Raw genomic sequence first — 42611 nt, forward strand, 5'->3', positions numbered from 1 at the left:
AAGGTGGGCGAGCAGTTTGTGGTGGTCACACTGGGCGCCGCAGGGCAGAACCAGCACCACGAGGTGACGGTGTCCGACTTTGAAGACAAATCGGGCTCTAGCGCTGTACTGGTGGGCGGTACCAGCTATCAGATCAGTAGCAATGCCACGCTGGGCCAGATTCGCGTGCAGGGCGTTTGCAACGGCCAGGACTTCACCGCCCAGGTAGAGCGCGGCGTGGGCAAGAACCCGCTGGCGCTGCGCATTGCGCACAACGGCACACAGATCGACGCGCTGGTGCTGTCGCCGCTGGGCGCCAAGCTGCACAAGCTCATGCCCTTCAAGGCGCCGCCAGACTTGTCCAAGTTCCTGCTCTCGCCCATGCCCGGTTTGCTGGTCGATGTGGCGGTGCAGCCGGGCCAGAAGGTGCAGGCCGGTGAAAAGCTGGCAGTGATCGAGGCCATGAAGATGGAAAACATCCTCTTTGCCGCGCAGGACGGCGTGGTGGGCAAGATCACGGCAGGCAAGGGCGAGTCGCTGGCGGTGGACCAGATCATTCTGGAGTTTCAGTGATCGGTCCTGCGGACATGTCACCGATGTATCCGGAGGGGCCTTGTGCCCCTTTTTTTGAGTTTTTTTGCCCCTTTCCGCGCATCCAGTAAGCGCTGATAGCTATCAAATCAGGAGTGAATATGACCAAGCCACAACGCCCGTTCAAGGTCCTGGGCATTCAGCAGGTTGCCATCGGCGGCACCGACAAGCAGCGCATGAAAACCCTGTGGGTGGACATGCTGGGCCTCACGCAGACCGGCACCTTCCAGAGCGAGCGCGAAAACGTCGATGAAGACATCCTGGCCATGGGGCAGGGCGCCTTCAAGGTGGAGGTGGACATCATGCAGCCGCTCGACATCGACAAGAAACCCGCCGTGCATACCACGCCGCTCAACCACATCGGTCTGTGGATCGACGACCTGCCCATGGCGGTGGAATGGCTCACGGCCCAGGGCGTGCGTTTTGCGCCAGGCGGCATTCGCAAGGGGGCGGCAGGTTACGACATCACCTTTTTGCACCCCAAAAGCAATGACGAGTTTCCGATTGCCGGTGAGGGGGTGCTGATCGAGCTGGTGCAGGCACCAGCCGATGTGATCGCGGCGCTGGGCTGAGGTTTTGCCGGGTTGCGGGCCGCCAACGCTGTCCCCAGCCTGTCGCAACGTCGCCCATCTTCCAGCGGGTGCGGCGGCTGTTGCGCAGCAGATGGCAGCAGATAAGCCCATGTTGCCGCTGTCGGGGCAAGGCCTGTTTTGCGCTGATGCCAAACGGCTCACAAATGCCCCGAAAACGCTGGCTTCTGTGCTCAAAAGATACGGCAATTGCCCGCTGTTGCACACACCTTTTTCTTGGCACTTTTTGTGACCCTACAGTGCGTGTTTGTGCCGTTTTCTCCTCCAGAATCCGCCCCAACCGCTGCGCACCTGCCGCAAACCCCATCCACGGGGTTGTGCGCGCCGAAGCAACGATGACCGAGTAAGCAACCTCAGGCCCCGTGGTGGCAACCCGCCGCCGCCGGGCCGACGCATTGATTGTTGAAGGAACCCACCGAATGTCCGCCACCCTGGCTCCCACCCCTGCCGTGCAGTCCGCACCGTCGCCTGTACAACCGGTTCAGTTGCACCGCCGCACCCCAGCCCCCGTGGCCCAAGGCCCCTGGTCTATCGAGGCCATTCAGGCGCTGCTCGACAAGCCGTTGATGGATTTGCTGTTTGAAGCCCAGACCGTGCACCGCCAGCACTGGCCTGCGGGTGACATCGAGCTGGCCACGCTGCTGTCGGTGAAAACCGGCGGCTGCCCCGAAAACTGTGGCTATTGCCCGCAGGCCGCCGAGTTCGACACCGGCGTGAAGGCCGAAAAGCTGATGGAGGTGGATGAGGTGGTGCGCGCCGCCCAGGCCGCCAAGGACGCGGGCGCCACCCGTTTTTGTATGGGCGCCGCCTGGCGCGCACCCAAGGACCGCGACATTGAGAAAGTCAGCGCCCTGATCGGCGCCGTCAAGGGCCTGGGCCTGCAGACCTGCGCCACGCTGGGCATGCTCGAATCGCACCAGGCGCAGGCGCTGAAGGATGCGGGTCTGGACTATTACAACCACAACCTCGACACCGCGCCCGAGTACTACACCGATGTGGTCAGCACCCGCGCCTACCAGGACCGGCTGGATACGCTGCAGAACGTACGCAGCGCAGGCATCAGCGTGTGCTGCGGCGGCATTGTGGGCATGGGCGAGGCGCCGGTGCACCGCGCTGGCCTGATTGCGCAGCTGGCCAACCTGCAGCCCTATCCCGAGTCGGTGCCCATCAACAGCCTGGTGCGGGTGCCCGGCACGCCGCTGGCCGACAGCGAGCCCATCGACCCGTTTGACTTTGTGCGCGTGATTGCCGTGGCCCGCATCACCATGCCCAAGGCCCGCGTGCGCCTGTCGGCCGGGCGCCAGCAAATGGGCGAAGCGGTGCAGGCGCTGTGCTTCATGGCCGGGGCCAATTCCATCTTTTACGGCGACAAGCTGCTGGTGACGGGCAACCCCGATGTGGATGCTGACGTGCAGTTGCTGGCCAAGCTGGGGCTGAACGGCCATCGCACTACCGCGACCGAGGCAGACCACGCCCATCACGCCTGAGATACGGCGGGCCAAATCGGGATGGTGCCTCCGAGCGCCAACGAGAGGCCGTGGGAGGAGGGCGTGTTAGTGTTCGGCGCATGTGATCTGCTGCGCGCGCTGGCCGTCCTTGGGCTGCAGCTTGCAGGCGAAACCGATCGCTTCGAGTGGCTTGCGAGGGCCTGACGCATGGCGCCGGCGCTTTTGGCCAGCAAGACGGTGGTTTGCGAAGCTTGCGCAGGGCGTTTTCGGGCGTGTTCAGAGTTCGATGCGCTCGGCGGGCATGTCGCTGGCCAAGCGTTCAATCTGCTCCAGCATGGCCGGTTCGCCATCGGCAAAACGCTGGGCTATGCGGCGGAACTCTTCCGACAGCACTAGGAAAGCGTCCACCATGTCGGGGTCGAAATGGCTACCCCTACCGTCGCGGATGATCTCCACAGCCTGTTCGTGGGGAAAGGCAGCCTTGTACACGCGCTCGGAGATGAGTGCGTCGTACACATCGGCAACCGCCATGAGGCGCGCTGACAGAGGTATGTTGTTGCCCATCAGCCCTTCTGGGTAGCCAGAGCCGTCCCACTTTTCCTGGTGGCTGTATGTGATTTCCTTGGCGTATCGGAAGAAGGGGTTGTCCTGCGAGGTGTCGCTCTCAGCGGCCACTATGGCGTCGCGGCCCAGCGTGGTGTGGGTCTTCATGATCTCGAACTCTTCGGGCGTGAGCTTGCCGGGTTTGAGCAGGATGCGATCCGGGATGCCCACCTTGCCTATGTCGTGCAGCGGGGCGGACTTGAAGATTGTCTCGATGTTGGTGTCGGTCAATTCCTCCCTGAAGCGCGGGTGGTTTTGCAGGTGGCGAGCCAGCGCTTCCACATAGTGCTGTGTGCGCCGGATGTGATTGCCGGTTTCGTTGTCGCGCGTTTCCGCCAGCGAAGCCATGGCACGAATGGTGGCGTCCTGCAGTTCAGCCAGTGCCTGGGTGCGGCTGGCAACTTCTTCCTCGAGCAGATGGTTGTGGTGGGAAAGGAAGTCTCGGGCGCGTTTGAGCTGCAGGTGGTTGCGCACCCTGGCCATGACGATGGAGGGGTTGATAGGCTTGGTGATGTAGTCCACCGCCCCGAGCTCCAGACCGATGCTTTCGTCGTCCGCAGCGCTCATTGCCGTGAGGAAGATCACCGGGATGTCTTCGGTTTCGGGGTTGAACTGCAGGCGGCGCAGCACCTCGTAGCCGTCCATGTCCGGCATCATGATGTCCAGCAGGATCAGATCGGGTTTACTCTCGCCCGCCACGATCTGCAGCGCTCGCTCACCGCTGGGTGCGAGCTTGACCTTGTAATCCGTGCGCAGCAGGTCACTCATCAGCGAGAGGTTGTCGGGGGTGTCATCCACCACCAGCACTGTGCATTTACTGCTCAACTCTGTCGGGCTATTCATGAACGGGGTCCTCCTTGTTGTGTGGTTCTCGGGGTATGCGGGTGGCGCGCAGGGCGGCCAGCGCATCCACAAAGTCGTAACTGTCCAGCGCTCGCTTCATGGCGGTGTAGGCTGGGCCTAGCAAGGCTTTCAGTGCAGGTGTTGACGCCTTGAACAGCTCAATGGCGTCAGAGTCATCATCTGCCAGCAGGGCGTCGAGCTGAGCGAGCAACTGCTGCGCGGAGGTCGCGTCGATGGGCGGCGTGTCGGCTGCACCCTCGGTCTTGGCCGCTCCGCCTTCGTCTTCGGGGGGCAGGGCCGCGCGCAGCGCGGCCACCAGGGCGTCGCAGGCGGCATCCACTGGGTTCAGCAATGTGTCGATGGTGGTCGCTGGCGCATTCCGGCCAACGGCATCTTCCACGGCCGCTGCCAGTTTTGCCAGGGGGGCTGCACCGATGGTGCTCGCCGTTCCCTTGAGTGTGTGCATGGCGCGCTGCGCCTCGTCGTGCTGCCCAGCCGCCAGCGCGGCGCGCGTGGTCTGTACGGCACCCGACTGCCCCGCCACAAACTTGCGCAGCAGGCCCTCGTAGGCCGGTCGTTTGTCGAGCACGCGACGCAGGCCGGCGGCCATGTCCAAGCCCTCGATGCTACGCAACGGGTCATGGGCCTCAGCGACTTCAGGAGGCTGTGCGGCTGATATTGCTGTCTCACCAGGGGGGGCAGATGCTGGAGCACGCGGCGCAATCCATTGCAGCAGGCTTGCAAACAGTTCGTCGGGGTCGATGGGCTTGGCCAGGTGGCCGTTCATGCCCGCAGCGAGGCACAGGTCACGGTCGCGGCTCATGGCGTTGGCGGTCATGGCCAGCACCGGCAGCTGGGCCCAGGCGGGGTTTTGGCGCAGCAGGCGCGTGGCGGTGAGGCCGTCCATCACCGGCATCTGCATGTCCATGAGCACGATGTCGTAGGCCTTGCGCGCAAGCATGTCGAGCGCGATCTGGCCGTTATCGGCCACATCTACCACCAGCCCGGCGCCCGCGAGCAGCTCGGCACCCACCTGCTGGTTCAGGTCGTTGTCGTCCACGAGCAGCACCCGGGCGCCATGGATGGTGGCCAGGTTGGGTGTGCTGCGCGGGCCACGACCCCTGTGCGATTCCGCCGCGAGGGCGTGGCCGCCCAGGGCGCGAATGGCGGTGTCAAACAGTTGCGAGGGGCTGACGGGCTTGGTCAGCATAAGACCGATGCCGGCACTTTCCAGCTCCTTCTGTACATCGTCGCGGCCAGCGGCTGTGACGATGACCGAATGGGGCGGATGGGGCAGAAGCGCCAGTGCGCGGTGGGTGGCAAAGCCGTCCATCCCGGGCATCTTCCAATCTAGAAAGGCAATCTCGCAGGGGCGCCCGGCTGCATCTGCGGCACCTGCTTTTGCCACCGCCTCTTCGCCAGAACTGGCCGTGGTGACTGCAAAACTCATGCTCCCCAGCAATCCACTCAGGATCTGGCGCGCCTGCTCGCTGTCGTCCACCACCAGCACATGCCGCCCACGCAAGTCGGGTTCGGGCAGCAGGGGACGTTGGGGGGTCGTGCCCAGACCCAGCCGGGCCGTGAACCAGAAGGTGCTGCCCTTGCCCGGCGCGCTTTGCACACCCACCTCGCCGCCCATCAGGTCAGCGAGTTTCTTGGATATGGCCAGGCCCAGGCCTGTGCCGCCGTATTTGCGCGTGGTGGAGGTATCTGCCTGCTCAAACGAGCGAAACAGACGCGATTGCTGTTCTTCGGTGAGGCCGATGCCTGTGTCCTGCACCTCAAACCGCATGAGGATGTCTTCGACATCGCGAGAGGTTTCACTGACCCGCACGATGATTTCGCCCGCGTCAGTGAACTTGACCGCGTTGTTGGCGTAATTGACCAAGATCTGCCCAAGACGCAAAGGGTCGCCGCGCAGGTTGTCGGGCAGGGCCGGATCCACATCGAACAGAAGCTCCAGGCCCTTGCTGGCCGATTTGCCGCTGATCAGATTGGCCACGTTGTCCAGCACGCCGCGCAGCTCGAAATCCACGACCTCCACTTCGAGCTTTCCTGCCTCGATTTTGCTGAAATCGAGGATGTCGTTGATCAGGCCCAGCAGGTGCTGGCCCGAGCGCTGGATTTTTTCCACGTAGTCACGCTGGCGGGGCGAGAGGTCGGTGCCCAGCGCCAAGTGGCTCATGCCGATCACGGCGTTCATGGGCGTGCGGATTTCGTGGCTCATGTTGGCCAGAAAGTCCGACTTCATCTGTGATGCATCTTCGGCCTTGGCCCGGGCGATCTCCAACTCCTCCTCATGCTCGCGCAGCGCGACATTGAGCTGCTGGAGCTCCGCCGTGCGCTGCGCTACACGGGCCTCGAGTGCCTCTTCGTTGCGCTTCAAGGCCTCTACCAGCTCGGCCTGCGCAGCCATGGCCAGGGATTTGGCCTTTTCACGCTTAAGGAACTGCCGAGCCATGGCAAAGGCAAGCAGAAAGGTGAGCACCGCCTGGAATCCGGTGAGCCCGGTGGTCAGCAAGGTCTGGTGCTTGACTTCGGCATTGCGCGAGTCGCCCAGCAGGGCCGATACACGCGAGGCATTCAGTGACAGTTCCTGAACGGTGTCGCGCAAGGTGTCCAACTCTGCGCGCAGCAGCCGCATGTGCTGCTGGCTGGAGGCGGGGTCCACACTGGCTCCAAAGTGGCTATCGCCAGCCGCCACAAACCCCTGCAAGGCGGCCAGGGCCTGGGCGTAGATGGGCTCCTCCAGCATCAGGGTGCGAGCAGTGCCGCTTTCCAGTGCGCTGAAGCGACTCAGAAACAGGTCGTAGCGCAGCTCCAGCCGGTCCATTGGCATGCTTTTGGGGTCCAGTTCGAACTGGTGCAGCGCATGGTCGAGTTTTTCGTACTCGACGTTAAGTTGCAGAAAAGACCACAACGCATTCACATCGCCGCGCCGCATGACGGCTTCAACGCTTCTGTATTGGTGATACTGCACGGCCGCAATGGCCACATAGGCTAGGACCAGGCCTGCAATGATGAGTCGCAGGATGTGTTTGCTGCGCAGCATGCGTGGGCGTGTGCGGGGCCGGACCGGGCTGCAGGCTACCTGATGCGAAGGGCGTTGAGTTGCCACGCCGCACGGTTGTAGTACAGCTCGCTGCGCAGTTCTGCCTTCGTGTCAAAGGGATAGACAATGAACAGCGGTCCCTTTTCACGAACGGGCATGGGCCGGTTGTTCATCAACCGGGCCACGATCACGTCGTGGCGCGTGGCGTCGTCCAGCGGGATTTCGGTCTTGTAGTCATTCAAGGCCACGGCCGTGATCTTGCTGCCCTTGGCGCCCACAGCGGCGAGCACATCGCGCAGCAAAGGGCCGGTGAAGGTAACTGCATTGGGGTACCAGGGGGTTTGGGTGGAGAAGCTGTGTTGGCGCAGCTTTTCCAGCATCTTCATGTCGAACTGCGCCTGCTGGCCCTGGTTGGTATGGGTGATGGCGCCCTCGATGGTCAGCACCACCGGGCCTGTGGCTTTGTCCAGGGCTTGTGCGGCTGTGGCAAACAACGTTGATGCGCTCAAGACAACAAGCATGTGCCAGACTGCATCCCGGCGTGTGTTTGAAAGACGTGCATGCATGACGACCCCCCATTTTTTGCAACAGTCTCATGGATAGATGCGCAAAATGTAAACCGATTTATAACAGCCGGTAGCCGTTTCGGTGTGGCCGGTGTGTCGCACGCGTAGTACGCCAAAGTGCGGTGCGAGCCCGCACAAAGATCGCCCATGAGCTGGTTGCCGCACGGTACTGTAAGACGCTTTGTAGTGCCAGATTTATTTGCCCGTTGGCAGGGCTTGGTGCATCTTCTGCTGTCCGGCAGGTCGAGGGCGCAGCCTCCTTGTCGGCCGGGAAGTCAGGTGTTGCCGGCGGCCAAGGTATCCCAGGCTTTCAGTGCCTCGGCGGTGTACATCAGCGCGGGGCCTCCGCCCATGTAGACGCACACGGCCAGCATTTCCTCCAATTCGGAGCGGGTTGCGCCCAGCTTTTGCAGAGCCCTGACATGGAAACCAATGCAGCCTGAGCAGCGCTGGGTGACGCCGATGGCAAGGGCGATCAACTCTTTGTGTTTGCTGGTCAGCGAGCCCTCGGCCATGGAGGCCTGCGCCAGCTGTGTGAATCCTCGCATGGTATCGGGCTGGGTCTTGCGGAAGGTGGCCAGGCTTTCGTTGATGCCCTGGATGAGGCCAGCGTGGTCAAAAGTGCTCATTCCATGTTCCTTGTAGTGCGTGCATGCAGCTGTCCGCGCGTGGGCTCGGGCTACTTTTTCATGGTGCAGGTGTTGATGCCCAGCAGCGTGTATGCGGGGCAAAACCGGAACAGGCCTGTGGCCAAGGGCACGGCACCCAGCCAGCCCCACCACCCAACGGTGCCTGTGGCAGCAAGAGCAATCAGTACGAGGCCTGCGGCGATGCGCAGCACACGGTCAAGGGTTCCAACGTTGGAGTTCATGGTGCTTCCTTTAGTGGGGGACGGTGGGAGCTGGGTCACAGCGCGTTGATCGGAATCTTGAGATAGGCCACGCCGTTGTCCTCAATCGGTGGCATGGCGCCAGCGCGGATGTTGACCTGCACCGATGGCAGGATCAGAGTGGGCATTTCCAGCGTGGCATCACGTCGGGTACGCAGGGCTACAAAAGCGTCTTCGCTCACGCCGTCGTGGACGTGGATGTTGTGGGCGCGTTGATTGGAGACGGTGGTCTGCCAAGCGGCGGCCCGCCCGGCGGGCGGGTAGTCGTGGCACATGTAGAGCCGTGTATCGGGTGGCAAGCTCAGCAGCTTGCGCACCGACTGGTAAAGCTGGTGCGCGTCGCCGCCCGGGAAGTCGCAGCGCGCCGTGCCGATGTCAGGCATGAACAGGGTATCGCCCACAAATACGGCATCGCCCACCTGGTAGGCCATGCAGGCAGGTGTGTGGCCGGGTACAGCAATCGTCTTGGCCTCCAGCTTTCCAATGCGAAATACCTCGTTGTCTTGCAGCAGGTGATCGAACTGGCGGCCATCCGTGCGGAACTCCGGTTCCAGATGGAACACTGCCTTGAATACGTCCTGCACCTGGGTAATGGCGGCGCCAATGGCAATGCGCCCCCCCAGCTTGTTGCGCAAGTAGTGTGCTGCAGACAGGTGATCGGCATGTGCATGGGTCTCCAGGATCCACTCCACGGTCAGTCCATGGGCCTGCACGAATTCGATCAAGCGTTCAGCGGATTGTGTGCGGGTGCGACCTGACTTTGGGTCGTAGTCCAGAACCGAGTCCACCAGGGCGCAGTGGCCGCCGGGCTGGTCATAGACGACATAGCTCACTGTCCAGGTGGCGTCATCAAAGAAGGCCTGTATCTGTGGGTTCATCGCTGCTTTCCTCGGTTTCATTTTCGACATCAATAGTTTATTGACTTATAAAATGTTAGTCAATAGAATATGAAATACAAAATTAAAAGGAGTGCACGTCCATGCTCACCGAGATACCGATCGAACTGGAAACCTTGCGTCGTTCCGCAGACAGCGCTTGTCGCCTCATGAAGGTGCTCTCCAACCCCGACCGACTGCTGCTGCTGTGCCAGCTCAGCCAGGGTGAGAAGAGGGTGGGGGAGTTGGAGGAGCTGGTTGGTATTTCCCAGCCCACCTTGTCTCAACAACTGGGTGTGCTGCGAGAAGAAGGCTTGGTAAACACCCGTCGGGAGGGCAAGAACATCTACTACCAGATCGCCAGCCCACAGGCGCTGGCGGTCATGAATGTGTTGTTTGAACAGTTCTGTGGGCCTGCACAAGGCGCCGCTAAGGAGGATCAAGTATGTTGATCGATTGGACCCATTTCGCTCCATGGAGCGCTTTGGCCGGGGGCGTTTTGCTCGGCCTGGCGTCAGCGCTGTTTGTGCTGCTCAATGGCCGAATTCTTGGCATCAGCGGTATCGTGGGCGGCTTGCTGCGGCCCCGAACAGGGGACTCGGGCTGGCGCCTGGCCTTTGTGCTGGGCATGCTGTTCGCCCCCGGCGTGTACTGGCTGTTTGCTGGTGCTACAGCACCGCGCATTGATGCCAGTTGGGGCGCAGTGGTTGCTGCAGGCCTGCTGGTGGGCGTGGGCACACGCTATGGATCAGGTTGCACCAGCGGTCACGGCGTATGTGGACTCTCTCGCTTGTCTCCCCGCTCCCTCGTTGCCACCCTGGCCTTCATGGGCGCGGGTTTCTTCACGGTATTTCTTGTCCGGCATGTGCTGGGCTGATTTCTCAATACCCCTGGAGCATGGATATGAAAAAAACCTTGGTTAAAAGCCGACTCTCTGAGTTTGTGGTGGGCCTGGTGTTTGGCTTGGGCCTCATCGTGTCGGGCATGACCGACCCCGGCAAGGTGTTGGGCTTTCTGGATCTCGCAGGCCTGTGGGACCCTTCGCTGGCTTTTGTGATGGGTGGTGCCATTGCAGTCGGCCTGTTCGCGTTTGCTCTGGCCAAGAAGCGCACGACCAGCTTTTTGGGGGGCGCCATGCAACTTCCCACCTCCCGCGATATTGATCGCCGCCTGGTGGTAGGCAGCTTGGTGTTTGGTGTCGGCTGGGGCCTCGCGGGCTTCTGCCCCGGTCCAGCCATTGTTTCGGCTGGGGCTGGGCAGCCCAAGGCCATCGTGTTTGTACTGGCCATGCTGGTGGGCATGTGGCTGTTTGAAGTGGCTGAAGGCCGCTTGCGTAGCACTGCCATCAACCAAGCCGGGACACATTGACATGGCCATGCAGATCATCGCTTTGACACCGGACTTTGCTGTGTCGCCCCAATTGCTGGCTGACGACTTCGCATTCGCGTCTACCCAGGGATTCAAAACGCTTATCAACAACCGACCGGACGGGGAGGGGGGAGACGCCCAGCCCATCAGCCGGGCGTTGGAAGAGGCCGCTCATGCCGCCGGTTTGCACTACGTGTATCTGCCAGTGGTGAGCGGTGCGATCACCACGGAGCAGGTGCAGGCTTTGCAAAAAGTTTTGGCCTTCGCACCAAGGCCCATGCTGGCCTTTTGCCGATCGGGCGCGCGGTCCGCCCAGCTGTTTGGCTTGACCCAGCAATTGGGCTAAGCGCCTGAACACCTCGGAAGAAACCGAAGGCCATCGCATGCAATCCTTACCCAACTGGATGCGAAACTATCAGCGGTCCTGGCTCTCGGGTGATTTGGTGGCGGGTGTCATCGTCACGGTGATGCTCATCCCACAAAGCCTGGCCTACGCGTTGTTGGCGGGGCTTCCCCCCGAGGTTGGTCTATACGCCAGCATCCTTCCCATCCTGGCCTATGCGCTGCTGGGCTCGAGCATGACACTGGCGGTGGGTCCCGTGGCGGTGGCTTCGCTCATGACGGCCAGCGCGTTGCAGCCGCTTGCGGCGGTGGGTTCGGCGGAGTATGTGGGGCTGGCTGCGCTCCTGTCTCTTTTGTCAGGCGGGATGTTGCTGCTTTTTGGCCTGCTGAGGCTGGGGTTTCTTGCGCACTTCCTGAGCCATCCAGTCATCAGTGGTTTTATCTCCGGCTCGGCGGTCTTGATTGCGGTGGGCCAGTTCAAGCACCTGATGGGTGTCAACGCAGGGGGCGGCAATGTGCTGGACATGTTGCTGCACTTGGAGCGCGCGGCGACTCATACCAACAGCGCGACTTTGGGCATTGGTGTCGGAAGCGTGTTGTTTTTGCTGCTGGCGCGCAAGTTTTTGGCGCCTTGGCTGGTGCGTGCCGGGGTCGATGGCAAGTTGGCAGATCTGGCTTCCAAGCTCGCCCCCATGCTGGCAGTGCTAGTCACCACGGCGCTGGTGGCAGTGCTACGCTGGGACGAATACGCAGGCGTCAGCATTGTGGGGGCAGTGCCGCAAGGGTTGCCCATGCTGGCTTTTCCTCCGATTGCAGCGTCGGCCATTGGGCAGCTGTGGCTGCCTGCGCTGCTCATCTCTCTGGTGGGGTTTATTGAAAGTGTGTCGGTGGCGCAATCGCTGGCGCTCAAGCGCCAGCAGCGCATACAGCCTAACCGCGAGTTGCTGGGCCTGGGCGCTGCCAATGTCGCCAGCGCCTTGTCGGGTGGTTTCCCCGTCACCGGCGGTTTTGCGCGCTCGGTGGTCAACTTCTCGGCCGGGGCCAACACACCCCTGGCGGGCGTGGTGTCTGCCGTGCTCATGGCAGTGGTCATTGCAGCGCTCACCGGCCTGTTTTACTACCTACCCCATGCAGTCCTCGCGGCCACCATCATTGTGGCGGTGGTGTCGCTGATCGATGTTCAGACCCTGCGCGACGCCTGGCACTATGACAAGGCCGATGCATGGTCACTGCTGGCCACTGCGGGCGGTGTGATCGTCTGGGGTGTGGAAGTGGGCATCCTGATGGGGGTAGGCCTGTCGCTGGGTACCTTGGTATGGCGAAGCAGCCACCCGCACATCGCCGTGGTGGGGCGTGTGCCCGGCACCGAGCATTTCCGCAACATCGCGCGCCACCCTGTGGCTACCGAGCCTGACCTGATTGCGGTGCGTGTGGATGAAAGCCTGTACTTTGCGAACTCGGAGGTTCTGCAGGACACCGTAGAAAGCCTGGTCGCCGCCCAGCCCCGCACCCGCCACGTACTCCTGGTGTGCTCCGCCATCAACCAGATCGATGCCACTGCGCTGGGGGTACTCACAGATCTGGAGAGCAGTCTCGCGCGGCGCGGCATTGAACTATTGCTTTCGGAGGTCAAAGGCCCCGTGCTGGACCGCCTGCAGAAAACAAGCCTGGGCCAAAACTTGCGGGGACGGGTGTTCTTGAGCACACACCAAGCCTTTGAGTCCGTGCGCCAAAACACTCCCGCCCCGATGATTGGCAGCGAAAAGCAGGTAGCCCCGTTGATTTAATCAGGGCTGCCTGTAGTACGCGCATGCTGCCTTCAGCGCTTGCCAGCGTGGTAGCGCAGGGTGTCCAGCGCTAGGGCAAAGCCTGGCTCGGCAGTCTTGGCGTCTTCATCCGCCACCTGCGTCATGATGATTGCTGTGGTCCCATCTAGAGCGGCCTTGAAGAAGCGCGCTTCATGCGGCAGATTCTGGCCCAGCATGCTGACCACAAAGCGCTGCGAAACCCCTTTGTTCTCTTTGCCCGCCACCTGGAGGAAGATGGGTGAGGCCGTCACCGGGCCCATTCTGGCCTGCTGCGCGGTGTTGGCGCGGGCGGCGTCCGCGCGGTTGCGCGCAGCAGTAGCAGCAAACTTTTCAATGTCTTGGCTCGAAAAAAACGGGCTGAACATCAACGTCACGACCGCTTCGTTCGGGCCCTCCAGATCAATGCTGCGCATACGGGTGTCGTCTTGCGCAACCACGTCTTCCGTCACTTTCCAGCCCACCGGGTGTTCAAAACTCACGCCGTCCTTGCTGTAACCCTGTGGTTGTGCTGCGTGGACAGGAGCCGAGCCCATACCCAGCAATAGCGCCAGGACGGTCTGAAAAAAAACCAGGTGGAAAGCCCCAGATCGGCGGAGCAGGTGAAAGGGATGCATGGGCGAGAGTGTGGGGGGAGTTGGAAATTTTCGCATGGGCACCAAAGACGGATGCTGGCGCATAGCTGTCCGACATGAGTTTCCCTGTCCATCCACAAAGGAGCAACTAATAAAAACAATCACTTAGCTGCTGCCGTTACTTACGGAAGAGGGTGAATTCTGTCGCGATCAGCGACATAAGAGTCCTATCGGAATGACACGCGTCACGATTGTCCTTGCGGATCCGACTCTTTTCCCATCAAAGGCAGCTCCCACATGTTGCGGTGCATCGGTTTCCGGACGCGGTTTTTGAGTGAAGGCACAATGAATTAAACCTAATTTGAGGGATCAACCCACATGCCCCATCAGCTTCGCCGCATCATCGCGATCAACATCAGGAACCCCAGCGACAGCAATCCTTCGGGGCGGATCTCCGAGCTGGATCCACGCGGCGGTGTTTTGGCGGTGGGTGACAACGGGGTGGGCAAGACCACTTTTCTGCGCCTGATCCCTCTCTTCTACGGCGCAACCCCCTCCCAGGTCCTGAAGGGTTCCGGGAAGGCGTCCATGATCCGGCACACGCTACCCGACCCCAGCAGCGCGGTGGCCTATGAGTACGAGCGCGAGAGCGACTCCCATCTGCGCACGGTGGTGATGTACGCCAAGGACGGCGAGGACATCCCGGACTTTCGGATCGTCTCAGCCGGGTTTGATGAAACCTTCTTCTACGACGAGAACAACACGTTTGTGACGCGCTCGGAGTTCGCCCAACGGCTCCACGCGCGCAACATCAATGTCTCGCCCGTCCTGCAGCTCAACGAGTACCGCAGCGTCATCCTGAATGAGCGCATGAGCAGCAAGAACGCCAAGCAGATGATGCTGTTGGCCCGCGATCACTCTCTGGGGCCACGGCCCCTGCGCAATCTCAACCAGATTGCAGCCGCCATGGCCAACGAGAAGATCAGCTTTCGGGACCTGCAGAACATCGTGCTGGAACGCGTGGCAGAGGACCAGGCCACGGAATCGAAGCGCCAGAACGTGCGCGAACTCAAGCAGCGCCGGGAGGATGTGACCACCTGGTTGGACAGTCGCACCCACATGGCCGATATCTTGAAGCGCAAACCCGACGCTGACCGGATGAAGGAACGCATCGGCCGCATCAAAGGGGTCCACATGGAGCTGTGCTCGCTCCATGTGGCCGTCAAGGCAGCACTGGCCCAGGCGGCAACGGACCACGAACGGTTGAGCAGTGAGCGCAAGGCCCAGGCAGAGGCCTTCGATCAGGCGCTTGGTGCTTTGGGCAACGAAATCACGGAGGCAGAGCAGAAAAAGACCGAAGCCCATGGCGATTGGCAGCGCCTCAATGAAGCCTTTCTGGCCGTGAACAGTCGCCAGAATCACTTCGACCGGATCGATGCGAAGACCCTTGAGGCCAATGAATCCAGGGAGGCCGCACTTCGGCAGCAGGCGCGGGACAAGGAGAAAGAGCATGAGCGCCTCACCTCTGCATCGGGTTCTCTTCAGACCGAATACGAGAGGCGCTGTCTCGAAATCGAGCAGTCCGCACAGCGTCAGCAAAATGAGATCGCTGAGCGCAAAGCTACAGCACAAAGCGCGGGGGTCAAAAAGCGTTTGGCCCTCGGTGAAGCCAAGGACGCGGACTTGCAGGCGCTGGAGGAGCCCCCCAGGCTCGCCGAGATCGCCAAGGAGCGCACCCGCCTGGCCACCCGCGAAGGCGAGATCAACCAACAGATCAAAAACCCCGCTGCCACGGATGAGACCCTTGCTGCACAAGAGGAGGCTGAGGCCATTCTCGAACAGCGCCGCAAGGATTTCGACGCAGCCAGGGAAACCGCCTTGGCACGCGATAAAGATGAGGCCCAGGCTCGCGGTGAGCTTGAAGCGGCTGTCAAGGCCGTGGAGGGTCTTGAGGCCAGTCAGAAAGCGCTGCTGGACCACATTGATGCCCTGACCGCCCAGGTCACCCCGGAACCCGGTTCCTTGCTCGCCTTCATCCGTGCAAGCGACGACCCTGTATGGCCCCATGCCAGCAAGCTGATCGCGGAGGCAGTGATCCACCGAACCGACCTCTCACCAGTGATGCTGGACATCCCAGCCGCACAGAGAGGCGAGGAGGGGGCCGTGGTGTTGGGCAATGCCACGGTGAGCACTCAGGAGCTACCCCTTCCTGAGTGGTTCTCGATGGATTCGGTGCGCCACCAGCTTGAAACGGCAAAAGGCCAGCTCGCAAACATCAACGCGTCGGTGGATAGAGCGGCAGACCATGCAGAAACAGCCCGACTGAAGCTGAAGCAGGCCGGTACCGACCATGACAAGGCGAAGGCGCACTTTGGTTTGGCGAAGTCCGCCTTTGATGCTGCGGTCACAGACAAACGACGCCTCGACAGCCTTGTGAAGACCGAGCGCAGCGCTGCAGAGACCAAGGCTCGGAAGGACCTTGATGGCTTGAGGACGACTCTGAACGTGCTTGACAATGAAGAACGAGCCATCCGCGAAGGCGTCAAGAATAAGCGTGAAGCGATCAACGCCGGGTACAAGCGCAAGGCTGAGGTCCTGGAGGCCGAGTCGAACAGCGAGATCAACAAGCTGGATGCCGAGTCACAAGGAGTTGAAGCGACCCTGCAGACCAATCTGACCAACGCACGACAAGACTACGAGCGCAAGCTTGCTGGCATGGGGCTCGATACCGTGCGCATCAATGCCGTGGAGGAAGAACTGAAAGGGCTGCGGGACCAGCTTGATGCGATTGCCAACAACCGGCATGAGGTGGTCGCTTGGAAGAAATTCTGCAAGGACGAGCTACCTCACTTTGAAACGACCCGGCGCAAGGTGGGAGAACTGCACACCGCTTATCTCAAGGCGTCACAGAACCTTGGAAGTCTGGAAACCCGCCGAAATGATCTGACCAAGGAGGCCAAGGAGGTGCTTGATGCCCTCGACGGGCGGATTTCAACCGCCGCCAATGACGCACAGCGCCTTCAGGAACTGCGCGACCAGAAACTCAAGGACTTCCTCGACTTTGTGCCCAGCAGCGCCTACATCGGGCGCTCCATGCTGGAACTCGACCAGGAGGTGACCCGCAAACTCCGCACGCTGGTGGATGAGGCGGCGGTCCTTCGCAACGAGGTCCTGTCCCTGCGCAATGAGTTCGAGAAGAAGGAGGGCGGGCCCAATGACTGGCTCAAGCTCAAGCGCAAGGAGCTACCTGACCGGCAGACCCGCTTGGAGCATGAGTACCTGTGGCTCGAAGCGGAGCAGCTGTGCGACTGGTTTGAACGCACTGAGTGCGGGAGCTACATTGAGCAGCTCACCCACCAGATGAACGGCTTCTTCGAAAACGCCAGTGTGTTCGTGAGCCGTCTGGACACCTTCGACCGCCTGGTGGCGACTTTCAACACCGAGCTGGGCAGGGCGCTGTCCACGGCCGAGCACTTCGAGCGCTTCAAGAACCTGAGCGTGCGCGTCACATCGAGCGTGGGCCAGCAGGCGTTCCTCTCGGTGCTGCGCAAGATGCGGGACAAGAGCCCCACGATTTCACTCACTGGGCGCGCGTACTCCCGTGTCGGCATGGAGCTGCCCTCGGATGAGGATACCGCCTTGGTGCGTGAGTACAAGGAGATCCTGCGCTCCGATGGTGGGGTGCAGGTGGACCTGAATGAGCAGGTGCGCCTCGAATTCAGCCTCTATGAGAACGGCAAGCGCTCCGTCATCAGCAATGAGGAGGAGTTCCGGGCGGTGTCTTCCAACGGCAATTCCGCTCTCATCACGGCCATGTTCCTCATGGGCTTCGTGCAGATGATCCGGGGCTCTTCGCCGGTTCGGCTGGTGTGGGTGACCGACGAACTGGGCCGGTTTGACGCCAAGAACGTCGGCGCGTTCCTCAAGACCCTGGCCCTGAACAACATCGACGTGATCAGCGCCAGCCCCAGTGTCGATCCGGCGCTCGCGCGCCACTTCCCGCGCCTGAGCCTGTTCGAGAACACCGGGGCGATCTTCACCAACGAGACCCACGAACTGGAGGCCGAGCATGAACTCGCTTAAATCCGCGCTCAAGCTGCTCGCCAAGGGTGAGTTTGTCTGCAAAGTCCGGTTTGAGAGTGAGTACGAGGCACTGGCGACACAGGAAGGCCAACATCAGGCCCAGGAATGGCTATCGGCCGTGGGGTACCGGCTGGCGCGTCTCCACGACGAGGGGGCGTTCTTTATGGCCTACGACGAATCGCCCACCACCGACACCCGTGCTCGCATTCGGGAAGAACTCAAAACGGTGCGCCACCGGCTGATGCCCTATGTGGGCTTCTTCAACCTGTTGCGGGAGGCGCAGGGGAGCGATCCGCAGCTCCACGCGGGCGACGTGGTGTGGTTGACCGAGATCAGTGAGGCCGTGCGCAACTCCTCCGCGCTGGAGCGGCGTCTGGCCGACATGCGCGAACTCGCCGATAACCGGGTGATGGACAGCGGTGCAACGGTGTTCCGCGTCCAGAAGATGTTCAAGATCCTGGAGGACGCGGGCTACCTGCAGCAGACCAACGAGGTGAGCAAGGGCTACACCTTCACCGGCAAGGTGGACTACCTGCTGCAGCTCATTGCCTTCATCAACGAAAACACCCCCCACATCTCCGATGAGCAGGTGGTGGACCAGATCGACCCCCAGGCGCGGCTGGAAGAGGCTGAGGCTCCCGAGGCGGGGGCTGCATGACCTCCTCACCGACCAAGGACGTACTGAAGACGCTCTACCAGCATGCCGATGTGGTGGAGCAAACCCGGCGCGACGGCATCATCGTGCCGGCGCAAGATGCCCCGCAGGCGTCCGTGGGGGCTCTGCGGCAGGCCAACGCCCTGCGCCCTGCGGGGGAGGATGGATATCGGCTGCACCCCAAGCTGCGCGACTTCCTGAACGACCACCTGCAGCTCTTCCCGGCCTACCAGACCCTGGCCGAGATCGGTTCGCGCATAGGCCAGGCGAATCAGCTCTGGAATGAGGTGGACGATCTGTTCCGCGCCAAGGACTACAGCGCGGTGGAGAACATCGTGGAGACCATCGAATCCACGGTCTTTGATATCGGCGACAGTGTGGAGCGCAACCTGCTGTACCTGCATACGCTCCTGTCCACTCGCTACGGTAACGTGCGCACGCTGGAGGCCAAGAAGTCGCAGAACCGCTTCTACCAGCGAGAAGCCAACATCCTCGCCCAAGACATGTCGCGCATGGCTGCTGTCTTTCACAAGATCGAGAGCGAGGCAACCGCTCGCGGGATGCCCGAGCTGGCCAAGTTCGTCCGCATGAACCTGCAGGCTCACCTGCAGACCTGGCAGCATGCCATGGCCGAGATGCAGGCGCAGCTGTCACGAGAGATCTTCCGCATCCGGGAGGTGGAGGACAGCCACAAGCATCTCGCGCGCCTGGATCTGCTCATGCGCCAGCAGCCTTCATGGCTGGGATTCGAGCTGGACCCTTCGGCGCGCATCCCCGACTTCTTACTGGCCGCGCGCCTGCCGGATTTCGCGCCCCAGATCGAGCCGCAGGACACCGACCACCAGTTCGTGGAAGCCATGGTCAAAGAGGTGGCTGCACTCCCTCCACAGCCTGTGGAGCCCCAACCCAAGGAGATCAAGCGCTTCAAGCGGGTGGTGGACGAACGCCCCGTGAAAAAAAAGTCGGACGCCGCGATTGCGCTGGACAGGCTGGCCGGTGCCGCCAAGCGCGCGACCGACAAGTTCTCGCTGGCTGAATGGCGCGAGACCGACGACCTTGCCAAGACCCTGCAGCCCCATATCTGGCTGGGCTTTGCCGTCCTGGCACTGCGTGAGCAGAAATACCGGGTGGAGGTGGTTTCCAGCCCCGCGCGCCCTGGTGAGCGGTTCCGGCACCGGTTTCACGATGCGATGGTTCACCCGGCCTCGGTAGCGGGGGCTGCGAAGGCATGAACCAGCAGCAGGTGACGTTCCTGAGGCGGCTGATCGAGACAGAGCCGCCTTTTCGGCCCTACAGCGCGACTGCCGAATATCTGCTCAATGCCGAGGGTATCGGGAAGGTGCAGGGGAGGAAGGTGGTCTACACCCAGAGAGACTTTGCGGCGGCGCGCAATCTGCTCAAGGCGCGGAGCTTTGAGATATCGCGCCAGGTGGAGCCGGTACCGCGCAGTCAGGTGCAACCTGGTGAATCCGAGAAATGGGGCGCCCTGCGCGTCTCTGAGGGCCTCGTTACGGTGGTGCCGCTGGGCCTGCCGGGGGTTCTGATCCCCACGGGGAGCATGCTTTGCATGGATGTGCGCCAAGCGCTGGCCTTGCCTTTTGAGGTCCTGGTGTTCTGCGAAAACCTGGAGCCCATGCTGCGGCTGCACGAATACCAGTGGCTCTCGGGATTCCTCAAGGGGCGCCCCGCGCTGGCGCTGTTCCGGGGGGCTCCTGGGTACTTTCGCACGGACGTGGCGAACGAGCTGCTGGTGCAGGACCACCGTCCCGTGATGGCGTTCTTTGACTTCGATCCCAAGGGGCTGTCCATGGCCGCTTCAATGCCACGGCGCGAGGCATTGTGTTTGCCGCCGCTGGACAGTCTGGAGGCGGCTGTCAGGGCGCAACGGCGGAAGACTCTGTATCTGGGGTCCGTGGAGGTGTCACGACCTCATCTGGAAGCCCAGCCTGCAGGTGGCGATGTGGGGCTCGCTTGGGGGCTCATGAAGCGGTTGGAGATGGGGCTGGATCAGGAGCATTTTCCGAGGGCCTGCTAGTCCTTCTGGAGCTGCTTTCGCAGAAGGTATTACGAAAGTCCGCGTTTATCACCTAAGCCATCATGATTGACAGAGCGACAAGCGATTCTGAAGGGGAGTCGCCCTTTCGGCGCATAACACCAGGTTAGGATCTTCGAGTAAACCCCAAGCCTGTGCCATCTAAGGTCATGTCCTCGACCCTCCCGGCGGTCTATTCAAAGAAGGCTTCGAAGGCGAGATGCAAGTTGAGAACCGCTGGCCTGCGTTAGCCCCGTGCGGCCGTCGACCAAAAACAACGACTTGCAGAACGGCCGATAGAGCCAAGATCGGTCATCGAGGGCCATCCAGTTGCAATGTGGAAGGTTGTTAGCCCAAAGCCAGGCATGGCACTCCGCCTCTCGCTCGTATCCCACCAGCGTATTCGGGACGCAAGTTAAATCGCGATATCTGGGGGTAACGCCTTCGATAACAGCCGCAACGTCCGGAGTGAATTTTTGCACTAGCGCCTCGTAGGATTTCTCCAGACGCCAGGTGCTGGTGATAACGACCCGGCACTCCGGCACGTGCCGAAGCGCATCTTCCAGGATTGATAGGCAGCAAAAATGCTTGGACTCATGGCAATGCTCTGGGTGCAAGACCCCGTCAAAATCAAGAAAGAGTATTGGCATCGCGCTACTTCAGAAACAGATTACCAACAGGAAGTGAGTCTTCTGCTGAGTTACCACGTCAATGAGACTAGTTGGTCGTGGTCTTTTTAGTCTCATTGAACGGAAATCGGGAGGATGTCTTCCCGAAAGAGTGTTCAACCCCAAGCCGACTTTGGTCGGGCGCTGCGGCAATTGCGCACCGCACAAGGCTTGGTTCAGGAGGACATGCTGCTGGCGACGAGCCGCCGACACATCAGCCGTATCGAGCAGGGTCATCAAGTTCCCAGTATCCGCACTATTGAGGTGTTGGCCGAGCAGATGCAGATCCACCCTTTAACGCTGATTGCTGCTGCGTACTGCCCTGATCTGGACACGACCTTGGTCAATGAACTTCTCAAGACCGTCAAAGCTGACTTCAAGGGCATCATTTCCGATTAGGCGTGGCATTCGGAGTCAGTTTGCTCGTTGGCGTGCTGAACCAGCATTTGGAGACCTTGAATCAGCCCCGTGCCAATGGGAGCGGCATCTTGGCGCTGCAGCATCCGATTGACGATCTCCCGATCAACTGCAGTGCTGAGCAGGCACAGTGCTTCTTGCAGAGTTTCCAGGCCGACCTCCAGGCTGTCTCCTGATCGTTTGGCTCCCGCCTTCGAAAGCAGCAACAGGGTGAGCGGCAATGCTGCACGTGCGGGGTCATGGTCCCCGTTCCAGCCAACGCCCGAAAGAAGGTCTCTGAACTGGTCTGACACCAGCAACAGGTGGTTGTCATCCAGCGCATCCGGCAGGATGGCTTCCCATCCCCGTGACGTGATCAGGCCCATCATGTCCTGTGCTCCAAATTTTCCGAGAGTCGCTTTTTCCAAACGCAGCATCATTCGCCATTCAAGTTAATATGAGACCAATTGGTCCCTTTCGAGACCGTGGCGTGCGAAGATAGTCGAACAGGCATTACGTTTTATCGTTCCAAGTGCGCTCGTCTCCAATGGAAATAAGCCGGTTGCCCCAATGTGCTTGAAGAGGCAACCAGCCGGTTGCCTTCTGCGTTTGCTTCCCTTGAAAAACCGCTTAGATCTCACCCGCTTGGCCGAACTTGACCGGCAGTTTTGCGATTTCGCACAACTGCAGCGGAATGCCACGCCCAGGTGTGGCTGGACCAAGACGCTTCGATTGGCATTGGGTATGAGTTCCATCGCGCTAGGAGAGCGTTTGGGTGTGACGGCGCAGGGGGCACGCAAACTAGAGCAAGCGGAGGCCAACGGCACCATTACGCTGAATACCCTTGCACGTTTGGCGCATGGCTTGGATTGTGAAGTGCACTACATGTTCGTTCCGCGAACCAGTTTGGTAGAACAGGTACTTCGCCGTACTCAAGAGATTGCTGGAATTCCCATTCCGTCCACGTTGAAGGGGGTAGAGGCGCAGAAAGATGCGGAAACGCTGATGGCCTTTACCAACGCACTGGCAAAAGTGAGCAAGCGGGGCTTGTGGTGAGTTGGCACTGGTTCTCCAGTCCATACAAACCAGCAATGAGTTTGAACACCACTGCTATCATCGGCTCAAGCAAGCCCCCGGTGCGACCTCTGCGAAAGCATGCCCCCGGGGGCGACGTTTTTGATGAGCGCTCGATGAATTCACTTTTCGACTTTCGTGAGAAGTGCCTAAAAGAACTTGATGACCTGCGGTTACAAGTTACGGGCTGGATCGGCCGGCTTCTACGGCTGCGACAAAACAGGTTGATCTTATTGACCTGGATGTTTGGAATCGTGGACGCACACGGAGTGCTCAACGCTTTGGTCAACATCGATTCATTTGTTCAGAATGCTGAATAGATGAATGCCTATTGCGATTCGTCGGTTCTGCACCTTCAACTGCTCCTCCTGTTGGGCGACAGACTTAAAAGTCTCAGAAAATCGCTAGGCCTGAGCGCGGTTGAGATGGCGAGTGGCGTTGGAATCTCGCGCGCAACACTGCGAGCAGTCGAAGCGGGGGATCCCAGGGTCTCCATGTGCAGCTACTTGAGAGTAATTTCCGCTTTGGGCATCGCGGGCGACCTGGCGCTGTTGGCGGATGGCGTCACGCGACCGGCCACGTCAAATACAACGGCGGCTAGAACAAACCGTGATGCGCCGTTGGCTCGAATCGTCGTTTCTGTAGACACCACGCGCCACCGGATCCAGGATCTACGAAGTCTTGCCCTGCACGAAGAAGCGGTGCGACGCGTTCGTGCTGACCCTGCGTTGATCCAGCAGGCCCAGGCAGTTCTTCAAAAGTGGTTGGATGCTGGGGACCAGCGTTCGGCCAGCCTGTGGGTTGAGTGGAAAGACATCCTGGAGCATCGCAAGTGGCGTAAGGCACTGGGGAGAACCCACCGAGCGCAGGAACTGAGGCAAGCGTCCCCGATGACCGCTGTTATGCCGCCAGAGGTCCGAAAACGCATCCTCCAAGAAGTCCGTGAACTGAAGGAAGGCGTCGTTCTTGAAATCGCCGGTAGGGCTCGTCAATGACAAGTGCCGTTCGGACAAGCTTCTGACAGAGGCCGAAATTTGACGCTCAATCCCCAGGGTTGCACCATCGCTGGTGCGCACAGATCCCCGCCATTTCCACGGAGCAAGCCATGGCCCTTGAAGACGACATTGCCACTCTCACCGTGCTCGTACAGGGCATGCTCGCAGACTCAGGAGACCAAACCGGTTTTGATGCAAGGGCGTGGCTCGCCCATTGGCTGACTGGGGTGATTCCAGCATTGGGAAATCGGAGACCCATCGATGTGCTCAATGAGCACGGCCTGGAAGTCGTGAAGAGCTTGCTCTTGCGAGCCCAATCCGGTGCGTACTCGTGAGCATAGGCAGGGAGTGGGCTGGTCGTTAGTCAGGTCTGGACCAGTCGCTATCCCCGCTGACCAATTGACACCATGCAGAATGCCTACGGCTATGTCCTCTAGCCAGAACGCCCCGTATCTCCCTGCGTCTACTCCCCGCAGCGCGGACGTCGTTCTCTACCTGGACCTCGATGGTGTTGTCCACCATGAAAAAGTGCTCTGGCATCCACGCAAGGGCATCTACATGAGTCCGTACGAGGCTGCAGGACACTCTCTTTTTGAATGGATTCCTATCCTGGAATCGGTGCTTGAACCGTACCCGGCAGTCGCTCTGGTGCTGAGTAGCACCTGGTGCATACGCCCCGGATACAGCGCAACCCTCAAACGGCTTCCGGCCTCTCTGCGTGCTCGGTTCATTGGTGGGACGTACCACAAGCGTGTCCATGGCGTGGATCCCTGGAACCTGTCCATGTTTCGCACTACACCCCGGGGTGTGCAGGTTCAAGAAGACGCTCGGCGCCGAAGGCCCCGGCAGTGGCTGGCACTTGATGACGATTTGGAGGGGTGGCCTGACTCTTGTCGGGAAAATCTGGTTGCGTGTGAAGGAACTACGGGCTTGTCCCATCCTCGAGTCCAACGCGAGCTAGCGGAGAAGCTGCACAGATGTCATCCGGCGTTGTGCTCCAGACCTGCGAATCCTCCGGAGCGAGAAGCAGGCGGAGGGGGAATGCCCCGCGACAGTGGGTGATAAGTCGATATTCTGCAGTGCATCGCTTTATTTCAGGAAAAGGTAGTTTTGCAGCGATTGCAGGCTCTCATCTATGCCGGTCGTACTTACGTTGTCCAATGTCGAGCGGTCATCCGGTCAGCGCATTGAGTTCGAACTCGAATGGCTCCTCCGCGACGTTCTGCAGCCACAACACTACCAGTTTAGGGTCGGCGTTACCCTGCGACCTCATGCCACCCTATCCGAACTGGAGGCTCTAGGAAACGGGCGCTCCTGATGTCGCGCTCGCAGGACGCGCAGCATGCGCCGTGATTGCTTGCACGGCATTTCTATCGTCTATGCCGGCAGCCCCCTGGAACTGCCCTGCGGATCTTGTTACATTGAGCCGCATACAAAACTGGGGGAGTTGCGTGTACGACCAGTCCTTTAACAAGAAAACACTTGCGCGAGTTTTTCAAAAATTAGACTTTGTTGGAATAAAAACTTCTGAGGAGCTGGAGGCATTCCGCGAGACCATGCTCAACAAGGCTCTGGCAGTTGCTGCTTCTGGGTTCTCGAAAGCTGCGAATCCTCTGGTGAGCTTTCCGCTGCATGGACGGCAGGTTTTCATGCTTCCCAGCCTCTGGGATGAACTTGTTGCTCGACAACTCTGCTCAAACATCAAGAGAACATCAAAAACCGCTTCACGTGGGCGAGCACAGATCGTGTCGAATCTGCGCCTGCTAATCGAGGAGGGTGTGCCATTTCGCGTATACCGCCTAGACGTGAAGAGCTTCTACGAGTCTTTCAAGGTTTCTCACGTAATAGCGAAAGTTGGCGAGCTTCCTGTGCTCAGCCCTCTAAGCAAGAGATTGCTGCATGATTTACTTGGGTGCCATGCAGCGCTCGGCGGAACTGGATTACCTCGCGGACTTGCATTGAGTGCGGCTTTGTCAGAGTATTTGATGCGAGACTTCGATCATAAAGTGAGCGGGCATGATGATGTGTTCTTCTTTTCCAGGTATGTAGATGACATCATCGTCGTTACTTCAGCAAGGGAGGATGCAGTAGTATTTGTCCGGCAGATTGAGAATATGCTCCCATCCGGGCTTCGTTTAAATCCAGCAAAGAGACAGATTGAGGAAGCAATAGATCGAGTAAACCCAACAAAGCCGACCGATGCGACTGTGCATCTATTTAAGTTTGACTACCTCGGCTATTCATTTCGAATCAGTGAGCCTGTACGGGATAAAAATAAGGGCAAGCAACCGGGAGATCAACATCGCTCAGTGGCGGTGGACATTGCCGAGAAGAAGATAACTCGATTTAAAACAAGAATATCCAGATCTTTCCTTGATTTTTCAAATACAGGGGACTGGCTTTTGCTGAGGGACAGAATTAAGTTTCTCACAAATAACTTTAGTGTCTACAACGCAAAGGCCGGAGGAAAGAAGATTGCCGGAATATTTTACAGCTACCCTCTAGCCTCAAGTGGTGCGGAAGGAATTGCGTCTCTTGATAATTTTTTGAGGAATGCGATTCTTTCAAAAAATGGGCGCATCGCCTCGTTGTCATCCGCAAAATTAACCGGAATGCAAAAAAGACAATTGCTTTCCAATAGTTTTGCAGAAGGGCATGCCAAAGCAAGCTTTGTGCATTTTTCCGGATCGAGACTTAAACAGATCCAAGAGTGCTGGAAAAATTAAGGATGAGATGAAAAAGAAAAATAGAATCAAACGCGGCGACTACAACCGCGTACTCATTACTGAAACACTGCCCTTTGAAACTCCAATTATTTTTTCCAATGACGGGCTGTACAATCATGTTGCGTCAATTGGCACCGCAAGCGGCATTCAAAAAACTATTGTCGATGCTCTTGTACTGGGAGAGGGGCATCCTAAGACGGTTAATTCTACAAACCCGTACCTATACAAGGTAAGAAAAAACTCTAAGGAGTTTAGGCGGTTGGCGCTTCTTCATCCACTCTCGCAGTGGCGGCTTAAGTGCTTCTACCAGAAGTACGAACAATTAATCCTGCACTATTGCGCACAGAGTCCTGCTTCAATTCGTTCTCCTCGCAAAGTGGCAGGAAGTTTCTATAGCAAAAGCTCTTGGGAAAACATTAATCAGTATAAAAAGGATGCCATAACTTTGGCAAGCCTTGACCGGTACGTCAAACATACGCCCTCGTTCTTCTCGTATTTTGGTTACGACCGTTTGTACAAGTTCTTCAATTCGCGAGACTACTTCTCGCTTGAGAAGCAGTTTTCCGTACTAACGACCCTAGATGTCTCCAAATGCTTTGATAGCATTTATACACACAGTCTTTCGTGGTCAGTTAAGGACAAAGAATTCACGAAAGCCAACATCTCCGTCTCATCCACGTTTGCGCAAGACTTCGATCAAACCATCCGACACGGTAACCATAGCGAGACAAATGGCATTCCAATTGGCCCCGAAGCCAGCCGAATATTTGCCGAAATCCTCTTTCAAGAGATAGATCGCCGAGCCATTGCAAAGCTATCCAACATGAAGTTCGGCAATGATTACGTTTTTCGCAGATATGTAGATGATGTATTTATATTTGCGACCAGCGAATATGTTGCTCAGCACGTATATGAGATCTATGCTGATGTGCTGATTTCATTTAATCTTCACGCAAATACAGCCAAGTCCTCCACTATCCAGCGACCATTTCTAACAACCAAATCTAGGTTGATTTTTGAGGCAGGCATTAAGACGAATGATTTTTTATCGAAATTCCTGGATGAACCAGCTTCGGGAACGCTGACCCCTAAGCGGGTATTTTCTAAGTGGAAGCTCACGAAGAGTTATATCGACTCAATAAAAGCCCTCTGCTCTGCGAACTCTGCAAGCTATGACGAGGTCGCATCTTTCTTGATGTCGGTTGTTGCCGAGCGGATTAAAAAGCTGGTCAACAGAGATCTGGCGAATTGCGAAGTTGATGTTCAGGATGACTACTTGGCCGCCATCGATGTTTTGGTGGATGTGCTATTCTTCTTGTATAGCGTTGCTCCATCGGTCGGCGCCTCATATAAATTCAGTACGTCGCTGATTCTTATATTCCGATTTTCTGAAAAGCATCTCCCACTTCACGCGAAAACCATCTCACACCAGCTGTATACGCTGGCATCAACGCTACTCCTCGAGCAATGTGAGAAGCCGCACGCCGAAGGTGTTGACGGATTTGTCAATCTCGAATACTTGAATATTGTTTTGGCAATTCGGGAGCTCGGAGATCACCATCTTCTGCCCTCCCGGGTATTGGATGAGCTTTTTATCGGAAAACGGAGATTATCTTACTTCACGATCGTCTCGTGCCTTTTCTATATACGAGATGAAGATCAGTACAAGGCAATCAGAAAGAAGATTCTTCGCTCCGCCACATCGAGACTAGGGGATATGTCAGATATCTTAATGAATAGCGAAAAGGCTTATCTTCTGCTTGACTTATTGAGCTGCCCGTTTGTTCCGAATACCAATAAATCTCTGTGGTTGAAGTCAATTTATTCGGTATTGCAGAAAACCCAGCCAAGCAATGCAGATATCAATGCATTTTTAGCAGTCGTGTGTGATGGGCACTGGCAGGTTGATTGGCAAGATGTTGATTTACTTAACTCATTGGAGAAAAAGGAGTTGAAGCAGGCGTACTAGTGTTACCATATTTGTCGAAGAGTGAGATGGCCTCTCCTCGATCAATGGGCAACCGTTGGTCGCAATGGGCCTCCCTAAAAAGAGGCTTTTCTGCGTCTGGTCGCACGTGCCTGCCAGCAATGGGGGCGTGGACGCTTAGACGCTTGAGCGGTGACTTGTCATCCACACACTCAGGGGCCACTCATTCTTCACCCTTGGCTAGCCACGCAGGCATCAGCGCAAGTTTGGATGCATGTTTTGGCCGATTAGAAGATCGTCACTGTGTGTCGATTGCAGGTCGCCTGATGGCTTCATGCCAACGCTGAATTGATGGGAAAGAATCGAGGGGCAAAGCTGCCGCTCGATTGTGTCGGCATCGAATGACGGTTGTTCACGAAAGCCGCGTCTCAAGCGAGCGAAACAAACGACTCAGATCAGCCTGTAACGGCTATCCCGGAAGTCGCTTCTGCAGCGATTGCAGCTGGTCGTGGTAGAGCACCGAAATCATCGTCTCGCGACATTGCGGTCATTGAGCAACCACGCCGCCGCGGCGCGAATGACCTGTATCGAAGGTACTGCCGACATCGCGACTGTGGGCCATCAGTCAGCGCAGTTTCAGCCGCTCCAATGACTGATCAACAGGGCGCCGAACTCACGCTCCCGATCCGGAGCAGACCCAATACCGGGGAGGCAGCCTGTAGCGAAGCGGGCGTTGGCACTATCGATCCAATTCCGCCATTCGGCACGAATGGCATGAGGACTAGACGCGGACGTTCAAGTGGCTTAGGTGAACATATTTCATATGTCTATCTATCAATTGGGAAAAGTGCAAGACCTGCCTGCTCTCATCTGGAATCACCGGACCGGCCAAACCAATTCATTTGGCTCGCTTCAGTGCGCATTGTCGAATTGCGTCAGACCCCGAAGGCGCAGAGTGTCGATCCAGTTGTCAGCCATCCCCTCAGTGTGCCCTCTGTCGATTGCAGCCTCGTGCATCAGGTGGTGCTCCAGCCGTAAGGTGGTCGGCAATATGCCAGGATCATCTGTGTTTATGGTGACCGGCATGCGTTGCGTGCGCAGGCCAAAGCGGTTGAAGCGGCCACCCGGGCTAAGGTCGCTTTGGAGCGGAGGATCCCAGCGATAGATCGAATGGTCACCGTGAGTCCGCAACTGTCCGACGTGCACGTTCGAGCTCGGATTGACCTCGATCGTGAGTCCCCTGCGGGCATACCGCTCAAGGCATGCGTCCTGCAAAGCCTCCATGAAGCACAGGTCGTCGGCGTCGTCGTGGTCGTGGAGGTACCGGCCAGCGTGTGGGCCTTCCGATTCCAGCAGGCGCTGCGCGCGTGTGACATGCCCGTAGGGGGCGAGCGTAACCCGCACTTGCAGCGGCTGGTTCGGAGAGGGGGTCCCGATGATGTCGGTCCGGTTGAGCTCTTGACGGGCCCGCAAAACATAGAGGCCTGCCGCCGTGTCAGCCCGCGGATTCGTAAGTTCGGGCTTGATCTGTCGGAGACCAGGCACGCCGGCCTCCGTTTCCAGATCATCGATCTGAAGACCCCCCGGCTCGCCGAAGAGCTTGTACGCGCAGTTTTCTCGCAGCCGCCACGCCTCATGTAGTTGCATGAGGTCGTGCCAACTTGGGGCTTTCCTTGCCTCAGCGCGAGGAAGCCACCAAACGTGCGGCAGCATACGCGCAATCCGCGCTGCGAGCCTCGGGCGCACGCGCTGAGCGATAGCTAGTCCGGCTAACGTCGTCGCCTCGTGCCACGCCCAAATGAGGTTATCAAAGTGCTCATCTAGAGGTAGCCAAGCCTCCCCGTGCCGACGCAGCCATTCTTTTGGCGGTATGCCCAACGCAAGCGCATGCCCGAGGCGGTCGCCCGAGCGCATTTCGCAGAACCGGACTGTCTCATCAACGTGACGCAGGCCCGAGAGCGGATGTGCGTAGTCCTCTCCGGCATGGATACTCAAGTGCAGGCGCGGCGTCGGGGCAGTTAGGCCGACCGAATCGCCCGATGGGTCGTGCGTGAGTTTCGGATTTCTCAGCCAACGCAGCATTGGCGCGAAACGCTCGATCGGTATCCTGGTCTCGTCTCCAACTACATCAAGACCTCGGATTAAGGTCGTCGGATGGACGGCGTACCGTAGGCCGAACAAATCAGCGTCCATAGATGGCGGCGAAAGCTCCCAGGGTTCCGCAGTCCGCAGCACGTCACGAAGGTCGCGGGCCGCCGTCCACAGCGATTCCCGCGAAGACGCCGTCACACGGTTGAAATGCGCGCAGAAATGCCAGTGCTGGCCGGAGCGCTTAAAACTGTCGACTGCTGTGTCCCAGGCTGCGTCGCTGTTCGACACGGCGCGCAGGCGCTCATCGGCAAAGCGCGCGAACGACTGAGTTTGGGCGGGAGAGTTGAAGAAAGTGGTGCAGACCTTGAGTTCGGCCTTGTCGCCCAAACCGGAGAAGAGGCGGTGGGCTGCTTCGCGGGCAGAGATCTCTGAGTCGGCGCTGAGGCCGGAACGGCGTAGGCCTGCATGGAAGACGCCCATAGTGAACCGCCTAAGTCCATTGCCGTCCACTAACAACAACCGCCGCAGAACCATCGCCTCGGCGATAGCGAGTAGGACTACCGCACGCAGCGCAGGTTTGGCTGACTGGGCGCGATAGGTTCTCCACAATAGAACGAACAGCCAATTCCAGGCCTGCGGCAGGTCGAGCGCTACCATTGCCGATGCCAATCGCCATAGCATCCAACGGGCCGTGACCACCGCGTTACCTGTGCTAAGCCCTGACGCCAGGGTGCCCCAGTCGGTAGCGGGCTCGGATTCCGCCGAACCCGCTGCGCAGGCTCTCATTAGTGCGACGACCCGAGGGCCAGACATGTTGGTATCCCCATCATCGGACCAAGCGGCTATGAAGGCCGCGAGGATGCGTCGAAACCGACGGATCCTTTCCGCCTGATGCCGATCTTCGGCGCTGCCCGGGCTGAGAAGTAGGCGAGAAAGCACGAATCCGTCACCAGCGATTCCGTTGAGATGCACGTGGTTTTCTGCAAACGGCTTTGAATTGAAGCGGGGGCCGACAAACAGTGGCGGAAGCGCAGACATCTGATCTGCGAGCGCAGATCGCGATTCTGGCGACCAGGGTAGCCCAGCCAAGTACCACCCCACAAGCACTGTCGGATCCAGTTCCGACAGCAATTCGGCGTAGCGCTGTACGTGTTCATCCCGTAGGGTCGGCCGCCTGTCATCTGTAATAAACACTGCGTCGATGGCCGTGTCCATCGCTGGGATCTCTGCTGTGACAAGAAACCCATCACCGCACAGGCCATCGGCAGCCAACTGCGCCTCGTTTAGGCGGTGGCTCTTGCTCGTCCGCTGGTCAATGTCGGTCCGGATCGCCTGCCGAATATCGAGTAACAGCTTGCCTAGTTTTGGAGACGGCACAGTAGCGCCGAGCTTTCTTGCACGACCGGCGAGAAATTGATCGTTCGGCGCGGTCTCAGATTCAAGCCGAGCCTTGGCCAGCTCGGCTCCGTGCTGTGTCGAAAGCCCCTCCAGATGCGAGAGCAACACATCGGCGACAAGTTCACTGCCGAACAGCGCGCCCAGGGCGCGTTCGGAGACGGCGCGCACCAGCATCAGGACGTCCCAGAGTCCGGCTTCTTCTGATTCAGGGTGTCGATTGCCGCCGACAAAATGCTTAACTCCCGAAGCCTCGGGTAGCGGTTAGTCACGGTCCGGAGTACCGCTTCGCCGAAGTGCTCTGGGCTCTGGCCTGTAGGCGCATTTTTATTCAGCGCGTTAAGTATCTTCTTTTTGGAAAGCAGCCCGTCCGGCGGCAAGCCCAATAGTTCAAGAAGCAATAAGCGTCCTGGGCTTTTCACCTTAACCGTCGTGCGCTGCGGTGGCGATGACAGCGGTGGAACAAGCTTTTCCCGCTTGCTGGCGTACTCGAAGAAGTCACGTAGTTGCTCGCGAAGCGGATGACTGTCGAGCGCCTGGGTCGCGGAGAAAAGCATCTCTCCTTGCACTGTCGCACGTTCGGGCGACCGATCGACAAGTGGCTTGATGTTCTGGGTATACAGGTTATTGCGAGAGAAGTCGCCTCGTCGATTCAGCAGGTTTACCGTGGAGATTTCGGGACCAAGGTCAAACAGCGGACCCTTCTCAAAGCTGGCGAATGCAGCCCAAAGGGCGTTGAAAGCGGAGAGCCCCGATGCGACCACGTCACTCAGCAACTCAATCTGAGGCTGCTCGTCCAATTTGCGAGGCCGCGTAAAAAAGGGAATCTGGTTGAAGGTCTTGTTTACGGCGCAATAAACGAACCAGGGAGACAACGGCACTCTCGCGACCTGTGTGACATTGCGCCAACCCTGGATTGCTTCAACGAGTTGCTGGATTGCAAGATCACGATCCAGATCGTCTGCATGCTTATCTAGCGCTTGCGAGGATGGCAGGTCGTCCTCGTCAAGGTCCGCCAAATGGATGTCGTCGATCGATAGCTCGATAGCCTTTGTGGCTGCAACATGCACTGCGCTGTGAAATGGCGCCTGAGCGAGAATACGTTCGATGTCAGCGACCGTAACGTCGCGCAGCAGGCTGGTAACGACCAGTTCGACTATGCGCCCGCTACAGATTAGGGTGGCTCGCTTGCTCGTGCTGTAAAAATTGTGATGCGTCACCAGCTCAACCAGCATGCGCGACCGCCCGGCGAACGACGGGTCGTCCTCAAGCGAAGTAGTCACTTCCCAGTCGGAACGCACCACGGCGCGACCGACCTCCGGTGTCGCGAAAGGTAGCACCGACTCCGACGGCAGGCCGTGTACCCAGGAGTCGGGGAGTCGTCCGCTCAAATCCATCCCCCAAGACAGATGCGCGCGTGTCTCGATGTATCGCATGTCTGGAAGATTGACTTGCCGCAGCGGCTGAAACAAGGGGGTGGCAAACACAGAGCTGTTTTGCATCGTGCGCCAATGCTGCATCGCCAAAAGTACAAGGCAGACTGCACCCGCCGAGGGTTCGTACACGAAATGATCCAGTAGCGCCAATTGCCAATCCCCGAGCGACACTGTATTTGGGCGTTTAGACGGTTCCGCTGCAGGGCGCACAGGTTGCCCGTGCCGTGCCGGGATACGTCCGAGGCGCCGGTAGGAGATTCGCCGCATCAGGTCCGTTTCCGGCAGCGACGCCGTCTCCGCGAAATAGGCCTTCTCGACGTCTCCAATTCCAATACGGACCCGCGACAACAGTTGCGACAACGCCCGAACCGTGGGCAGCGGGATAGGCAGCCGACTGTTTTCGTGGCCGTTAACTGGGCCTGTAAGTAGGGCCCGCAGCCAGTCTTCAAGCAAAGGCAGCGACAACCGCGGCTCCGCCGCGCCCGCGAGTTTGGCTCCGAGCAACACATTTGGGTCATCGAGAAATGTTCTGACCTCCGGCATTCGCAACCGCCGATGCAACGGAAAGACTTTGCGCAGGTATTCGTGCGCAAGGTCCTCGGCGATGGGGCGGGCGTCCTTGCTGAAATCGGCTACATCCATTGTCAGCCGCCGAAGTGAGTCCCGCCAAGTGACCTCCCTGTAGAGTTTGAGATCGCCGCACACAATCGGTAGGAGTACAGGACTCGGCAAGTAGCGGCGAACAACCTCCAAGTTTTCGAAGGCGCGATGCAGGGTCGTGTCTACGTCATCGATCGGCAGCACTATCAAGCGTTTCCCGAGCAGGCGCGCGGCCTTGTCAAAAAAGTCGTGGACGGCGTAGGCAAGCTCTTGTGATCCGATAAACGCTCGCAGGCGGTCGAGGCCAACACCTTCGCCCTGAGTCTCCCGTCCGGTGAGGGCGACACCGAGACTCTGCAGGCTCTCGTGGAGAGCCCGCCACGCATCCGGCTTCAAGTCGCGCTGCTTCCGAATGCAGCGGTCGCCAAGCACCGCTGCAACCACCACATTCAAGAACAGGTCGTCGCCATCCTCAAGCTGGGACGGGTCGATGGGCCTCAAGACATGTACAGCATCAGCCAATTCGGGGTGGCGCGTGCGCACGCCCGAAGTTTCTAGATACTTTGGCAGATTCGCCATGACAGTCGTCTTTCCCGTTCCCCGGTTGCCGTCCAAGAAGATCGTCGCGTGCCCCCGCTCGCGCAAGAATCGGCTGCCTTCATCTTCTCCATCGCGGGCCACTGGCGGCAATGACTCGCTTAGCATCTCAGCCAACTTCTCGTATACCTGACGAGGCAGTAACTGGTTGACGTCGAGATGCTGGGCTCGCTCGCCCTGCTCGAGCGGGAAGTAGATTGGCTCACGGGCGTGCCCCGGCGGTGCGGACATGGTGTCTCCCTTGTACTGTTTCCTGATACACAACGCTTATTGTCCCAGCATCACATACGAGAACGCCTACGACCCGCGACGATGTCCACGAACGCCAACGCGCACACTCTTCGTTTCTGCAGAGGATCAGATTCTGCCCGTTGCTCAGCGAAGCAGCGGTCGTTTGACAGTTGCTGAGCCTGTGCCGCCGCACGAGCGACTTGCCCAGAGCTCGCAACGGTCATCGACAGTGCCAACCCGCGTGTTACCGGTTGAGACAAGCGCTGTCACTCAACCGCAGCGCTCGAGTGGCAGCACCCAACCTCTCTCCGACCTCCGATTCGAAGTCTGGTCAGTAGCAGGCCTCGATCCTCAGTCTGCCTGTTTCGCAGTTCCCTTGTCGGCATGAAACTCGCCCGGATAATCAACTCGCCTGGTTAATCTCGTCAAATGCGGCTGTTCCGTGTAGACCCTATTGCAATGACAAAAACACTCAATGCTCTTTTAGCGCAACGTATGCAGCTGGATGCTGCGATTGCACAGGCCAGAAAAGAGGAGTCAAAAGAAGCGTTGAAGAAAGTGCACGAGCTGGTGGCAGAGTTTGGCTTCACTGCGCAGCAAGTCTTTCCCTGGAGGCCTGCTGTCAAAAAAGTCATTCCGAAGTACCGAGACAAAAAAAGTGGTGCGACTTGGACAGGTCGAGGGAAGCCTCCTGCCTGGATCGCAGGAAAGAACCGTGAGGATTTTCTGATAGAGAGTCGGTCGTCTCACGAGGGCCCATTCCTGGCGGAAATGGCGGCGGCATCTTCAAGGCAGCGGACCTGAGGCGCAGAGCGAAGCCATCCCGCTCAAGGAGCCGAGACCGCAAGGCACCGGCATCATGTTGGAGCAGTAAACCGATGTACCCTGGTTGCGAGTTCAATGGGATCCTGGCGCTTGCAGAGTTCAATGCGGCAGTGCACTTTTCGGCAAAAACTCCACCCCCGTTCTCTTCACCAGTTCCTGATAGCTGATCGGCCGACCCACCGTCTCCCCCTCACGGTTCTCCTGCCAGTGCGCCCAAGCCCGTTTGTCCGTGGCGTCATAGACCAGCTTGTACAAATAGGCGGGTACCTTGACCCCATTGGTACCTATGCGCGGACCACCGTCCGTAAATACGGGCCCGGTGATCACAAATACATCCCCCTTAGCCCGCAGTACGTAGCGCCGAGTGTCTTGCTCGATCTTGTTCCATGCCCCACCGTTGTGCTGGATGTTCTGCGGAACCATATTGGCCAAGCTGAAACTTTGCGCCATCGCTGAAGATGTGGGCATGTCCCCCGCCGGTGCCATGTGCCCTCGGCTGTATCCGGAGTTCTTGTAATCGTCCAACTCGGCACGCTCGCCACTGGGAAGACGCGCATCAGCAAAGAACCGCTTGGCTCGCTTTTCATCGGCATCTTCCACACTCCTTCGATTCAAGCGCTGTGCCACGAACACCGGCGTTCGTGTCGTCCCGCTGTGAAGCACTGCAAAGGCTTCATAGCAAAGCTCGCGAAGCTGAGCCTGCGGCCTGATGGCAGGCGGCGTCCCATTTGCAAAGAACTGAGGGCATTGCGCAAAGCTGGTTGGCTGCGGTGTGAGCAGGGCTGCGCTGTCAAACTGCGGAGACCGGCCCCACGAGAGATTCGGGCTGACAGCGGCCAGAAACAGGGCCAACGCGGTGGCCAATCGCGCATTACGAGGCCAGGAAAACGATCGGTGCACAGGCAGGAGCATAAGCAAAAAACGGAGCCCGATTGGAGCATCTTTCCAGCCAGATTTCGGAGCTGAATACTCAGCATCCGAGGGGATTTACAGTTGATTGCAACGCGCCTAAAAAAAGGGCGTCTTTGGTGTCGCCCGGTTCACTTGTTCAACAATGAAGCGTTTAAAACGCGTCCCACGTCATCAGCACCCGCGCCGCACGAAGTGCCACCACCATGGTCTAGTTCATGCTCTAGCCACTGGCACATCCTCCCACCGCGTCGTGTACTGCGGCGTACGCCTCTCCTGCTTCATCCCCCAGTCCTTGCCCTTGTTGGTGCCCCCTGTGGCACCTGAATGCACGGTGCCCTTACCATACCGCTGGTTGAGCGCATCCAGCGCCACCATTAGCTGCGTACGGTCCCGGTGGTCCTCATCCTCCAGATCCAGCTCGCCCTGCAGGACATTGCCCGGCACCAGGTCCAGCAACATCACCCCAGCCTTGGCCATCTTGTAGCCAGGCTCGTACATGCGACGCATGCCCGCTGTGGCCGCCCACACCAGCTTTCCCGTGTCGGCCGTAGGCCGGCGCAGGGGCACCACCACTGACTTGTTGAAGCGCGGGCCGGGCCGGAACGGCGAGGTGTGGCAGAACACCAGCAGCTGGCTGGCCAAGCTGCCTTGCTTGCGCAGCTTCTCGGCCGCGCGGCTGGCGAATTCGCTCACGGCCTCGACCAGTGGCGGCAGCTCGGTCACCGCCTGGCCGAATGACCGGGTGCAGGCAATCTCTCTCTTGGGCTCGGGAGCGTCATCCAGCTCGATGCACTGCATGCCCTGCAGCTCGCGCACGGTGCGTTCCAGCACCACGCTCCAGCGCCTGCGCACCATGGCCGGGTCCAGCCGGGCCAGGTCCAGGACGGTATGCACCCCACACTGGTGTAGCTGCGCGCCGATCTTGCGGCCCACGCCCCAGACTTCTTCCACCAGCGTGCTGGCCAGCACATCGTCCAGGTCCTGGGCGGGTAGGGCGGTCAGGTTGCACACCTGGGCCAGCTCGGCCGGGTAGCTCCCCGGTTTGCGCTCTGCCGTCTTGGCGATATGGTTGGCCAGCTTCGCCAGTGTCTTGGTGTGACCGATGCCGATGCCGCAGGGGATGCCCACCCACTGGTGGATGCGGGCGCGAATGGCGTGGCTGCGTGTGATCAGGTCGCCCCGTAGCCCCTGCAGGCCGACAAACGATTCATCGATGCTGTAGATCTCCTGCGAGGGGCCCAGACCCGCCGCCAGGCTCATCATCCGGTTGCTCATGTCGCCGTACAGCGTGAAGTTGGCACTCAAGGCCACCAGGCCGTGGGTCTCTTCCATGTGCCGTATCTGGAACCACGGCGCCCCCATCTTGATGCCCAGGGCCTTGGCCTCATTGCTGCGGGCGATGGCGCAGCCGTCGTTGTTGCTCAGCACCACCACAGGGCGGCCGTTGAGGCTGGGGCGGAACACCCGCTCACAGCTCACGTAGAAGTTGTTGCCATCCACCAGCGCATACATGCTGGCCTCCGTCTATCAGATCAGGTGAGAAACAGCTTCACGCACCCACTCACCACACCCCATACCTCAATGGTCTGGCTGTCGCGGGGGATGATGTCGGGATAGGTGGGGTTGGCCGCGCGCAGCTTGATGCGACCGGCTCGCTGGTGCAGATACTTCACCGTGCATTCGCCGTCCACAATGGCCACGACGATGCTGTTGTGCTTGGGCTTGATCGCCCGGTCCACCGCGATGATGCTGCCGTCCTCAATGCCCGCGTCCCGCATCGAGTCGCCACGCACGCGCCAGAAGTAGGTGGCCTGGGGGTGCTTCACCAGTAGCTGCATGATGTCCAGCCGTTCGACCACAAAGTCATCGGCAGGCGATGGAAACCCCGCGCGCACGCTCACCCCACACAGGGGCAAGGCCAGCGACTGCGCCGCCGTGTCGTACGGCACGGGTAGCGGGGAATTCCAAAGACTGTACATATTTACAGTATAGCTCCCTGCTGCCAGAATGTTGCCATGTGTACCTACTACGAGGTCCCGGGCCGTGAGCAGCTGGTGCTGCACTTCGGTGACGTGCCCGAGGAAGAGTGGCGCGACAAGATGAGCCCGCTCTACCGAGGGCCGTTCCTGCGGGCCAAAGGCGGGGTAGGGCGCGAGCTGGTGGTAGGGCAGTGGGGCATGATCCCGCCGAACTCGAAGACCCACATCCCCACCGGCAAGGACGGCAATCGCCTGAGCACCGTCAACGCCCGCCGTGAAGGCGTGGCCAAGTCATGGACCTACGGCGGCCCCTGGCGCAAGGGGCAGCGCTGCATCATCCCGGCGCAGTTGTACGTCGAGCCGTACTGGGGGACCGGCAAACACATCCCCTGGCAGTTCGAGCGGGCCGACGGCGAGCCCTGGGGCCTGGCGGGCCTGTGGAGCGAATGGACCGACCCGGCCACGGGCGAGGTGCTGCCCAGCTACACCATGATCACGCAGAACTGCGACGACGTGCCGGTGCTGAACTTGATGCACAGGGCTGACCCCAAGCGCGCGCCCGACAAACAGGACAAGCGCACGGTGGTGCCGCTGGAAAAGGGGGATTGGGATACCTGGCTGCGCGGCACCGTGGAGCAGGCCGAGGCGCTGATCAAGGTGCCGCAGCTGGAGCTTTTTGTGCACCGGGCGAGGGATCCGGCGCAGCAGGTAGAGTTACCTGTCGAGTCGGCGTGGTCGGCGTGACCCAGCCCTTGACCAGCTTTGCTCCCTGGCAACGACGGGATGCTGCGGGACCTTGCAATTGCGCCAGCGCCATTGGTGGGTCAGAATGACTAGTAGAAGAGGGGAGGGGCATGGACTTCGAGAGCAAGCTTGTCAAGGGTTTGGATGCGGCGCTGAAGACATGGAGCGAGTCGCCCAATGCGTTCTCGGTTGCGCGCAACGGCGGCGCCGAACTGGCCATCCGATCATCGCTGCTGTACGAGCTCGAATGCAAGACGGGGTGCATAGCTTTCACTGAGGCTGGAGGCAAACGCGTCGACATCGTCCTATGCAAGGGGGCCGACCGCGATGGCATGTATCTGATTGAGCTCAAGAACAATATCCTGCACAAGCATCAGCAGCGCTATATCAAGAGTTCACGCGACAGCGCGTGCGAGCAACTTTTCCCGGAAAACCTGAATGGGCTAAAGGTGGAAGGACGGTTCTACGTGCATCTGATCGTGGGCCTGGTGGACAGACGGGATTCCCGAAAACCGGCAGACTCCGCATTCCTGGGGGTATGCAATAACATCTTGCCGGAATACAAGCGATTCCAGTTCCCGAAGGATCTCTGCTCCCAACTGAAGCTGGCCAAGACCAAACTTCAGAATCTAGAGCCTCGGTCGTACAGCATTGCTGCACCAGACAAAGGTCCCGCCGCAAGGGCTCCGGCTCACGCGGTTTTGCACTGCTGGCTTGTCTCAGTGAAATCCCCAGAAACAGGCAATTTCGAGGCAGTGAAGGAATGGACTCCAAGGTTCGCGCAAGACCCCTATGCGGATTGAGTCGCCCCGGATTCTCTGGACACTTTTGAGCCATTGGGAATAGCGTCGTTCGAGCTCTACCGGCGAAGTATCTTCGGTAGTGCCGTGGCGCCGGTTTGGGTTGTAGATGATCTCGAAAGTAGAGGTCTTCGCCCGGCCACGCTTTGACGCGAATCAGGCCCGCCCCCGTATTCAGCCACAGATGCCAGTTGCCGTCAGCATAAAAGCTCAGCGACGAAATAGCCCGCCCATAGTGGTTGGGCACATCGAGACACGGAATCTAAGCGAGTTCAGTGAGTGAGATCTGATCCATGACTGACGTTGGCAGCACGAACGCACGCAAACAAGCCACTTTCAGTGCTGCGTACCGTCAATAAAAAGGTCGAAGTTTGAACTACCTGGCTCCGATCAGCCTTGAATAGCGCAATCTCACTTTGGGCATTACGTTTGCAAAATGCGAAGGCATTGTGACGTAGCTCGCCGAAAGCGGGCGGACCGATGTAAGAACTTGCCGCCGCGCCGGGTTGATGTAGGAGTATGAGCACGCCGTGCTCTGCTCGCGGATTAAACCTGCATCGACGTCACAATTGACCTCGAGATTGCATGAGGCAGGGCAGGAACGGCTCCAATCCACTAGCAGTTGGGACTGCTCGTTGACCAGCCAGACCGGATTTCCGAGACAGCAAGCGGAGCGATCTGCGGGAACTCGCGAGCTGCCTGAAGTGTTGTCAAGCACATCACATTTACAGTTTAATTAAGCATCGAGAGGGGCTCAAGATGGTTAATAAATACTCGTGGCACTTGGTCGCCATAGGTGTGTTGGCCTGTGGGACTGCGGAGGCAAGCACTCTGTCCGGGGTATCGGCTGATGGAGCTTGGCACGTCGACGCTATCTTCGCAGACGAGCAAGGGCGCCAGGTCGACCGGGACAACATTCGGTCCAATGTCCTCTATCGTGCGGAACTGACAGTTAGGCCCGCTTCCGACAAGGCGGCTTGTCCTGGGCGCGTAGCTTTCGACGCCACGATGCCTGCGCATTACCACGGCATGAGCACCACTGCTAAGGTCAGCGGGGCAGCATGCAAATACGTCGTCAGCGGCGTCTACTTCCAAATGAAGGGCGCATGGGAGCTGTATGTTGATTTGGTCCGGGGACCCGTTGTCTCTCGTGCCACTTTTCCCATCGAGCTAGCGAAATGAGAGGGCTACTAACGGTTCTCGTGGGCCTTGGCGCGGCGCTGATTGCTGGAGTAGCTCTCGCAAACGGCAGCGATGAGCCCTGGGAACCTGCCTGCCCACCAGAGCGTGCGTGTCCCTCCAAGGAAACCGTTGAGCTCGGCCGAGCACTGTTTCTCAGTTCTGCCATCTCACCGGCGAGGCGCTCGTGCGCGACCTGTCATGAGCCGACGCACGGCTATGGCGCCAGTGCGGCGACTACGCTCAAGTTCAAGGACCTGCCGCGGTCAATTCCCTCGTTGCTGAACCTGTCGCATCAGCGGTGGTTCTTCTGGGACGGGCGGGCCGACCAGCTCTGGCAGCAGGCAGTGGGGCCGCTCGAAAGCGAAGCAGAGATGAATTCGCACCGGCTGTTCATGGTTGCCGCAGTGGTGTCCAACACTAAACTACGGACATCGGCAATGGCTGGCGGAGCCTTAGGTTCACGGGAGCTCGTCGCGCTTCGCGCCGCTCTTGGACACTCAACCGCCTCAGCCTGCGTGAACAATGAAAGCTGCGAGCGGGCTTGGCAGACCCTGCCCCGCGATCAGCGTGCCGTCGTCGAAGCTATTGCGCATAAGCTGTTGTTGTCCCTCGCCGCTTTCCAAGTCTCGCTCAAATCGCGGTGGACTGCATATGACGACTATATGGCGTCAGGAAAAGGACTGTCAGAAAGGCAACTGCGCGGGATGAAGCTGTTCTTCGGGGAAGCAAGGTGCTCATCGTGCCACTCTGGCCCTGCGATGACTGATGCCGGCTTTCACAACCTCCTTCTTCCTTCTCCGCCGGGTCGAGCTCGCGAAGATCCGGGTCGGTTTCGTGGCATCCAGCATCTTCGGGCGCTAGCGGCCAGTGGCGACATGGGTTACGTCCCGAGCGAAATTGCTATGCACCTCGACTTGAACAACTCCGTCTGGGGACAGTTCAAGACCCCGAGCATCAGGAACCTCGAGGGCCGCTCGGAGTTCATGCACAACGGCGTCTACAAGAACCTCCGCGACGTCCTTGGTTACTACAACACGCTCGCCGATGCGCAGGTTGTGCATCACCATCAGAATGCACTGTTGGCCCCCCTTAATTTCAAGGAAGACCAACTCGAAGATCTCGAGGCGTTCTTGAGAATTTTTACGAGAAGGAGGGATTGACATGAGAAGCCAAATCTTGGTGTTCGCGATGTTCCTGACAGCGGCCGTGCGCGCTGGCGACCTTCCAGCTCCGCCCGAGGAGGCGAAATACCCGAACATTCTGAGACCTCTCCACCAATTCGGCGGTGCGTTCGGTTCCCTCCCCGGTCAGTTCAACGACGTAACGGCTGTGACTTGGGTCAGTGATGAGAGCGTCGCTGTTGCGGACACACTAAATCACCGCATTCAGGTGGTGTCGACCAATGGCCGTCCACTCATGTCGCTCGGGGGCTATGGCGCGGAAGGTGGCCGGCTCAATAGCCCGCGTGGCGTGGCGCTGGACAGCAAGGGCCGATTCGTCGTCGCAGATACCGGAAACCAGCGCGTTTCGGTGTTCGGTGCAGACGGCAAGTACCAGTACTCGTTCGGCGCATTTGGTACTGGCCAGGGTTTCTTCAATGAACCGTCCGCGGTGGTCATTTCCCACGGCGAGATCTTTGTCGCTGATACGAACGGCCGCCGGGTCCAGGTCTTCGACGAGAGTGGGGCGCACTTACGAACAATAGGACGCAGCAAAGCAGGCAAGCCGCTGTTGCAG

At 59.2% G+C, this 42611-nt stretch carries 39 protein-coding genes; 25 read left to right on the forward strand and 14 right to left on the reverse strand.

Annotation, left to right across the window (positions count from 1 at the left end; all coding sequences use genetic code 11):
- From DBR12_RS22555 to bioB, 3 genes are all read left to right on the forward strand, one after another.
- A partial coding sequence (locus tag DBR12_RS22555; protein ID WP_304529308.1) for a biotin/lipoyl-containing protein occupies positions 1–552 on the forward strand: 552 nt, incomplete at its 5' end.
- A gap of 119 nt (positions 553–671) precedes the next feature.
- Positions 672–1142: a VOC family protein gene (locus DBR12_RS05890; protein WP_108616404.1), complete on the forward strand. Its 471-nt coding sequence runs from the start codon at positions 672–674 to the stop codon at positions 1140–1142.
- A 437-nt stretch (positions 1143–1579) separates the two neighbouring features.
- Positions 1580–2647, forward strand: coding sequence for a biotin synthase BioB (bioB, locus tag DBR12_RS05895; protein WP_108616405.1), 1068 nt, complete (start codon positions 1580–1582; stop codon positions 2645–2647).
- Between the two features lie 237 nt (positions 2648–2884).
- Here bioB and DBR12_RS05900 read toward each other — a convergent pair whose 3' ends face one another.
- From DBR12_RS05900 to DBR12_RS05925, 6 genes are all read right to left on the reverse strand, one after another.
- Positions 2885–4054, reverse strand: coding sequence for a two-component system response regulator (locus DBR12_RS05900; RefSeq protein WP_108616406.1), 1170 nt, complete (start codon positions 4052–4054; stop codon positions 2885–2887).
- Positions 4047–7106: a response regulator gene (locus DBR12_RS05905; protein WP_108616407.1), complete on the reverse strand. Its 3060-nt coding sequence runs from the start codon at positions 7104–7106 to the stop codon at positions 4047–4049. The genes DBR12_RS05900 and DBR12_RS05905 overlap by 8 nt, the downstream gene beginning before the upstream one ends.
- 35 nt (positions 7107–7141) lie before the next feature.
- Complete coding sequence (locus tag DBR12_RS05910; protein ID WP_108616408.1) at positions 7142–7627, reverse strand: molybdopterin-dependent oxidoreductase; 486 nt, start codon at positions 7625–7627, stop codon at positions 7142–7144.
- A 320-nt stretch (positions 7628–7947) separates the two neighbouring features.
- Positions 7948–8301: a carboxymuconolactone decarboxylase family protein gene (locus DBR12_RS05915; protein ID WP_108616409.1), complete on the reverse strand. Its 354-nt coding sequence runs from the start codon at positions 8299–8301 to the stop codon at positions 7948–7950.
- Between the two features lie 50 nt (positions 8302–8351).
- The gene (locus tag DBR12_RS05920; protein ID WP_108616410.1) at positions 8352–8543 is read right to left on the reverse strand and encodes a DUF2892 domain-containing protein; all 192 of its coding nucleotides are present in this window, start codon (positions 8541–8543) and stop codon (positions 8352–8354) included.
- Positions 8544–8578: 35 nt separating this feature from the next.
- Entirely contained in the window at positions 8579–9439 is an 861-nt protein-coding gene (locus DBR12_RS05925) for an MBL fold metallo-hydrolase (protein WP_108616411.1), read from the reverse strand.
- A 101-nt stretch (positions 9440–9540) separates the two neighbouring features.
- Between DBR12_RS05925 and DBR12_RS05930 the strand changes: the two genes are divergently transcribed.
- The 5 genes from DBR12_RS05930 to DBR12_RS05950 are packed head-to-tail and all read left to right on the forward strand — an operon-like array spanning position 9541 to position 12933.
- Positions 9541–9888, forward strand: a complete 348-nt coding sequence (locus DBR12_RS05930; RefSeq protein ID WP_108616412.1) for a helix-turn-helix transcriptional regulator — start codon at positions 9541–9543, stop codon at positions 9886–9888.
- Positions 9882–10313 carry a YeeE/YedE family protein gene (locus DBR12_RS05935; protein WP_108616413.1) on the forward strand — a complete coding sequence of 144 codons (432 nt, stop codon included), beginning with the start codon at positions 9882–9884 and terminating at the stop codon, positions 10311–10313. Before DBR12_RS05930 ends, DBR12_RS05935 begins: the two co-directional genes overlap by 7 nt.
- Positions 10314–10339: 26 nt before the next feature.
- Positions 10340–10804 carry a YeeE/YedE family protein gene (locus DBR12_RS05940; RefSeq protein WP_108616414.1) on the forward strand — a complete coding sequence of 155 codons (465 nt, stop codon included), beginning with the start codon at positions 10340–10342 and terminating at the stop codon, positions 10802–10804.
- Between the two features lies 1 nt (position 10805).
- Complete coding sequence (locus DBR12_RS05945; RefSeq protein WP_108616415.1) at positions 10806–11150, forward strand: TIGR01244 family sulfur transferase; 345 nt, start codon at positions 10806–10808, stop codon at positions 11148–11150.
- A gap of 37 nt (positions 11151–11187) precedes the next feature.
- Positions 11188–12933 (forward strand): SulP family inorganic anion transporter, encoded by a 1746-nt coding sequence (locus DBR12_RS05950; protein WP_108616416.1) that lies wholly within the window; start codon positions 11188–11190, stop codon positions 12931–12933.
- Positions 12934–12965: 32 nt separating this feature from the next.
- Here the strand turns inward: DBR12_RS05950 and DBR12_RS05955 are convergent, their stop codons facing one another.
- Complete coding sequence (locus DBR12_RS05955) at positions 12966–13433, reverse strand: hypothetical protein (RefSeq protein ID WP_146185473.1); 468 nt, start codon at positions 13431–13433, stop codon at positions 12966–12968.
- Positions 13434–13904: 471 nt separating this feature from the next.
- Here DBR12_RS05955 and DBR12_RS05960 point away from each other — a divergent pair, with 471 nt between their 5' ends.
- From DBR12_RS05960 to DBR12_RS05975, 4 genes are read left to right on the forward strand one after another with little or no spacing between them, the layout of a single operon-like run.
- On the forward strand, positions 13905–17609 hold the full coding sequence (locus tag DBR12_RS05960; protein WP_108616418.1) for an ATP-binding protein: 3705 nt from the start codon (positions 13905–13907) through the stop codon (positions 17607–17609).
- Positions 17596–18267 (forward strand): hypothetical protein, encoded by a 672-nt coding sequence (locus DBR12_RS05965; RefSeq protein WP_108616419.1) that lies wholly within the window; start codon positions 17596–17598, stop codon positions 18265–18267. Before DBR12_RS05960 ends, DBR12_RS05965 begins: the two co-directional genes overlap by 14 nt.
- Positions 18264–19496: a hypothetical protein gene (locus tag DBR12_RS05970; protein WP_108616420.1), complete on the forward strand. Its 1233-nt coding sequence runs from the start codon at positions 18264–18266 to the stop codon at positions 19494–19496. Before DBR12_RS05965 ends, DBR12_RS05970 begins: the two co-directional genes overlap by 4 nt.
- Positions 19493–20299, forward strand: coding sequence for a hypothetical protein (locus tag DBR12_RS05975; protein WP_108616421.1), 807 nt, complete (start codon positions 19493–19495; stop codon positions 20297–20299). Before DBR12_RS05970 ends, DBR12_RS05975 begins: the two co-directional genes overlap by 4 nt.
- A 194-nt stretch (positions 20300–20493) precedes the next feature.
- On the opposite strand, the gene DBR12_RS05980 is transcribed toward DBR12_RS05975, so the two are convergent.
- Positions 20494–20946 carry an HAD domain-containing protein gene (locus DBR12_RS05980; RefSeq protein ID WP_108616422.1) on the reverse strand — a complete coding sequence of 151 codons (453 nt, stop codon included), beginning with the start codon at positions 20944–20946 and terminating at the stop codon, positions 20494–20496.
- A gap of 114 nt (positions 20947–21060) precedes the next feature.
- On the opposite strand from DBR12_RS05980, the gene DBR12_RS05985 reads away from it, so the two are divergent.
- Positions 21061–21363, forward strand: a complete 303-nt coding sequence (locus tag DBR12_RS05985; RefSeq protein ID WP_108616423.1) for a helix-turn-helix domain-containing protein — start codon at positions 21061–21063, stop codon at positions 21361–21363.
- Here DBR12_RS05985 and DBR12_RS05990 read toward each other — a convergent pair.
- Positions 21360–21800, reverse strand: a complete 441-nt coding sequence (locus tag DBR12_RS05990; RefSeq protein WP_108616424.1) for a hypothetical protein — start codon at positions 21798–21800, stop codon at positions 21360–21362. The genes DBR12_RS05985 and DBR12_RS05990 overlap by 4 nt on opposite strands.
- A 178-nt stretch (positions 21801–21978) precedes the next feature.
- Between DBR12_RS05990 and DBR12_RS05995 the strand changes: the two genes are divergently transcribed.
- The 7 genes from DBR12_RS05995 (at position 21979) to drt3b (ending at position 28124) form a co-directional block, all read left to right on the forward strand.
- On the forward strand, positions 21979–22416 hold the full coding sequence (locus DBR12_RS05995; protein ID WP_233244323.1) for a helix-turn-helix domain-containing protein: 438 nt from the start codon (positions 21979–21981) through the stop codon (positions 22414–22416).
- 35 nt (positions 22417–22451) lie between these two features.
- Positions 22452–22754: a hypothetical protein gene (locus DBR12_RS06000; protein WP_146185474.1), complete on the forward strand. Its 303-nt coding sequence runs from the start codon at positions 22452–22454 to the stop codon at positions 22752–22754.
- Positions 22755–23429: a helix-turn-helix domain-containing protein gene (locus DBR12_RS06005; RefSeq protein ID WP_108616427.1), complete on the forward strand. Its 675-nt coding sequence runs from the start codon at positions 22755–22757 to the stop codon at positions 23427–23429.
- A 110-nt stretch (positions 23430–23539) separates the two neighbouring features.
- On the forward strand, positions 23540–23764 hold the full coding sequence (locus DBR12_RS06010; protein WP_108616428.1) for an antitoxin Xre/MbcA/ParS toxin-binding domain-containing protein: 225 nt from the start codon (positions 23540–23542) through the stop codon (positions 23762–23764).
- Between the two features lie 91 nt (positions 23765–23855).
- Complete coding sequence (locus tag DBR12_RS06015) at positions 23856–24491, forward strand: HAD domain-containing protein (protein ID WP_108616429.1); 636 nt, start codon at positions 23856–23858, stop codon at positions 24489–24491.
- Between the two features lie 389 nt (positions 24492–24880).
- Positions 24881–26155, forward strand: coding sequence for an antiviral reverse transcriptase Drt3a (gene drt3a / locus DBR12_RS06020; protein ID WP_158274976.1), 1275 nt, complete (start codon positions 24881–24883; stop codon positions 26153–26155).
- Positions 26085–28124, forward strand: coding sequence for an antiviral reverse transcriptase Drt3b (drt3b, locus tag DBR12_RS06025; protein ID WP_233244324.1), 2040 nt, complete (start codon positions 26085–26087; stop codon positions 28122–28124). The genes drt3a and drt3b overlap by 71 nt, the downstream gene beginning before the upstream one ends.
- Before the next feature lie 870 nt (positions 28125–28994).
- On the opposite strand, the gene DBR12_RS06030 is transcribed toward drt3b, so the two are convergent.
- Both DBR12_RS06030 and rdrA read right to left on the reverse strand, forming a co-directional pair.
- Positions 28995–31745 carry a hypothetical protein gene (locus DBR12_RS06030; RefSeq protein WP_108616432.1) on the reverse strand — a complete coding sequence of 917 codons (2751 nt, stop codon included), beginning with the start codon at positions 31743–31745 and terminating at the stop codon, positions 28995–28997.
- Positions 31745–34432, reverse strand: coding sequence for an antiviral RADAR system adenosine triphosphatase RdrA (gene rdrA, locus DBR12_RS06035; protein WP_108616433.1), 2688 nt, complete (start codon positions 34430–34432; stop codon positions 31745–31747). The genes DBR12_RS06030 and rdrA overlap by 1 nt, the downstream gene beginning before the upstream one ends.
- Before the next feature lie 459 nt (positions 34433–34891).
- Here rdrA and DBR12_RS06040 point away from each other — a divergent pair, with 459 nt between their 5' ends.
- The gene (locus DBR12_RS06040) at positions 34892–35236 is read left to right on the forward strand and encodes an H-NS family nucleoid-associated regulatory protein (protein ID WP_108616434.1); all 345 of its coding nucleotides are present in this window, start codon (positions 34892–34894) and stop codon (positions 35234–35236) included.
- Between the two features lie 120 nt (positions 35237–35356).
- Here the strand turns inward: DBR12_RS06040 and DBR12_RS06045 are convergent, their stop codons facing one another.
- The 3 genes from DBR12_RS06045 to DBR12_RS06055 all read right to left on the reverse strand — a co-directional run bounded on the left by DBR12_RS06045 (position 35357) and on the right by DBR12_RS06055 (position 38148).
- Entirely contained in the window at positions 35357–36169 is an 813-nt protein-coding gene (locus tag DBR12_RS06045; RefSeq protein WP_108616435.1) for a DNA/RNA non-specific endonuclease, read from the reverse strand.
- A gap of 213 nt (positions 36170–36382) precedes the next feature.
- Positions 36383–37681, reverse strand: a complete 1299-nt coding sequence (locus DBR12_RS06050; protein ID WP_108616436.1) for a Y-family DNA polymerase — start codon at positions 37679–37681, stop codon at positions 36383–36385.
- A 20-nt stretch (positions 37682–37701) separates the two neighbouring features.
- Positions 37702–38148 carry a LexA family transcriptional regulator gene (locus tag DBR12_RS06055; protein ID WP_057228325.1) on the reverse strand — a complete coding sequence of 149 codons (447 nt, stop codon included), beginning with the start codon at positions 38146–38148 and terminating at the stop codon, positions 37702–37704.
- Positions 38149–38184: 36 nt separating this feature from the next.
- On the opposite strand from DBR12_RS06055, the gene DBR12_RS06060 reads away from it, so the two are divergent.
- The 4 genes from DBR12_RS06060 to DBR12_RS22315 form a co-directional block, all read left to right on the forward strand.
- A complete protein-coding gene (locus tag DBR12_RS06060; RefSeq protein ID WP_108616437.1) occupies positions 38185–38892 on the forward strand; it encodes an SOS response-associated peptidase in 708 nt (235 codons plus the stop codon).
- A 110-nt stretch (positions 38893–39002) separates the two neighbouring features.
- The gene (locus DBR12_RS06065) at positions 39003–39695 is read left to right on the forward strand and encodes a hypothetical protein (RefSeq protein WP_108616438.1); all 693 of its coding nucleotides are present in this window, start codon (positions 39003–39005) and stop codon (positions 39693–39695) included.
- A gap of 1175 nt (positions 39696–40870) precedes the next feature.
- A complete protein-coding gene (locus DBR12_RS06075; protein WP_108616440.1) occupies positions 40871–42034 on the forward strand; it encodes a cytochrome-c peroxidase in 1164 nt (387 codons plus the stop codon).
- A gap of 1 nt (position 42035) precedes the next feature.
- The coding region (locus DBR12_RS22315) for an NHL repeat-containing protein (protein WP_199226639.1) at positions 42036–42611 on the forward strand (576 nt) is incomplete at its 3' end.

It is taken from the genome of Acidovorax sp. HMWF029, assembly GCF_003060895.1.
Classification (GTDB): domain Bacteria; phylum Pseudomonadota; class Gammaproteobacteria; order Burkholderiales; family Burkholderiaceae_C; genus Acidovorax.

What these genes read in the sequence shown, in the direction of transcription:
- DBR12_RS05890 (WP_108616404.1), top strand. Translation starts at nt 672, where the DNA reads ATGACCAAGCCACAACGCCCGTTCAAGGTCCTGGGCATTCAGCAGGTT.
- bioB (WP_108616405.1), top strand. Translation starts at nt 1,580, where the DNA reads ATGTCCGCCACCCTGGCTCCCACCCCTGCCGTGCAGTCCGCACCGTCG.
- DBR12_RS05900 (WP_108616406.1), bottom strand. Translation starts at nt 4,054, where the DNA reads ATGAATAGCCCGACAGAGTTGAGCAGTAAATGCACAGTGCTGGTGGTG.
- DBR12_RS05905 (WP_108616407.1), bottom strand. Translation starts at nt 7,106, where the DNA reads ATGCTGCGCAGCAAACACATCCTGCGACTCATCATTGCAGGCCTGGTC.
- DBR12_RS05910 (WP_108616408.1), bottom strand. Translation starts at nt 7,627, where the DNA reads ATGCTTGTTGTCTTGAGCGCATCAACGTTGTTTGCCACAGCCGCACAA.
- DBR12_RS05915 (WP_108616409.1), bottom strand. Translation starts at nt 8,301, where the DNA reads ATGAGCACTTTTGACCACGCTGGCCTCATCCAGGGCATCAACGAAAGC.
- DBR12_RS05920 (WP_108616410.1), bottom strand. Translation starts at nt 8,543, where the DNA reads ATGAACTCCAACGTTGGAACCCTTGACCGTGTGCTGCGCATCGCCGCA.
- DBR12_RS05925 (WP_108616411.1), bottom strand. Translation starts at nt 9,439, where the DNA reads ATGAACCCACAGATACAGGCCTTCTTTGATGACGCCACCTGGACAGTG.
- DBR12_RS05930 (WP_108616412.1), top strand. Translation starts at nt 9,541, where the DNA reads ATGCTCACCGAGATACCGATCGAACTGGAAACCTTGCGTCGTTCCGCA.
- DBR12_RS05935 (WP_108616413.1), top strand. Translation starts at nt 9,882, where the DNA reads ATGTTGATCGATTGGACCCATTTCGCTCCATGGAGCGCTTTGGCCGGG.
- DBR12_RS05940 (WP_108616414.1), top strand. Translation starts at nt 10,340, where the DNA reads ATGAAAAAAACCTTGGTTAAAAGCCGACTCTCTGAGTTTGTGGTGGGC.
- DBR12_RS05945 (WP_108616415.1), top strand. Translation starts at nt 10,806, where the DNA reads ATGGCCATGCAGATCATCGCTTTGACACCGGACTTTGCTGTGTCGCCC.
- DBR12_RS05950 (WP_108616416.1), top strand. Translation starts at nt 11,188, where the DNA reads ATGCAATCCTTACCCAACTGGATGCGAAACTATCAGCGGTCCTGGCTC.
- DBR12_RS05960 (WP_108616418.1), top strand. Translation starts at nt 13,905, where the DNA reads ATGCCCCATCAGCTTCGCCGCATCATCGCGATCAACATCAGGAACCCC.
- DBR12_RS05965 (WP_108616419.1), top strand. Translation starts at nt 17,596, where the DNA reads ATGAACTCGCTTAAATCCGCGCTCAAGCTGCTCGCCAAGGGTGAGTTT.
- DBR12_RS05970 (WP_108616420.1), top strand. Translation starts at nt 18,264, where the DNA reads ATGACCTCCTCACCGACCAAGGACGTACTGAAGACGCTCTACCAGCAT.
- DBR12_RS05975 (WP_108616421.1), top strand. Translation starts at nt 19,493, where the DNA reads ATGAACCAGCAGCAGGTGACGTTCCTGAGGCGGCTGATCGAGACAGAG.
- DBR12_RS05980 (WP_108616422.1), bottom strand. Translation starts at nt 20,946, where the DNA reads ATGCCAATACTCTTTCTTGATTTTGACGGGGTCTTGCACCCAGAGCAT.
- DBR12_RS05985 (WP_108616423.1), top strand. Translation starts at nt 21,061, where the DNA reads ATGTCTTCCCGAAAGAGTGTTCAACCCCAAGCCGACTTTGGTCGGGCG.
- DBR12_RS05990 (WP_108616424.1), bottom strand. Translation starts at nt 21,800, where the DNA reads ATGATGCTGCGTTTGGAAAAAGCGACTCTCGGAAAATTTGGAGCACAG.
- DBR12_RS06000 (WP_146185474.1), top strand. Translation starts at nt 22,452, where the DNA reads ATGAGTTTGAACACCACTGCTATCATCGGCTCAAGCAAGCCCCCGGTG.
- DBR12_RS06005 (WP_108616427.1), top strand. Translation starts at nt 22,755, where the DNA reads ATGAATGCCTATTGCGATTCGTCGGTTCTGCACCTTCAACTGCTCCTC.
- DBR12_RS06010 (WP_108616428.1), top strand. Translation starts at nt 23,540, where the DNA reads ATGGCCCTTGAAGACGACATTGCCACTCTCACCGTGCTCGTACAGGGC.
- DBR12_RS06015 (WP_108616429.1), top strand. Translation starts at nt 23,856, where the DNA reads ATGTCCTCTAGCCAGAACGCCCCGTATCTCCCTGCGTCTACTCCCCGC.
- drt3b (WP_233244324.1), top strand. Translation starts at nt 26,085, where the DNA reads ATGCCAAAGCAAGCTTTGTGCATTTTTCCGGATCGAGACTTAAACAGA.
- DBR12_RS06030 (WP_108616432.1), bottom strand. Translation starts at nt 31,745, where the DNA reads ATGCTGGTGCGCGCCGTCTCCGAACGCGCCCTGGGCGCGCTGTTCGGC.
- rdrA (WP_108616433.1), bottom strand. Translation starts at nt 34,432, where the DNA reads ATGTCCGCACCGCCGGGGCACGCCCGTGAGCCAATCTACTTCCCGCTC.
- DBR12_RS06040 (WP_108616434.1), top strand. Translation starts at nt 34,892, where the DNA reads ATGACAAAAACACTCAATGCTCTTTTAGCGCAACGTATGCAGCTGGAT.
- DBR12_RS06045 (WP_108616435.1), bottom strand. Translation starts at nt 36,169, where the DNA reads ATGCTCCTGCCTGTGCACCGATCGTTTTCCTGGCCTCGTAATGCGCGA.
- DBR12_RS06050 (WP_108616436.1), bottom strand. Translation starts at nt 37,681, where the DNA reads ATGTATGCGCTGGTGGATGGCAACAACTTCTACGTGAGCTGTGAGCGG.
- DBR12_RS06055 (WP_057228325.1), bottom strand. Translation starts at nt 38,148, where the DNA reads ATGTACAGTCTTTGGAATTCCCCGCTACCCGTGCCGTACGACACGGCG.
- DBR12_RS06060 (WP_108616437.1), top strand. Translation starts at nt 38,185, where the DNA reads ATGTGTACCTACTACGAGGTCCCGGGCCGTGAGCAGCTGGTGCTGCAC.
- DBR12_RS06065 (WP_108616438.1), top strand. Translation starts at nt 39,003, where the DNA reads ATGGACTTCGAGAGCAAGCTTGTCAAGGGTTTGGATGCGGCGCTGAAG.
- DBR12_RS06075 (WP_108616440.1), top strand. Translation starts at nt 40,871, where the DNA reads ATGAGAGGGCTACTAACGGTTCTCGTGGGCCTTGGCGCGGCGCTGATT.